At 51.9% G+C, this 57,230-nt stretch carries 54 protein-coding genes and 5 pseudogenes (2 of these 59 running past the window's edge); 25 read left to right on the top strand and 34 right to left on the bottom strand.

The genetic code is table 11. The annotated features are described in order from the left end of the window. The 3 genes from narW to NMD08_RS12710 form a co-directional block, all read left to right on the top strand. A protein-coding gene (gene narW, locus NMD08_RS12720) for a nitrate reductase molybdenum cofactor assembly chaperone (RefSeq protein ID WP_370620194.1) crosses the window boundary here: on the top strand, positions 1-160 show its 3' portion. It extends 536 nt beyond the left edge of the window; only the last 160 of its 696 coding nucleotides appear in the window; the start codon falls outside the window, past its left edge; the stop codon is at positions 158-160. Further along, positions 157-837, top strand: coding sequence for a respiratory nitrate reductase subunit gamma (gene narI, locus NMD08_RS12715; RefSeq protein WP_187252403.1), 681 nt, complete (start codon positions 157-159; stop codon positions 835-837). Before narW ends, narI begins: the two co-directional genes overlap by 4 nt. Before the next feature lie 98 nt (positions 838-935). Further along, on the top strand, positions 936-1,829 hold the full coding sequence (locus NMD08_RS12710) for a PhzF family isomerase (RefSeq protein ID WP_370620193.1): 894 nt from the start codon (positions 936-938) through the stop codon (positions 1,827-1,829). Positions 1,830-1,885: 56 nt separating this feature from the next. Here NMD08_RS12710 and nhoA read toward each other — a convergent pair whose 3' ends face one another. After that, positions 1,886-2,731, bottom strand: a complete 846-nt coding sequence (nhoA, locus tag NMD08_RS12705; protein WP_252838794.1) for an N-hydroxyarylamine O-acetyltransferase — start codon at positions 2,729-2,731, stop codon at positions 1,886-1,888. Between the two features lie 157 nt (positions 2,732-2,888). Between nhoA and NMD08_RS12700 the strand changes: the two genes are divergently transcribed. Beyond that, positions 2,889-3,461 (top strand): flavin reductase family protein, encoded by a 573-nt coding sequence (locus NMD08_RS12700; RefSeq protein ID WP_151219262.1) that lies wholly within the window; start codon positions 2,889-2,891, stop codon positions 3,459-3,461. Positions 3,462-3,489: 28 nt separating this feature from the next. Here NMD08_RS12700 and pptA read toward each other — a convergent pair whose 3' ends face one another. After that, a complete protein-coding gene (gene pptA / locus NMD08_RS12695) occupies positions 3,490-3,717 on the bottom strand; it encodes a tautomerase PptA (protein ID WP_151219263.1) in 228 nt (75 codons plus the stop codon). Positions 3,718-3,751: 34 nt separating this feature from the next. After that, positions 3,752-3,856, bottom strand: a pseudogene (locus tag NMD08_RS12690) (GntR family transcriptional regulator); the annotation flags it as partial. 125 nt (positions 3,857-3,981) lie between these two features. On the opposite strand from NMD08_RS12690, the pseudogene NMD08_RS12685 reads away from it, so the two are divergent. Continuing rightward, positions 3,982-4,107, top strand: a pseudogene (locus NMD08_RS12685) (glucarate transporter); the annotation flags it as partial. A gap of 69 nt (positions 4,108-4,176) precedes the next feature. Here the strand turns inward: NMD08_RS12685 and NMD08_RS12680 are convergent. Further along, positions 4,177-4,794, bottom strand: a complete 618-nt coding sequence (locus tag NMD08_RS12680) for a glutathione S-transferase family protein (RefSeq protein WP_370620192.1) — start codon at positions 4,792-4,794, stop codon at positions 4,177-4,179. Between the two features lie 120 nt (positions 4,795-4,914). Between NMD08_RS12680 and NMD08_RS12675 the strand changes: the two are divergent. The 4 genes and pseudogenes from NMD08_RS12675 to ansP all read left to right on the top strand — a co-directional run. Next, positions 4,915-5,256, top strand: a pseudogene (locus NMD08_RS12675) (LysR family transcriptional regulator); the annotation flags it as partial. A 2-nt stretch (positions 5,257-5,258) separates the two neighbouring features. Further along, a pseudogene (locus tag NMD08_RS12670) lies at positions 5,259-5,396 on the top strand (zinc-binding dehydrogenase); the annotation flags it as partial. 441 nt (positions 5,397-5,837) lie between these two features. After that, a complete protein-coding gene (locus NMD08_RS12665) occupies positions 5,838-7,379 on the top strand; it encodes a PAS domain-containing methyl-accepting chemotaxis protein (RefSeq protein ID WP_187252401.1) in 1,542 nt (513 codons plus the stop codon). Between the two features lie 268 nt (positions 7,380-7,647). Beyond that, on the top strand, positions 7,648-9,090 hold the full coding sequence (gene ansP, locus NMD08_RS12660; RefSeq protein WP_003833088.1) for an L-asparagine permease: 1,443 nt from the start codon (positions 7,648-7,650) through the stop codon (positions 9,088-9,090). Positions 9,091-9,264: 174 nt separating this feature from the next. On the opposite strand, the gene NMD08_RS12655 is transcribed toward ansP, so the two are convergent. After that, a complete protein-coding gene (locus tag NMD08_RS12655) occupies positions 9,265-10,326 on the bottom strand; it encodes a YncE family protein (protein WP_370620191.1) in 1,062 nt (353 codons plus the stop codon). Positions 10,327-10,584: 258 nt separating this feature from the next. On the opposite strand from NMD08_RS12655, the gene pqqU reads away from it, so the two are divergent. Continuing rightward, positions 10,585-12,705, top strand: coding sequence for a TonB-dependent receptor PqqU (pqqU, locus tag NMD08_RS12650; RefSeq protein WP_370620190.1), 2,121 nt, complete (start codon positions 10,585-10,587; stop codon positions 12,703-12,705). Between the two features lie 30 nt (positions 12,706-12,735). On the opposite strand, the gene NMD08_RS12645 is transcribed toward pqqU, so the two are convergent. Both NMD08_RS12645 and NMD08_RS12640 read right to left on the bottom strand, forming a co-directional pair. Continuing rightward, the gene (locus NMD08_RS12645; RefSeq protein WP_370620189.1) at positions 12,736-13,773 is read right to left on the bottom strand and encodes an NADP-dependent oxidoreductase; all 1,038 of its coding nucleotides are present in this window, start codon (positions 13,771-13,773) and stop codon (positions 12,736-12,738) included. A gap of 58 nt (positions 13,774-13,831) precedes the next feature. Beyond that, positions 13,832-14,407: a helix-turn-helix domain-containing protein gene (locus NMD08_RS12640; RefSeq protein ID WP_370620188.1), complete on the bottom strand. Its 576-nt coding sequence runs from the start codon at positions 14,405-14,407 to the stop codon at positions 13,832-13,834. Between the two features lie 37 nt (positions 14,408-14,444). On the opposite strand from NMD08_RS12640, the gene mddA reads away from it, so the two are divergent. Further along, positions 14,445-14,963, top strand: a complete 519-nt coding sequence (gene mddA / locus NMD08_RS12635) for an L-methionine sulfoximine/L-methionine sulfone acetyltransferase (RefSeq protein ID WP_187252395.1) — start codon at positions 14,445-14,447, stop codon at positions 14,961-14,963. After that, entirely contained in the window at positions 14,960-15,409 is a 450-nt protein-coding gene (locus NMD08_RS12630; RefSeq protein WP_151219271.1) for a DMT family transporter, read from the top strand. Before mddA ends, NMD08_RS12630 begins: the two co-directional genes overlap by 4 nt. Before the next feature lie 60 nt (positions 15,410-15,469). On the opposite strand, the gene NMD08_RS12625 is transcribed toward NMD08_RS12630, so the two are convergent. Both NMD08_RS12625 and NMD08_RS12620 read right to left on the bottom strand, forming a co-directional pair. After that, positions 15,470-15,703, bottom strand: a complete 234-nt coding sequence (locus NMD08_RS12625; RefSeq protein ID WP_151219272.1) for a YdcY family protein — start codon at positions 15,701-15,703, stop codon at positions 15,470-15,472. Between the two features lie 17 nt (positions 15,704-15,720). After that, a complete protein-coding gene (locus NMD08_RS12620; RefSeq protein ID WP_187259633.1) occupies positions 15,721-17,319 on the bottom strand; it encodes an ABC transporter substrate-binding protein in 1,599 nt (532 codons plus the stop codon). A 282-nt stretch (positions 17,320-17,601) separates the two neighbouring features. On the opposite strand from NMD08_RS12620, the gene NMD08_RS12615 reads away from it, so the two are divergent. From NMD08_RS12615 to NMD08_RS12605, 3 genes are read left to right on the top strand one after another with little or no spacing between them, the layout of a single operon-like run. Next, the gene (locus NMD08_RS12615) at positions 17,602-18,909 is read left to right on the top strand and encodes an SrfA family protein (RefSeq protein WP_370620187.1); all 1,308 of its coding nucleotides are present in this window, start codon (positions 17,602-17,604) and stop codon (positions 18,907-18,909) included. Positions 18,910-18,913: 4 nt separating this feature from the next. Further along, positions 18,914-21,895, top strand: coding sequence for a virulence factor SrfB (locus tag NMD08_RS12610; protein WP_252838799.1), 2,982 nt, complete (start codon positions 18,914-18,916; stop codon positions 21,893-21,895). Further along, on the top strand, positions 21,892-24,051 hold the full coding sequence (locus NMD08_RS12605; protein ID WP_151225473.1) for a virulence factor SrfC family protein: 2,160 nt from the start codon (positions 21,892-21,894) through the stop codon (positions 24,049-24,051). Before NMD08_RS12610 ends, NMD08_RS12605 begins: the two co-directional genes overlap by 4 nt. 19 nt (positions 24,052-24,070) lie before the next feature. Here the strand turns inward: NMD08_RS12605 and NMD08_RS12600 are convergent, their stop codons facing one another. Continuing rightward, the gene (locus tag NMD08_RS12600) at positions 24,071-24,244 is read right to left on the bottom strand and encodes a GhoT/OrtT family toxin (protein ID WP_016153148.1); all 174 of its coding nucleotides are present in this window, start codon (positions 24,242-24,244) and stop codon (positions 24,071-24,073) included. A gap of 192 nt (positions 24,245-24,436) precedes the next feature. Between NMD08_RS12600 and yncL the strand changes: the two genes are divergently transcribed. Next, complete coding sequence (gene yncL / locus NMD08_RS12595) at positions 24,437-24,532, top strand: stress response membrane protein YncL (RefSeq protein ID WP_071524268.1); 96 nt, start codon at positions 24,437-24,439, stop codon at positions 24,530-24,532. Positions 24,533-24,711: 179 nt separating this feature from the next. Then, entirely contained in the window at positions 24,712-24,864 is a 153-nt protein-coding gene (locus NMD08_RS12590) for a hypothetical protein (protein ID WP_279574371.1), read from the top strand. A 211-nt stretch (positions 24,865-25,075) separates the two neighbouring features. Here the strand turns inward: NMD08_RS12590 and patD are convergent, their stop codons facing one another. The 7 genes from patD to NMD08_RS12555 form a co-directional block, all read right to left on the bottom strand. Beyond that, complete coding sequence (gene patD, locus NMD08_RS12585; RefSeq protein ID WP_370620186.1) at positions 25,076-26,503, bottom strand: aminobutyraldehyde dehydrogenase; 1,428 nt, start codon at positions 26,501-26,503, stop codon at positions 25,076-25,078. A gap of 21 nt (positions 26,504-26,524) precedes the next feature. After that, positions 26,525-27,331 carry an ABC transporter permease gene (locus tag NMD08_RS12580; protein WP_151225474.1) on the bottom strand — a complete coding sequence of 269 codons (807 nt, stop codon included), beginning with the start codon at positions 27,329-27,331 and terminating at the stop codon, positions 26,525-26,527. Then, positions 27,321-28,265, bottom strand: coding sequence for an ABC transporter permease (locus tag NMD08_RS12575; protein WP_151225475.1), 945 nt, complete (start codon positions 28,263-28,265; stop codon positions 27,321-27,323). Before NMD08_RS12575 ends, NMD08_RS12580 begins: the two co-directional genes overlap by 11 nt. After that, complete coding sequence (locus tag NMD08_RS12570) at positions 28,266-29,282, bottom strand: ABC transporter ATP-binding protein (RefSeq protein WP_151219279.1); 1,017 nt, start codon at positions 29,280-29,282, stop codon at positions 28,266-28,268. 16 nt (positions 29,283-29,298) lie between these two features. Then, complete coding sequence (gene ydcS / locus NMD08_RS12565) at positions 29,299-30,444, bottom strand: putative ABC transporter substrate-binding protein YdcS (RefSeq protein WP_252838802.1); 1,146 nt, start codon at positions 30,442-30,444, stop codon at positions 29,299-29,301. A gap of 329 nt (positions 30,445-30,773) precedes the next feature. Then, positions 30,774-32,183: a PLP-dependent aminotransferase family protein gene (locus NMD08_RS12560; RefSeq protein ID WP_151225477.1), complete on the bottom strand. Its 1,410-nt coding sequence runs from the start codon at positions 32,181-32,183 to the stop codon at positions 30,774-30,776. Positions 32,184-32,275: 92 nt separating this feature from the next. Further along, positions 32,276-32,686, bottom strand: coding sequence for a type II toxin-antitoxin system HicB family antitoxin (locus NMD08_RS12555; RefSeq protein ID WP_210905255.1), 411 nt, complete (start codon positions 32,684-32,686; stop codon positions 32,276-32,278). A gap of 132 nt (positions 32,687-32,818) precedes the next feature. On the opposite strand from NMD08_RS12555, the gene NMD08_RS12550 reads away from it, so the two are divergent. The 4 genes from NMD08_RS12550 to NMD08_RS12535 all read left to right on the top strand — a co-directional run bounded on the left by NMD08_RS12550 (position 32,819) and on the right by NMD08_RS12535 (position 35,777). Further along, positions 32,819-34,222: a cytochrome ubiquinol oxidase subunit I gene (locus tag NMD08_RS12550; protein WP_210905118.1), complete on the top strand. Its 1,404-nt coding sequence runs from the start codon at positions 32,819-32,821 to the stop codon at positions 34,220-34,222. Beyond that, positions 34,222-35,232: a cytochrome d ubiquinol oxidase subunit II gene (cydB, locus tag NMD08_RS12545; RefSeq protein WP_210905119.1), complete on the top strand. Its 1,011-nt coding sequence runs from the start codon at positions 34,222-34,224 to the stop codon at positions 35,230-35,232. The genes NMD08_RS12550 and cydB overlap by 1 nt, the downstream gene beginning before the upstream one ends. Next, positions 35,232-35,357, top strand: a complete 126-nt coding sequence (locus NMD08_RS12540; protein ID WP_005126742.1) for a DUF2474 domain-containing protein — start codon at positions 35,232-35,234, stop codon at positions 35,355-35,357. Before cydB ends, NMD08_RS12540 begins: the two co-directional genes overlap by 1 nt. A 189-nt stretch (positions 35,358-35,546) precedes the next feature. Beyond that, on the top strand, positions 35,547-35,777 hold the full coding sequence (locus tag NMD08_RS12535; RefSeq protein ID WP_151219503.1) for a DUF2554 family protein: 231 nt from the start codon (positions 35,547-35,549) through the stop codon (positions 35,775-35,777). A gap of 3 nt (positions 35,778-35,780) precedes the next feature. Here the strand turns inward: NMD08_RS12535 and NMD08_RS12530 are convergent, their stop codons facing one another. Both NMD08_RS12530 and NMD08_RS12525 read right to left on the bottom strand, forming a co-directional pair. Continuing rightward, entirely contained in the window at positions 35,781-37,742 is a 1,962-nt protein-coding gene (locus tag NMD08_RS12530) for a U32 family peptidase (protein WP_370620185.1), read from the bottom strand. A 79-nt stretch (positions 37,743-37,821) separates the two neighbouring features. Next, positions 37,822-38,358, bottom strand: coding sequence for a helix-turn-helix domain-containing protein (locus tag NMD08_RS12525; RefSeq protein WP_151219286.1), 537 nt, complete (start codon positions 38,356-38,358; stop codon positions 37,822-37,824). Positions 38,359-38,463: 105 nt separating this feature from the next. Here NMD08_RS12525 and NMD08_RS12520 point away from each other — a divergent pair, with 105 nt between their 5' ends. Next, positions 38,464-39,630: a benzoate/H(+) symporter BenE family transporter gene (locus NMD08_RS12520; RefSeq protein WP_210905120.1), complete on the top strand. Its 1,167-nt coding sequence runs from the start codon at positions 38,464-38,466 to the stop codon at positions 39,628-39,630. Here the strand turns inward: NMD08_RS12520 and NMD08_RS12515 are convergent. After that, positions 39,613-40,482, bottom strand: a complete 870-nt coding sequence (locus NMD08_RS12515) for an AraC family transcriptional regulator (protein ID WP_210905121.1) — start codon at positions 40,480-40,482, stop codon at positions 39,613-39,615. The two genes, NMD08_RS12520 and NMD08_RS12515, sit on opposite strands and share 18 nt — an antisense overlap. Positions 40,483-40,668: 186 nt before the next feature. On the opposite strand from NMD08_RS12515, the gene NMD08_RS12510 reads away from it, so the two are divergent. Continuing rightward, positions 40,669-41,577 (top strand): DMT family transporter, encoded by a 909-nt coding sequence (locus tag NMD08_RS12510; RefSeq protein ID WP_187259624.1) that lies wholly within the window; start codon positions 40,669-40,671, stop codon positions 41,575-41,577. Positions 41,578-41,613: 36 nt separating this feature from the next. Here the strand turns inward: NMD08_RS12510 and NMD08_RS12505 are convergent, their stop codons facing one another. From NMD08_RS12505 to tehA, 3 genes are all read right to left on the bottom strand, one after another. Further along, positions 41,614-42,285, bottom strand: a complete 672-nt coding sequence (locus tag NMD08_RS12505; protein WP_151219288.1) for a DUF3313 domain-containing protein — start codon at positions 42,283-42,285, stop codon at positions 41,614-41,616. Between the two features lie 142 nt (positions 42,286-42,427). After that, a complete protein-coding gene (gene tehB, locus NMD08_RS12500) occupies positions 42,428-43,024 on the bottom strand; it encodes a tellurite resistance methyltransferase TehB (protein ID WP_252838806.1) in 597 nt (198 codons plus the stop codon). Continuing rightward, entirely contained in the window at positions 43,024-44,025 is a 1,002-nt protein-coding gene (gene tehA, locus NMD08_RS12495) for a dicarboxylate transporter/tellurite-resistance protein TehA (protein ID WP_370620184.1), read from the bottom strand. Before tehA ends, tehB begins: the two co-directional genes overlap by 1 nt. 113 nt (positions 44,026-44,138) lie before the next feature. Between tehA and ydcK the strand changes: the two genes are divergently transcribed. Next, a complete protein-coding gene (ydcK, locus tag NMD08_RS12490; protein ID WP_187259621.1) occupies positions 44,139-45,119 on the top strand; it encodes a YdcK family protein in 981 nt (326 codons plus the stop codon). Here the strand turns inward: ydcK and rimL are convergent. The 5 genes and pseudogenes from rimL to NMD08_RS12465 all read right to left on the bottom strand — a co-directional run bounded on the left by rimL (position 45,111) and on the right by NMD08_RS12465 (position 50,362). Next, a pseudogene (gene rimL / locus NMD08_RS12485) lies at positions 45,111-45,656 on the bottom strand (50S ribosomal protein L7/L12-serine acetyltransferase). The gene ydcK and the pseudogene rimL sit on opposite strands and share 9 nt — an antisense overlap. Before the next feature lie 101 nt (positions 45,657-45,757). Beyond that, positions 45,758-45,982: a YdcH family protein gene (locus NMD08_RS12480; protein WP_003833168.1), complete on the bottom strand. Its 225-nt coding sequence runs from the start codon at positions 45,980-45,982 to the stop codon at positions 45,758-45,760. A gap of 164 nt (positions 45,983-46,146) precedes the next feature. After that, positions 46,147-47,802 carry a glucan biosynthesis protein D gene (locus tag NMD08_RS12475; protein WP_151225483.1) on the bottom strand — a complete coding sequence of 552 codons (1,656 nt, stop codon included), beginning with the start codon at positions 47,800-47,802 and terminating at the stop codon, positions 46,147-46,149. 193 nt (positions 47,803-47,995) lie between these two features. Then, the gene (locus NMD08_RS12470) at positions 47,996-49,339 is read right to left on the bottom strand and encodes a VOC family protein (RefSeq protein ID WP_187252378.1); all 1,344 of its coding nucleotides are present in this window, start codon (positions 49,337-49,339) and stop codon (positions 47,996-47,998) included. A 120-nt stretch (positions 49,340-49,459) separates the two neighbouring features. After that, positions 49,460-50,362 carry a DHHA2 domain-containing protein gene (locus tag NMD08_RS12465; protein ID WP_370620183.1) on the bottom strand — a complete coding sequence of 301 codons (903 nt, stop codon included), beginning with the start codon at positions 50,360-50,362 and terminating at the stop codon, positions 49,460-49,462. Positions 50,363-50,593: 231 nt separating this feature from the next. Here NMD08_RS12465 and pcaQ point away from each other — a divergent pair, with 231 nt between their 5' ends. Continuing rightward, entirely contained in the window at positions 50,594-51,517 is a 924-nt protein-coding gene (pcaQ, locus tag NMD08_RS12460; protein ID WP_151219294.1) for a pca operon transcription factor PcaQ, read from the top strand. Positions 51,518-51,557: 40 nt separating this feature from the next. On the opposite strand, the gene NMD08_RS12455 is transcribed toward pcaQ, so the two are convergent. From NMD08_RS12455 to cybB, 6 genes are all read right to left on the bottom strand, one after another. Then, positions 51,558-53,246: a methyl-accepting chemotaxis protein gene (locus NMD08_RS12455; protein WP_151219295.1), complete on the bottom strand. Its 1,689-nt coding sequence runs from the start codon at positions 53,244-53,246 to the stop codon at positions 51,558-51,560. Positions 53,247-53,415: 169 nt separating this feature from the next. After that, complete coding sequence (locus NMD08_RS12450; RefSeq protein WP_151219296.1) at positions 53,416-54,534, bottom strand: S-(hydroxymethyl)glutathione dehydrogenase/class III alcohol dehydrogenase; 1,119 nt, start codon at positions 54,532-54,534, stop codon at positions 53,416-53,418. A gap of 32 nt (positions 54,535-54,566) precedes the next feature. Then, complete coding sequence (locus NMD08_RS12445; protein ID WP_003833178.1) at positions 54,567-54,842, bottom strand: metal/formaldehyde-sensitive transcriptional repressor; 276 nt, start codon at positions 54,840-54,842, stop codon at positions 54,567-54,569. A gap of 445 nt (positions 54,843-55,287) precedes the next feature. After that, positions 55,288-56,556, bottom strand: coding sequence for a Y-family DNA polymerase (locus NMD08_RS12440; protein ID WP_370620182.1), 1,269 nt, complete (start codon positions 56,554-56,556; stop codon positions 55,288-55,290). A 2-nt stretch (positions 56,557-56,558) separates the two neighbouring features. Continuing rightward, positions 56,559-56,978: a translesion error-prone DNA polymerase V autoproteolytic subunit gene (locus NMD08_RS12435; protein WP_005126708.1), complete on the bottom strand. Its 420-nt coding sequence runs from the start codon at positions 56,976-56,978 to the stop codon at positions 56,559-56,561. A 171-nt stretch (positions 56,979-57,149) separates the two neighbouring features. After that, positions 57,150-57,230, bottom strand: partial view of a cytochrome b561 gene (cybB, locus tag NMD08_RS12430; RefSeq protein ID WP_151219299.1) — the 3' portion only. The gene runs 450 nt beyond the window's last position; 81 of the gene's 531 nt are visible here — the last part of the coding sequence; its start codon lies off the right edge, out of view — the gene reads right to left on this strand; it ends in the stop codon at positions 57,150-57,152.

Genomic DNA, 57,230 nt, shown 5'->3' with positions numbered 1-57,230 from the left:
CCGACAGGCGCTGGATGCAGTCTGGGAAGAGGAACAGGTGAAGTTTATTGAGGATAACGCCACCGCCTGTGACAGTTCACCGTTACAAAATTATCAACGACGCTTTAGCCAGGACGTGGCACCTCAGTATGTCGACGTCAGCGCGGGAGGCCCGAAATGATACAGTACCTGAACGTCTTTTTTTACGATATCTATCCGTACCTGTGCGGTACGGTGTTTATCCTCGGCAGTTGGCTACGCTACGACTACGGGCAATACACATGGCGCGCCTCTTCCAGCCAGATGCTGGACAAACGCGGTATGGTGTTGTGGTCAAACTTATTCCATATCGGTATTCTGGGGATATTCTTCGGTCACCTGTTTGGCATGTTAACGCCGCACTGGATGTATGCCTGGTTCCTGCCGATTGCGGTAAAGCAGCAGATGGCGATGATTGCCGGCGGATTTTGTGGCGTGCTGACGCTGGTTGGCGGCGCTGGCTTGCTGGTGCGCCGGCTGACTAATCCGCGCATTCGTGCAACCTCCTCCACCGCCGATATTCTGATCCTCTGCGTTCTGCTGATTCAATGTATTCTCGGTTTAACCACTATCCCGTTCTCAGCGCAGCATCCTGACGGCAGTGAAATGCTGAAACTGGTCGGTTGGGCGCAGTCGGTGGTGACCTTCCAGGGCGGTGCGTCTGCGCATCTGGATGGCGTGGCGTGGATTTTCCGTGTGCATCTGGTTCTGGGAATGACCATTTTCCTGCTGTTCCCGTTCACCCGACTGGTCCACGTATGGAGTGCGCCGTTTGAGTACTTTACCCGCCGTTATCAGATAGTGCGTTCACGCCGCTAATTTTCTCTGATGCCCGGTATAGCTTGCGCTTACCGGGCCTGGATCGCTATCCCGCTTTTTGTACGTTATGATGCTTCTCCATCCCAGGGAGAACGCTAATGAAACCACAGGTTTATCACGTCGATGCCTTTACCTCGCTACCCTTTCGTGGCAATTCAGCGGGAGTGGTGTTGCATGCTGACGGACTGAGCGAAGCGCAGATGCAGCTCATTGCTAGCGAGCTACGTCATTCGGAAACCGCATTCCTGCTGACCAGTGACGACAGCGATGTTCACATCCGTTATTTCACGCCGACGGTCGAAGTTCCTATCTGTGGGCACGCTACCGTCGCAGCACATTATGTGCGCGCCAATGTGCTGGGTTTGGGCAACAGCACCGTCTGGCAAACCTCGCTCGCCGGTCGTCATCGGGTCGATATTGAAGCAAGTGACAATGACTATCGCATCAGCCTTGAACAAGGCGTACCTGGATTCGAAGCTCCGCTGGAAGGTGCTGTACGTACCGCGATAATCGATGCACTGCACCTGAGCGAAGACGATATGCTGCCCGGATTACCCATTCAGGTAGCCACCACCGGACACTCTAAAGTGATGATTGCGCTGAAGCCTGAGGTGGACCTCGACGCCCTTTCCCCGGATTTGCCTGCCCTGACCGCTATCAGCCAGCAAATTGGCTGTAACGGGTTCTTCCCTTTTCAAATTCGCAAGGACGAAAACGCCACCGATGGCCGCATGTTCTCGCCTGCTATTGGTATTGTGGAAGATCCGGTCACCGGCAATGCCAACGGTCCAATGGGGGCGTGGCTGGTTCACCATGGCGTGATGGCGCATGACGGGAAAACGCTACGTGTTCAGGGGCATCAGGGCCGCGCGCTCGGGCGCGACGGTATTGTTGATGTGACGGTGGCTATCCGTGATAACCTGCCGGAAAAAGTGACTATTACCGGTTCGGCAGTGATCCTGTTTCATGCCGAATGGGCGATCGATTTTTGATTGAATCTGTAAGCCGGATGAAGCGATGACGCCGCATCCGGCATTATTCCCATCCTCTATTTCCCCGCCTCCGGATGTGTATCAAACGCCGCCATGACGGTCGCCAGCTCATCCAGGGTAAACCCATGCTTCACATCATCCACACCCAGTCCAAACCGTTCCTGCAGCAAGGCATACAGACTGGCGACATCGGGTAAATTTATCTGTTCTACCGCACGACCATCCTGATAATGGGTAAAATGAAAATTGGTCAACGTCAGCTTGCCGCCGTCCGGAAGATGGCGACACATCAGCAGATGATGACGAAAATGTGATTGTGGCCAGTGCGCGGACCAGAAGTTACCTATCAGATAATCGCTGTGATGTTGCACCACCAGATCGAAGCGGTACATTGACTGCCAGTGATCGTGATGGCGGAACTGCAGAAGCCAGTCTTCCCCCTCCTGAACCAGGCGATATTCGCCGTGAGGCGTTTGCTGCTCAATGTCGGCCTGCAGACGAATCGGCGCCGTCAGCGTTTGTCCGCCGAAGCCAACGTCGGCAATCCACTGTTCTCCCTGCAACTCAACCAACAACAGACGATGCGTGCGCGGCGGCAAGCTTGACGGATTAGCCAGAACCACTCGTCCGAGAAGGCTACGTACGTTAAAACCGATTTCGCGTAACGCACGCTCAAATACTCCGTTCTGCTCAAAGCAATAGCCGCCGCGACGCGCGGTCACCAGTTTCTCTTCCAGCGACTGATCGTCGAGCTGCATCTCTCTTGGCAGCAATACATCCAGGTTCTCAAATGGAATTGCACCGTTGTGCAGTAAATGCAGTGCTTTTAAGGTTTCAATGTCGGCGCTGGCCGAACCTGACCAGCCAATGCGGGCAAAATAAGCGGTTAAAAAAGGCGTCATACGGCGTTCCTGTTCGATTGGTGCAGTACTTATAACGCATTTTTAATTTTACGCTGTCGAAATTGTGCGTTGTTCCTCAAGACGAGGCGACAAAATCGCTAATACCGTTAATATCTATATCTATTGTGGCGTGTTATCTCTCAGACCAGGAGCATCCATGAGCCATTTCCGTTCAATCGAATTAAAACATGCAAGTCGGCTGCTTAACCACGGCCCTACGATACTAATCACCAGCCGGGATGAGCATACCGAGCGGCGCAATGTGATGGCGGCGGCATGGTCAATGCCCGTGGAGTTTGAACCGCCGCGGATCGCAATTGTTGTCGATAAAACCGCCTGGTCGCGTGAATTGATTGAGCGTAGCGGCAAGTTCGGCATCGTTATTCCGGGCGTGGCCGCCACCAACTGGACCTGGGCGGTAGGCAGCGTTTCGGGTCGCGTAGAAGATAAATTTAACTGCTATGGTATTCCGGTGGTAAAAGGTCCGGTACTGGGATTACCGTTAATAGAAGCGAAATGTCTGGCCTGGATGGAGTGTCGTCTGCTGCCTGCAACTGCGGCACAGGAAAAATATGACACCCTGTTTGGCGAAGTGGTATCTGCTGCCGCTGATGAGCGTGTCTTCGTTGAGGGACGCTGGCAGTTTGATGATGGCCTACTCAATACCCTGCATCATCTTGGCGCCGGAACGTTTGTCACCAGCGGGAAACGCATAACAGCGGCTGAATAATACGGGCGCAATAATCGCCCGTTTACTTTCACATGCTGTAGCCGGGTTTTTTAATCAGCCTCGTCATCTGCGGCGCAATTTCGGCATCCCACACGCCCTGCCACGCCTCGGGCTCAATTTCATTCAGCGCCACGCTCACTGAACTCTCTTTGCTTTGTAAATGACGAATAATGACTTCGGTAATATCCGCCGCCAGTGCGGCCTTCTGTTCTTCGTTCAGATCGCGAGGAAAACATTTGATATCAACGTGCGGCATGACAGGTTCCTTATTGTTTTGGGATGCAGGTTACTTATGCAGACTCTCGTTCAACCAGGTGAAATCCGACATCAATAATATCGTCTTCACGCGGGATTTGTTCGATACGATCGGCAAGCAGAGAGGCGGCGCGCTGTCCATAGCAAACCAGGACGGCGATAACCTTTGTTCAGCAAATAGTCTGCCACCGCCTGTATCACTTTTTCCACGGTTTTCGGGCGCGCCAACTGCGGGTTATTTAGCGCCCTGCTCACCGTGATGGGTGACAATCCTCAGTCTTTTGATTACGCCATTCAGTACGTCGGTTCGATGGGGCTGATTGGCCTGATTTCTTATCTGTTTATCGTGGGTTCATTGGATCGTATTACGCTGACCCCTGCTGTCGAGTAATTTAACCTTATGGCGATAGTTCGCCCGCTGTTCCGGGATTTGCACTCCTGCGGAACAGCGTTTTTTTATTCAAATAATCTTATTGTTTTTCAGGACAGTTCGCAGCATCGGATGCTGGCAAACCGCATCAGCGATGGCGCTAATATTCGGCGTGTTGTCCTGAAACCAGTCATGCCCTGGCCCCCAGGTGCGCATAACAGCAATATAAACGTCCAGCAACGTGAGCTGTTCGCCGAACGCGTACGGCTCGGCGTTTAGCTGATCGTTCAGCCACATATAGAGAGATTTCCGGTACTCAATGCAGTTTTTTTTCAACTGCGCCGGAGCATCTGGCGCCCAGCGATCGGGATAGTCGGCAAAGGTAAATGTAGGATAGACATTTGCCACCAGCCAAATCAGCAGGCGCTGAAACTGCTGGCGTTCGGCGTGTCCAACGGGTGGCGCAAGTTCAGGGCAACGATCGAGGATCATCAGCGCGATCGCTGCCGTTTCCGTCATCACATTGCCATTTTCCAGCACCAGTGTGGGCACCTGACATAGCGGATTCATTTTTTTAAGTAACTCCCGCTGAGGGCCGTCACTGTCAAAACCGTCGACATTAATAAAATGATAAGGGATTTCCGCCAGTGTGAGCATAACTTCACTGATGGCCGATCCCCAGCCCGGCACCCCATAGATTTTCATCATGCTGCAACCCTCAATGTTAAAACCCTAAGTGTAGAGCAGCATTCGTGAGTCTATGCAGTCATCATTATTACTCTAATAATAACAATACCCGTGCCAGAGCGAACACCAGGAGAGTAAGAGATGCGTTCCAGTATGTTTAAATACATGAGCATTTTTGTGCAGGTTGTGGAGCAAGGCGGATTTGCCAAAGCCGCCGATGTGTTACACCTGCATCGCCCTGCTGTAACCAAAGCGATGGGCGTAAAGCTGCTTAAGCGCACCACCCGCAAAGTGAGTCTGACTGATGAGGGCGACGCTTTTTATCAGCGCACAAAAATTTTACTTGGTGATGTTGATGACATCATGACCTCTTTCTCACCCACTCGCCCTCCGCGCGGAAAACTCAGGGTGAACGCTCCCCTGTCGCTGGCGCATTCGGTATTAGTCCCGGCCCTGAACGATTTCCAGTTGCGCTACCCGGATAACGGTTTATCTTTGAAGGACTGCAATCCGGTCAGGTCAAACCGCTGATTGATAAAACCTTCGCTTTTGATGACATTGTCAACGCGCATCGCTACATGGAAGCCAACGGTCAGGTGGGGAAAATCGTCGTCACCCTGTAATCCCTGTGCGGCGCAGCCTTGTGCCTCACGGTGCGCTCCTGACAGCGCTTTCTTTCTGGCGCGATATTTTCACTATGCCTATCACTTCCTGATTAAAAAATCTTGTATGCGTACACTACAAAATATAATAGGGATGTTATCCGCCCTGTAAAAAAATATACTTTTGAGTTTGTTTTATTTCAACAGTAAGATAGCAGTTAATTTAACTTAGGTCAGGGCAAACCGCCTTTCGCGTTATATGTTTGTATTAATTGTTTAACTTTTATGACAACAAATGAATAGTTTAAATGGAAATTTTTATTTTAAGTACTTTCACAAAATTGATGATTAGTAGAGAATGCAGCGTTTCTTATTAAGACTTATTTAAAACAACTTTTAATATCCCCTGGTTTCATTGCGGGGATTTTTTGTATGGATTTTACATACCATCATGGGGTCTCTATGAAAAGTAACACGCCCGTTACACAAATTGAGCACAGACTTAACGATAAAGCGACGCTGCTTTCTACGACGGATAAAGAAAGTCATATTACCTACGCCAACTCCGCATTTATTGATGCCAGCGGATTTAACGAACAGCAATTAATGGGCGAACCGCATAATATTATTCGCCACCCTGATATGCCTCCCGCGGCGTTCGCCGATATGTGGTACACGCTACAGCAGGGAGAGAGCTGGACAGGGATGGTGAAAAACCGTCGGCAGAATGGCGACCATTACTGGGTTCGCGCCAACGTTACACCGGTCTGGCACAATGAAAAGCTCACTGGCTACATTTCGGTGCGTACCGTTCCTTCGCGTGATGAAATAACTCATAGTGAAAGCTTATACCAAAAAATTAATAGTCAGCAGTTTAAAGGCTTTCGGCTTTATAAAGGCATTATCATTCGTCGCGGCATAATGGCATGGGCTTCTATGTTTAAATGGCTGAGTATTAGCCAGCGCGTCAATTATTCTTTAGGAGTAGCCGCCCTGCTCACTTTGTTATTTCAGTTCGCCCCTATCAACCCATTTATTCAGGCGGGTGGGTTGTTAATATTATTTCTTATGCTTGCTATTTACCTTAAGTATCAAATTTGTCAGCCAGTTAATACGCTACTGACGCAAATGAAAAAAGTGGTATCCGGACGAAAACCTGATAACTGTCATTTAAATCGGGTGGATGAGATCGGAATGCTGATGCGGCTGGTTAATCAGTCCGGACTTAACCTGAATTCACTGGTCGATGACGTCAGTACGCAAATCTCCGGCATTCGCGCGATCAGTCAACGGGTATCAAAAGAAGGTACGGCGCTGCATAAACGCTCAGAAGAAACCTCAGCCGACCTGCAACAGACGGCTGCGGCCATTGAAGAAATTGGCAGTGCAGTACAGCAAACCGCTGAAACGGCGGCTCATACCATGACTATGGCCGATAAAACCAGCGCCAACGCTGCAGAAGGCGGCGATATCATGAAACAAACTATCGCCATGATGCAGGCGATATCGCGTGACAACGGGCAGATCGTTGACATCATTGGCGTCATCGACAGCATCGCTTTTCAGACCAATATTCTGGCGCTCAATGCCGCAGTTGAGGCGGCGCGCGCCGGGGAGTCCGGCCGTGGTTTTGCCGTCGTGGCGGCAGAAGTGCGAAATCTGGCGCAGCACTCAGCGTCCGCGGCAAAAGAGATCAAGCAACTTATCGAAAAAAACGTCGCTAACGTGAATAGCGGGGTCAAAATGGTGGAGCAAACGGAAACACATCTCACCGGGATGATTGGCGATGTACTGCAGATGTCGATGATGATCAAAGACATTAGTCTGGCCACCCGCGAGCAAACCCAGGCGTTGGATCTGATTAATGATTCGATTTCACGCGTTGGCACCATGACGCACAATAACGCAGAGATGGTGGAACGTGTCACTGACGCGACTGCCGATCTGACCCAGCGTTCATCACGTTTACAGCAGGCCGTTCAGGTCTTTGGCGCATCGGCATAAACACGCTGCGCTTATCGGGTAAATGTCTCGATAAGTGCGCCTCTCCTTGTATTAACCCCCTTCTTTTTTATTGGCTGAATCGAGGCCAGCTATGGCTGTACAAAAATACTGAATTCTTGTTATCGGGGCTTTGCGGAACCGATCAATTGAATGTAGGATGCTCGGCCGGCTGTTTTCCCTCGTAACACAATGAAGGGTAACGCTGTTTTCGCCGCAGCAGGTGCGGCAAAAAGGACGTTGAATTTTTGTCAGGTCAACAGGAAACGTAATGAACACAAACAACACGCAAGCCGCAGAGCAACATGCGGCGAAACGACGCTGGTTGAATGCTCACGAAGAGGGGTATCACAAAGCGATGGGCAATCGACAGGTGCAAATGATCGCCATTGGCGGCGCAATTGGTACCGGATTGTTTTTAGGCGCAGGCGCACGCTTGCAGATGGCCGGGCCTGCTTTGGCGCTGGTCTATCTGGTGTGCGGTATTTTTTCGTTCTTTATACTGCGCGCGCTCGGTGAACTGGTTTTACACCGCCCTTCCAGCGGCAGTTTTGTTTCCTATGCTCGTGAATTTTTAGGTGAGAAAGCCGCCTATGTGGCGGGCTGGATGTACTTCATCAACTGGGCAATGACCGGCATTGTCGATATCACCGCAGTGGCGCTGTATATGCATTACTGGGGCGCATTTGGCGATGTGCCGCAGTGGGTATTCGCCCTCGGCGCACTGGCCATTGTCGGCACCATGAACATGATCGGCGTGAAGTGGTTCGCAGAGATGGAGTTTTGGTTTGCACTGGTTAAAGTACTGGCGATTGTCATTTTTCTGGTGGTGGGGACCGTATTTTTAGGTACCGGAAAGCCGCTTGATGGTAACGCCACGGGTTTTCACCTGATTACCGACAACGGCGGATTCTTCCCGCATGGCCTGTTGCCAGCGCTGGTACTTGTACAGGGTGTGGTTTTTGCGTTTGCCTCTATTGAACTGGTGGGCACTGCCGCCGGTGAATGCAAAGATCCGCAAACGATGGTGCCAAAAGCAATCAATAGCGTTATCTGGCGTATTGGTCTGTTTTATGTGGGTTCTGTCGTGCTGCTGGTTCTGTTACTACCATGGAACGCCTATCAGGCAGGACAAAGCCCGTTTGTCACCTTCTTCTCCAAACTGGGTGTGCCGTACATCGGCAGTATCATGAATATTGTGGTGCTCACTGCGGCGCTTTCCAGCCTTAACTCCGGGCTGTATTGCACCGGGCGTATTTTACGTTCCATGTCGATGGGCGGATCTGCGCCGAAGTTTATGGCGAAAATGAGCCGTCAACAGGTACCCTGGGCTGGGATCCTCGCCACGCTGGTCGTGTATGTCGTTGGCGTATTCCTGAACTATCTGGTGCCATCGCAGGTGTTTGAGATCGTGCTGAACTTCGCGTCGCTGGGCATTATTGCGTCGTGGGGATTTATTATGGTCTGTCAGATGCGTCTGCGCCGGGCCATCAAAGAAGGCAAAACGGCAGATGTCAGCTTCAAACTGCCGGGCGCACCGTTTACCTCCTGGTTAACGCTGCTGTTCCTGCTGAGCGTGCTGGTACTGATGGCGTTTGACTATCCGAACGGTACTTATACCATCGCATCATTACCGCTGATAGCCATCCTGCTGGTTGCGGGTTGGTTTGGTGTACGTAAGCGCGTTGCTGAAATTCACCGCACTGCGCCGTAATGACAAAAGGCCTGACAGGTTAATCCTTCAGGCCTTCTTTTTTAGTTAGTTTCAATCAACTGCGCGACGTCATTGCTGTTAATTCCCCGCGCATTCCCGTCTTTTTATCCAGCTTTGACGAGGCGTATCGTAGGGTTTGGAGAAATGACACGAGGGGTTTCCCCCTCCGGTTAATTACAGCGCAATACGAATAACATCGTCCGGCTGGGTAGCTTCCTGCTCGCGTGTAGACTTCTGCTTCACGCTGACGTACAGGGTTTTACCATCGGCGGAGAGCGCCAGGCTGTTCGGGAATGTTGGGGTATCAAACGTTTTGATGACTTTATAAGTTTTCGCGTCGATCACGCTGACTTTTCCGGCCTGACGATGGGTCACGTAGGCTTCGTTACGCACCGGGTTGAACAGCACGGCCAGGGATTCCGGCGCGGCGACTTTAGCCAGTACGTTACCATTACGGGTGTCGACTACCAGCACTTCTGCCGCTTTAGAGTCGGTGACAAATGCACGGTTACCCGCCGTGTCCAGGCTCAGGTTGATGAAGAAATGCTCTTTGCCATCATCCAGCAGCTTTTTGCGACTGAGAATTTTGTTGGTGGTGGTATCGATGGTAATGAATTCACCGTCTGCATTGGCCGTATACAGGCGCTTAGCGTTGCTGTCGACCGCCAGAGCGGTGCTCATTTTGCCGGTATTTTGAATGGTGTCCTTCAGTTTAATGGCATCACCGTCCACCACCCAAATCACGCTCTCTTTACCAATACCGCTAATGTATACCGTGTTCGTGGCGTCATCTGCGGCCAGCTCACGCGGCTGCAGCGGGCGAACATCTTCAGAACGCTTACGCGCATCCAGCACCAGACGCCCTTTCACTGTGCCCGTTTTGGCATCCATCGCCGTTACCGCGCTATTTACCGTGTTGCCGAACCACAGCGTTTGCGTGGCGTTGTTAATGGTGGCACCAAACGGTTTGAGATCGTTATGAATAACCTGAGTCACTTCGAGGGTGACTGGATCAAGACGATAAACAACCCCGCCGACATCCAGTTTGCGGCTCTGCGAGGTTGCCAGCCACAGTGCGTTCTCTTGTTGGCTGTACGCCATTTCATAGGCGCCTTTACCCACGGCTTTGCGCAGCAGTTCTTCTGCAGCCTGCGTAGTAAAAGATGATGCAACGAGCAGTGAACCTAACAGTAATGAACCACGCAGACGCGGTGAAAACAGATGACGTAAAGACATGACGACTCCCTTTGAAAAATTCGTTTGTTACTGCTTCACATAGCTTCAATGCGCAAAATCATAGTTTTGCTTTGTAGTAATGAGAATAGTAATCATTATTCATCTCAAAGTGGAGCACTTATTCACATATTGACTACAATCGTTTTGGTTGTCCGGTTATTTACCGCAATTCAACAGCGTTAAATTTCATCTTTTATAAAAATATTCACATGATTACCGCCGATTTTACGGCGTAAACATCATTTACTGGCCTTGTTCATGACGATTTTTTCAGCTCGCTTTATTGCATTTCCTGTTTCATTACTGTCTTTCCTGCTCTCCCCATGTGCTGTGGCAGAAAGTGAGATCAACGATCAAACGCTGATCGTGAGCGCGACGCCGCAATCCGTTTCTGAGCTGGACACCCCAGCTGCCGTCAGCGTCGTTAACGGCGAAGATATGCGTCTGGCAGCGCCGCGAATTAATTTGTCTGAATCCCTGACTAGTGTCCCAGGGCTACAGGTGCAAAATCGGCAGAACTACGCCCAGGATCTACAGTTGTCGATTCGCGGATTTGGTTCGCGAACCACGTATGGCATCCGCGGTATTCGTTTGTACGTCGACGGGATCCCGGCAACGATGCCGGATGGACAGGGTCAAACCTCCAATATTGATATCAGCAGCGTACAAAATATTGAGGTTTTACGTGGCCCCTTCTCGGCTTTGTATGGCAATGCCTCCGGCGGGGTGATGAATGTCAGCACTGAAACGGGTCATGAACCGCCAACCATTGAAGCCAGCAGTTATTACGGCAGTTTTGGCACCTGGCGCTACGGGTTAAAAGCAACGGGCGCGCTGGGTGATGGTACTCAACGAGGGGATGTGGATTACACCGTTTCAACAACCCGGTTTACCACCCACGGATATCGCGATCGCAGTAGTGCGCAAAAAAGTCTGGCCAATGCCAAACTGGGCGTGCGCATAGATGATGCGAGCAAACTGACACTGATTTTCAATAGTGTAGACAGCAAGGCCGACGATCCCGGCGGTCTTACCGAGTCGGAATGGCAGTCTAATCCGCAGCAATCGCCTCGCGCAGAGCAATTTAATACGCGAAAAACCATCAAACAGACCCAGGCGGGATTGCGATATGAACGCCAGCTTAGCGCGCAGGATGATATCAGTATCATGACCTACGCGGGGGAACGTGAGACCACGCAGTACCAGTCGATCCCAATGGCCCCTCAGTTAAAACCGTCTCACGCCGGAGGCGTCATTACCCTGCAGCGTCATTATCAGGGGATAGATAACCGTTGGACTCACCGTGGTGAGCTGGGCATACCCGTGACCTTCACTACCGGTCTGAATTATGAAAACATGAGCGAAAACCGGAAAGGCTACAACAACTTTCGCCTTGATGAAGGCGTGCCGGAGTATGGCCAGAAAGGCGACTTACGACGTAACGAGCGTAATCTGATGTGGAATCTCGATCCCTATCTGCAAACCCAGTGGCAATTAACGCAGAAGCTTTCGCTGGATGCAGGCCTTCGCTACAGTTCGGTGTGGTTTGATTCTAACGATCGCTATATTACCCCAGGTAACGGAGATGACAGCGGTGACGCCAGCTATCACCAGTGGTTACCTGCCGGGTCGTTAAAATACGCCATCACTGATGCCTGGAACGTTTACCTGGCTGCGGGACGCGGGTTCGAAACGCCGACCATCAATGAATTGTCTTACCGCGCTGATGGTCAGAGTGGGATGAATTTTAACCTACAGCCTGCAACAAATGATACCGTTGAAATTGGCAGTAAAACGCGTATCGGTGACGGATTGTTTACCGCCGCCCTGTTCCAGACCAACACGGATGACGAAATCGTCGTTGACAGTAGCAGCGGTGGAAGGACGACCTATAAAAACGCCGGTAAAACCCGCCGTCAGGGCGCCGAGTTAGCCTGGGACCAACGTTTTGCAGGAGACTGGCGCGTAAAAGCGGCATGGACCTGGCTTGATGCAACTTATCGCAGCAACGTCTGTGGGGATCAAAACTGCAACGGCAAACGACTGCCCGGCATAGCGCAAAACATGGGATTTGCGTCACTGGGCTACGTGCCTGATGAAGGTTGGTATGCGGGAACAGAAGTTCGTTATATGGGCAACATTATGGCCAATGATGAAAATACAGCGAAAGCCCCGTCCTATACCGTTGTTGGTTTGAATACCGGTTATAAATTTTATTACAGCAGTCTCATGATCGACCTGTTCACTCGGGTGGATAATCTGTTCGATAAAACTTATGTCGGCTCGGTGATTGTGAATGAGTCAAACGGCAGATACTACGAACCGGCGCCAGGACGAAACTACGGTTTAGGAATTAATCTGGCATGGCGTTTTGAGTAAAACTGGCGGGAATGACTCCCGCCCTCCGATTTACGCATCGTCGGCAAGACGAATAACCACCTTGCCAAAGTTTTTGCCGGTCAGCAGGCCGATAAAGGTCTGCGGCGCATTTTCCAGACCGTCGGTGATTTGCTCGCGGTAATGGATTTTGCCCTCTTTAACCCAACGTCCCATCTCGCGCTGAAACTCCTGAATGCGGTGACCATAATCCTGACCAATAATAAAGCCCTGCATGCGGATACGTTTTTTCAGCAGCGTTGCCATCAGCAAAGGTAATCTGTCCGGTCCGGCAGGGAGCGATGTGGCGTTGTAACCGCTGACCAGTCCGCAAAGCGGAATGCGCGCAGACGTGTTGAGTAACGGCAGGACAGCGTCAAATACCTTTCCGCCGACGTTTTCATAGTAAATATCGATCCCCTGTGGACAGGCTTTTGCCAGCTGTTGCGCGAAATCTTGTGCGTGGTGATCGAGACAGACATCAAAACCCAGTACTTCGGTGGCATGGCGGCATTTTTCAACGCCGCCTGCAACGCCGATCACCCGGCAACCTTTGAGCTTACCTATCTGTCCTACCGTTGCGCCAACCGGGCCTGTCGCGGCTGCCACAACCAGCGTTTCTCCCGCTTTCGGCTGACCGATATCGAGCAGCCCCATATAGGCGGTAAAACCTGGCATACCCATAACGCCCAGTGCCCAGGAGGGATGCTCGGGGTTATCGCCAAGTTTCACCAGCCCGTTCCCATCGGAGATGTCATAGTCCTGCCATCCGCTGTAGCTCAGCACCCACTCGCCAGGCTGATAGTCAGGATGATTAGATGACACTACGCGACTTACGGTACCGCCAACCATAATGCCGCCAATCTCAACCGGTGCGGAGTAAGACGGTTCATCGCTCATGCGTCCACGCATATAGGGATCGAGAGAAAGAAAAACGGTGCGCAGTAAAATCTGACCTTCACCCGGCGTTGCAACCTCATCTTCTTCAAGACGGAAGTTGTCCGTAACTGGCGCGCCATGCGGGCGGGAAGCCAGTACCCAGCGGCGATTACGATTAGTCTGTTGACCCATGATGTGCTCCTCTGCTTTTGGCATGAATCCATCAATAGTAGCAGCCCGGACCTGCCATTTAGCTGACGCCAGGGTTTAACCGCACAACCAGGTAAACGCAGGGTTGTGTAGTTTCATTGATAAACCGACAGTCATTTGGTGGGCCAAGCTCCAGGCAATCGCCCGCCTGCATTTCATGTCGTACGTCCCCCTCCACAAAGACTAACTCCCCTTGCTGGAGCCAGATAAGCTGTCTGGCCTGTACATAAGAAGAGGCTGGCATCGGAATATCGCTGCTGGCAGGCAATTCTATCTGCACCAGATCAATCGGCAGATCGCTGCGCGGTGAAACATGGCGGCGTAAATAATGGCTTTGCGGGTCGTGCCAGACGGGCTGGTCAGCGAAGCGCAGCAGCTTGCCCTCCTGCATTTCGGCCCGCGCAATCAGCATAGACATGCTGATACCAAAGGCGCCGGAGAGCCTGCCCAGCAGCGTGGCCGTTGGGCTGCTTTCACCGCGTTCTATTTTATGGATCATCGCCCGCGACACGCCCGCGCGCTCGGCAAGTTCCGTCAGTGACCAGCCGCGAGATTCCCGCTCAATGCGAATTCTTGCCGCGATCCGTTGATTTATGCTGTCTTCAATAGTATTCATATTGTAATACTATAGTGAACAAGCCTTGAGGTTCAAGATGTCAATTCGATTTGCCAGCAAAGAAGACTGTGCAGCTATTGCCGAAATCTACAACCACGCGGTACTGCATACGGCGGCTATCTGGAACGATCAAACGGTCGATGCCGAAAACCGTATTTCCTGGTACGAAGCCCGCCAGTTGATGGGGTATCCGGTGCTGGTAAGTGAAGATAATGGCGTGGTTACGGGATATGCCTCCTTTGGCGACTGGCGTAACTTTGATGGATTTCGCCATACCGTTGAACATTCGGTGTATGTCCATCCTGAGCATCAGGGAAAGGGCCTGGGACGAGCGCTGCTTAGCAGGCTGATAGAAGAAGCTCGTGTATGCGGCAAGCATGTGATGGTGGCCGGTATTGAGTCTCAGAATCAGGCGTCTTTGCATCTGCACAGCACGCTGGGTTTTAAAACCACCGCGCAAATGCCGCAGGTTGGCACCAAATTTGGCCGCTGGCTGGATCTGACCTTCATGCAGTTGCAGTTAGACGATCGTCGCGAACCGGATGCCGGCAGATGAACCAGACGCTGACCCTCTCCTTTCTGATTGCGGCAGGTATTGGTCTGGTGGTGCAAAATACCTTGATGGTGCGCATTACGCAGACATCCTCGACGATCCTCATCGCCATGTTATTGAACTCGCTGGTCGGGATCGTATTATTTGTCAGCATATTGTGGTTTAAGCAAGGTGCGGCAGGATTTGCAGAGCTGGTCTCCAGCGTACGTTGGTGGACGCTAATCCCCGGCTTGCTGGGATCGTTCTTCGTTTTTGCCAGTATCAGCGGATATCAAAATGTGGGCGCAGCGACGACTATCGCGGTGCTGGTCGCCAGCCAGTTAATTGGCGGGTTGGTGCTGGATATTTTGCGCAGCCACGGCGTGCCGCTGCGGGCGCTGGTGGGGCCAGTCTGTGGCGCGGTGCTGCTGGTCGTCGGAGCCTGGCTGGTGGCGCGACGCTCATTTTAATTGCGCTTATCCGACCTACAGAATGTGCCTGTAGGCCGGATAAGGTCCGGCAAGGAAATATCAAAGAATAGAGCCGCCTTTGGTCAACTGTTCGCGACGGGCTTCCATATCTTCTTTATGCTGACGGCCATGATGTGCGATCGCTGTACGCAAACGCTGTTGCTGGGTGTAGCGATCTTCCCGGCTCAGCACGTCATCATCGCTGAGTTCAATCAGCAATTCATTCATATGCGTAATGACGCTCTCTTCAATGGCGGCATCAACCCGTGCGCTAACCTCATCCAGATGCGACATAACCTCTCCTTAACTCATTAATTTAACTTCGCTTTCGAAAAATCACTGCCCATCAGGCTCACGCTGTATCCGCTGACATTACTGCGTGTCGCGTAGAACGTTTTACCGTTCGCCAGCGCAATCCACGGTGCCTGCTGATAGAAAATCTCTTGTGACTGCTGGTAAAGCGCGGCGCGTTCTTCAGGTTTGCTCACCAGTTTCGCCTTTTCAACCAGCGAATTATACGCTTTATCGCACCAGCGCGCGGCATTAGATCCGGTTTTAATGCTGTCGCAGCCCAGCAGTACATCGGCGAAGTTATCCGGATCGCCGTTGTCCGACATCCAACCGAACAAAGCGGTGTCATGCTCACCTTTACGCATTCCAGAAAGATATTCGCCCCACTCGTAGGACACAATTTTCGCCTTCACGCCAACTTTTGCCCAGTCGCTCTGGATCATCTCGGCAATCCGTCGGGAGTTCGGGTTGTACGGACGCTGAACAGGCATTGACCACAGTGTCGCTTCAAAACCGTTTTCCAGCCCCGCCTGTTTCAGCAGTTCTTTCGCTTTTTGCGGGTCGTATGTGTAATCCTGCAGATCTTTATTGAACCCCAGCATATTCGGCGGAATCGGTGATTTTGCCACCGTACCAGAACCTAAAAAGACAGCGTTAATAATGGCCTTTTTATCCGTTGCGTAGTTCAGAGCCTGACGCACCAGCACGTTATCAAACGGTTTTTTCTCGGTGTTAAACGCCAGATATCCAACGTTCAACGCGTCAACCGAATGCAGCGTCAAATCTTTATTCTTTTTAATCTCGTCAAACTGTACGGGCGCTGGTGCCGGGATTATCTGGCATTCATTGGTTTGCAGTTTTGCGAGCCGCGTCTGAACGTTCGGCGTGATTGAGAAGATCAGGTGTTTTGTCGGGACCGCACCATCCCAGTAGTTCGGGTTGGCGAGATAACGGATTTGCGAATCCTGCTTGTACTGCTGCAACACGTAAGGCCCGGTGCCAATTGGCCAGTTATCAACGTTTTCCGGGGTGCCTTTTTTCAGCATCGCGTCGGCATATTCCGCTGAAAGAATGGAGGCGAAATCCATTCCCCAGTCGGCAAGAAACGCGGCGTTAGGTTCATTCAGAACAAACTGAACGTGATAATCATCGAGCTTCTTCACTTCTTTAATCAGTTTATCCAGACCGACATCGTTAAAGTATTCGTAGCTTCCCTGAGAAACCTTGTGGTACGGATGATCGGCATCTTTCTGCCTTAATACCGAGAAAATCACGTCATCAGCATTGAAGTCGCGCGTCGGTTTAAAGAATTTATTGCTGTTGAATTTTACACCCTGACGCAAGGTAAAGGTGTAGATCTTACCGTCCGGCGAAATCGTCCAGTCCGTCGCCAGAGACGGTACCGGCGTATTTTTTACCGGGTCGAAGTTGATGAGTCGGTTATACAGCACTTGTGAACTGGCCACAAACGACGGGCCTGAGCTGGCGATTTGCGGGTTAAATGACTCAGGCGACGCTTCAGAGCAGTAGATGATAGTGTCAGTATTGGCCGCCAATGCAGCGCCTGACGGTATGACGGCGCTGAGCGTCAGCGCGAGTAACGTTTTCCTTGCAATCATGGTTATATGCCTTCTTATTTTATTATTAACCGTGATATCAGAGCATAGCTGACAAAAACTGACCAATAACGAATCACTATCAGGTTATTCTAATCCGGTGTATTTCGCTGAATAATCCATCACCCTAAGCAGATTAATTTCCCTTAAGTCTTTTTCAAAACGTCAAGATTTTTCCCGGCACTCTATGCCATGAAAATTAGCCCCTTTTTGCCTCTCTTTCACCGTTTGCTCGTTTTTATAAAACGTAAAGTAGATACGTGAAGAAGTCTAAGGGGTAACAACGTGGCAAAAACTCTCTTGCGCAGCGGCAATTTGGATGACTATCAGGCCGTGGGTGGCGGTGGTCAGGCCGTGTTTGATTCAGCATTGCAAATTCGCGAAACGCTTCGTCTGCGTAAACAACAGGCAATGGTGGATTGTCTGGCGATCCCACAAATTAACGACAACGGCGATCGGGTGGACTGGTATTCCCCGATCGAAGGGAAAGTCGTTGCGTGGAAAGCCGCTGATGAGGAGGCTCGTTTTCGTGCGCTGCGCTATCTGGGGAGCACGCTGGAAAATGCGGCTGCTCTGAGCCGTAAAAGCCTGCAATCGGGGAAAACCTCACTACAGCTGTTTGGCTCACTGCTCGAAAAAGCCATCCAGTTTCCTGGTGAGAATCACGTTTTTTTGGTTGAAGGCAAACCCGTTATTACGTTCTGGGGCTTCGTCAATCTGAACGAAAATCCTCGCGACGAGGTGCTCGATTGCCTGCGACTTTCTGATACTCCTCCTGTCGTTACCGTAGCAGAGCCGGAGCCGGAAGAAGAAATCAGCCCGGAAATCACCTTCGCCGAGGCTGATACGCCTTTATTGACGCCGGTCGTCGAGCTGGCTAAACCGGCTGAACCTGAACCACAGCCGCCGGTTATAGTTAACGAACCTGAAGTCACACCGCCACTGGCACAAGAGAAACCCGCGCGCCGCCTGCCGCTGTGGAGCCTGCCGGTTGCCGCAGTAATCATTGCCGCCATTGTTGGGCCACTGTTGTGGAAACAACAGACAGTCCAGCCCACTCCCGCAGTCATCCTTGTTGACGTTGCGAAGGCAGATATGGCTCCGCTGCCAGAACTGACATCTGCACTGCCGCTGCATCGGGCTGAAGTGATCCCGGTCGCGAAGAAAGAGAAACCTGTGGAAGGACCAGTCGTGATCGCCGCGATTCCGAAAGATGCGCTGGTCATGGATGCCAACCAGATGAAGGCAGGAACAACGCGTTTTCTCAACGGCAACTGGCGTGTAATGGTCGATGTTAAAGATCCGGTCAGCGGCAAAGCGCCGTCACTACGCTATCAAATCCAGGCCAATAAAGGCACTGCTCGCGTGGTTCATGGTGACAATATCGTTTGTCGAGCCGAGATTTTCTCCGGTTTGCACCAGTCGGGTGAATTAATGATTAAGAGTCGCGGGAATGCCCGTTGCACGGACGGGTCACGTTATCCAATGCCTGAAATTACCTGCAAAGCGGGAACCAATGACGTCGCCGCGTGTACCGCACGTTATGACGATCACGCGGAAATCCCTCTGACGATCAAAAAGATAGGTGCCTGATTTTATGTTGGTGAATCTGTGTGATTACAAACAGAGCGTGACGCTCATCGCCAATAGCGGTGTGCAATTCCTGGATTTTGGCCTGACGCCGCAAGAATCTGCGCATCATGGTCGCTTTGTGCGCAAAACGGCAAACGGTCCCCTACTACGGCTGGATTTCGATCTGGCAACGGGTCGCTATACCTTGCCAGGCAGTTCCGGCGATCAGCCCGAAGTGGTGAAACCGGAAAGCACCCAGACGCTGCATTATTCGCTTGATGTCCTCGACGGCGTCTGGCTGCCACTGCCGTTTCTGCGCTTTAACCCACCGCGCACGTTTGTTGAAGGTCCGGATAACTGGGCACGCGTGCAGGTACGAAAACTGGCGCAGCCCGACAGCGCGGGCAACACCCACCGCGTTACCGTAGCTCTGGACAGCCAGCTCACTGAAAATGCCCCTGCAGCGTTAACGCCTAATGAAAACGACCTGCTCAACGGGACACGATTCGCGCTGGCCTGGCATGACAATGAAATTGCCGATTTCCTCGACCAGACATGGATTGACGGTTGGTTGCGCGAGTCTTTTATGCATCATGTCACACAGCATGAGAACCGCTCTGAACACGAGATCCAGCAGGCACTGCGTAATTTTGAATATCAGGCACACTGGCTGAATGTGCTGACCCTGTTAGGCGAACAACTTTCGGTGCCGGAAGTGAAGCTGGTTACGCACACCCTCAGTACACCCGCCATTCCCGTCGATCTCATTCTGGATATTGGTAATACACACACCTGCGGCGTGCTGATTGAAGATCATGGCGACGCCAATGACGGACTGCGTCAGACTGCTGAATTACAGGTGCGTTCGTTAAGCGAGCCGCAGTATCTCAACGACCCACTGTTCACCAGCCGACTGGAGTTTTCTGAAGCGCGTTTTGGCAAGCAGCACTTTTCTGTGGAGAGCGGTCGTGATGACGCCTTTATCTGGCCGTCAATTGTCCGCGTGGGTGACGAAGCCCGTAAGCTGGCGATGCAGCGTATGGGCACTGAAGGCAGCAGTGGGATCTCCAGCCCACGCCGTTATCTGTGGGACGAAACGCCGGTGCTACATGACTGGCGCTTTAGCCAGATGAATGGCAAAACCCAGCGCGAGCCGCTGGCTACCGCCTACCCGCTGATGAACCTGATGAACGATGACGGGCAACCGCTGTTTAGCCTGCCGCAGGACGATCGTCTGCCGGTATTCTCACCGCAATACAGTCGCAGCACGCTGATGACACATATGCTGTGCGAAATTCTGGCTCAGGCGCTGGGCCAAATTAACAGCGTGGCAACGCGATTGCGTCTTGGATTCCCGGCCTCTCCTCGTCAATTGCGGACGTTGATCCTGACCCTACCGTCGGCAATGCCCAAACAGGAGCGCGAAATTTTCCGCCTGCGCATGTTTGAGGCTATTGCGTTGGTGTGGAAAGCGATGGGCTGGCACCCGCAGGATGAAGATTTCACCACTCGTAAACAACAAGAAAAGAGCGTGGTTCCCGTACCTGAGATCCAGATGGAATGGGATGAGGCCAGCTGTGGGCAACTGGTGTGGCTGTATAACGAGGCTATCTCCCACTATGATGGCCACACTGAATCGTTCTTTAACGCCCTTGCCCGCCCGGACCGTCTGCCGGAACCCGGTGAGACTAAAGGTCGTGCGCTGCGCGTGGCGTCGATCGACATTGGCGGCGGGACAACGGATATGGCCGTGGTTCATTACCAGCTTGATGATGGCGTTGGGGCGAACGTCAAAATTACCCCGCATCTGTTGTTCCGTGAAGGTTTTAAGGTCGCGGGGGATGACATGCTGCTTGACGTAATTCAGCGTTGCGTATTGCCCGCGTTGCAAACCCGCTTACAACAGGCTGGCGTGACTGATGCCGCCGCATTGCTGGCGACGCTATTCGGCGATTCCGGGCGCATCGATACTCAGGCGATTTTGCGTCAACAAACGGCATTACAGCTCTTTATGCCGCTTGGTCATGCGGTGCTCTCTGCCTGGGAACAAAGTGATATTAACGATCCGGTAGCCGGGCTGCATGCCACCTTTGGCGAGCTGCTCAGCCAGCGACCCACACGTAACGTGATGAATTATATCCAACAGGCCATCGACCATGCGTTGCCAGCAGGATCGCCAGCGTTTGATGTTCTGAACGTTCCCTTACAGGTACAGTTCAGGCAGCTACAAGAAGCGTTACTGGCGGGACAATTTACTCTGACTGCGCCGCTGCACGCGGTCTGTGAGGCCATTTCGCACTATCGCTGCGATATTTTATTAGTGACCGGCAGACCCGCCTGTTTACCCGGCGTACAGGCGTTGATCCGCCATCTGCAGCCCGTTCCGGTTAATCGTATGATCTGGATGGATAACTACCGCGTACATGAGTGGTATCCGTTTAGCCAGCAAGGACGGATTGGTAACCCCAAATCCACCGCAGCAGTAGGTGCCATGTTGTGTAGCCTGGCGCTGGATTTACGTCTTCCACGCTTTAACTTTAAAGCTGCCGATATCGGCGCTTACTCAACCGTACGATATCTCGGCGTGCTGGATAATACGGTCAATACGCTGCGCGATGAGAATATCTGGTATCACGATATCGATCTGGATAAGCCCGGCGCTAAGCTGGATACCCGCCTGCACTTTCCTTTGCGCGGTAACGTGACGTTAGGTTTCCGTCAATTGGCAAACAGTCGCTGGCCTGCCACGCCGTTGTATACGCTCAGCATAAATTCTGCCGAACTGGCAAAAACCATCGCCGGAGATGGCGTGTTGAATGTCCGGTTGCAACTACGCGGTGGTAGCAAAGAAAGCGGACCGGAATTCTTCGTACTGAGCGACGCCTGGTTACAGGATGGCACTCCCGTTGCCGCCCATGCCTTAACGTTAAAACTGAATACGCTGGCAGACCGTCGCCATAGCGGTAGCCATTACTGGATTGATAGCGGGAGCGTGTACCTGAAATGAGTAAGATGTTAAATACCGCGCAGGCCGCCATCGAATGGGTATCTGATACCCGTCAGCGCTCGGCACGTCTTGATGATGAAGCAGATGCCCTGCTGGCCCAGCTCACGTTAGCCGCCGTGCAGGAATCTGCGTTAAAGACGGCTTTTTCATCGCGAGGGTGCATTGGGTTATATGGACATTCACAATCGGCGAAAGCGCATCTGCTCGCGGCATTGTGCAACAACGCCAATGGCAAAGTGAATATCGTCACTCCGGATCGCAGTTTTGATTACTTTTCGCATATTAATCCCGGTCATGCGCCAACCAATATGGCGATCCGTTTCACGCAGGAAGAAAATCCGCTTGATAGTGAATGGCCATTGCGTCTGCGGTTACTCAGTGAAGCCGAACTGGTACAACTGTTTATCGCCCAGTTCAGTGCGCTCCCGGACAATCGCCAGGTTGAGAAATCGATTATTGAGTCGCGCCTGGAAAAATGGCAAACGCTACGTCAACGTCATCCGGTACAGGGCATTACTGCACAAGATGTTGCGTCGATTGGCCGCTTCTGGCGCGCCTGCGTGCCAACCAATCAGCAGCAAATCGACGATACGCTATGGCATCAGTTTGCCACGCTGTTACCCGCACTGGACCTGACGACTCGGGCAAACGCCTGGGCGTTACTGTGGGGAGAGCAACCAGAACTGACGCAACAGTGGTTGGCGCTGGCGCATACGCTGCAGCAAACCGGGAACGCGTCAGAATTAGCAGCACCGCTGAGCCTGCTGGTCGATCATTTCGGTTTACCTGCGGAAAGTTTTCTTACCCAGATGGCGTTAACCGGGAATGAGGCGCAAAGCGATGTGGTGGTTCATCCCGTTGAAAATCATCAGTTGCTCAACGCGGTTAGTCTCCCTCAGGCATCACTGGCGCTGCTCACGCGCGAACTGGTCCTGACAGTTGAAAACGCTGAACTGGGGAATGTCGATCTGCTTGATATTCCCCTCGCCCCGGATGTTCATCTCCATCCACTGTGGCAGGCCAAATTAGGCTGGATGCTGGAACATTACCGCCAGCATCTGCAACCGGATGTGCTCTTAATCTGTAATGCGGTATCGACCCGTTCCCAGACGCCTGCTATCACCCGCAAGCTGCTGGGCTGGGTTAACGATACTCAGCCCGTACATGACGCCGCATTGCCGGGCGTGGTGTGGGCCATTACCCCGCAGGATGCGCGTTTTAGCACTCAGCAAAACCTGGATGAATCCGTACAGCAATTAATGGGTAAGCCCGGACTGCACTGGGGCACACTGCAGGCGCTGGATAAACACAGCTTACAGCGCCTTGTCGAGTGGCTGACTCAAGCCACCTCGCCACAGCAGCGCCAGGCCAGGTTGGATTCCCTGCGTGAGCAGCACCAACAGCACGTACGCCAAACTCTGATCGGCTGGATTCATCCCGTTGAAGCCGAATCCGGTAGCAATGAGTGGGTGATCCGCCAGTTACAGGCTCAGGCGGCAAAGCATGGCGAACTCCTCGATGGTTTGCTCCCGCCGATGCGCCTCTTTGAGTCGCTGCTGCGTATTCAGCAGCCACGCGAGGAACAGGTGAGCGGACTCTTTAATGAAGATATTGACCTGTTTGCCGAGGTGCGCGATACGCAACACTCGCCGGAAAACAAAGAGATCGGATATCAGGCGCACAAAATGTGGATAAACCACGTGCGCCAGTGGTGTCGCGATGAAAATAATGCGCGCCGGTTACGCCTCGACGCCCGTACGCTAAGGCAGGTTGCCGATATCCTCGTTACCGCCAGCTATCGCCTGGAGATGCCGCAACGCTTACAGCGCATTTTGCAGCGAGAAAATGTCTGCGCCGCGCAACTTCACGCCGATATTGGCGATTTTATTACCTGGCTTGGATTTGCTAACGTTGCCGAGGAACAGCGTCCGGCCAGCAGGATCCAAAAAGGATCGGCTATTTTTAGCGCGCCTAAGCAACAGCCAATGTTACGCCTGACGAAACTGGATGAACAACCTTCGCACGGCGCAAGTCGCTACGTTTACGACTGGCTGGTCGCTTTATATACCCGTGCGAATGAGAACGTGGGGTATCAGCATCCGCAGGACGTCAGTGACGCCGACAGAAAACGATTAGATGCCCTGCTTTCCGCCTGAAACGGCGTTTACGCCGTCATCAGAAGAGAGAAAACATTAACGCGACGGGAAAACTCATCGGCCAGGTCGCCCCGACTAATACTGCGCTGAGAAAACGAATCCGCTTTTTATCGCGGGAAAGAAACCAGGTGATGATTGCCGTGATAGCGGCCATCACCGCATAAAAAACCAACATTTTTTGGTACAGAGACATGTAAGGCATCCGGGCCGAAAGGTGAAATCGCGCGCAATATGCTCTTTTTCATGACCCACATCAAGTTTTATTAATTATTTTAAGAGAAACAGCGGTAAAACACACCGTTTTCATTGTGTTCGGAATTCGTACTATTGCGGATAGTTATAACCCGTACTATACCCATAAGGGTTTAAACGAAAGGTGGCACAAATGAATGTTTCCAGTAAAACGGTGGTGCTGATAAATATATTTGCTGCTGTAGGACTTTTCAGTCTGATTTCCGCAAGGTTTGGCTGGTTTGCTTGATGTGGTTCTTGTGTAATTAATCGCAGCGTCCGCTGGCAGAGAGGTTTTTCTCTCTGCCATTAGTACACCATCTTCCCACTCTCACACTTCCGGGTAAATTATCCTTAGTATGTAATCCCCCTAATCCTTCTATGGCATTAGGTATCTAAATAACGCCTCGGTGTTGTGCCGGTATGCTGATGGAAATTGAGATCCCTTGGCTGAACGGGATTGTTACTGGCATTTGCTTCACTATCGGGCAGCCTGCTGAACCGGCGATTATTGACGACAGGTCTGACGCCGGAACAACTGGGACTGGTTCTGAGCGTTTGTGCGCTACTCGCCTGACTTAGCAGCTTACGCCGCTAATAACCGGACGGTATACCTGAAAGCACAAAGCCCCGATATCCAACCGGGGCTTTGTTGTATCAATTAGCCTGACCTCGCGGATATTTCCAACTTACCGCCGTCCGATGGCGACGAGGCCAGTGGCACGAATAGTATAGACGCACGTTTGCCAATATTTAGCTATCCGTGCCCCATTTACCGCTCGCGCTTCAGAGACTACTCATGCTTGATCATGACATGGCGAACAATCGTGTAATCTTCCAGCCCGTAAACCGACATATCCTTGCCATAACCAGACTGTTTTTGCCCGCCGTGCGGCATCTCGCTGACCAGCGTGAAGTGTGTATTGACCCAGGTGCAACCATACTGCAGGCGAGCGCTAAATCGATGCGCGCGCCCCACATCCCGGGTCCAGACGGAGGATGCCAGCCCGTACTTCGAATCGTTAGCCCACGCCAATACCTGATCTTCATCATCAAAGACCGTTACGCTGACCACCGGACCGAAAACTTCCCTCTGCACAATGGCATCGTCTTGCTTTGCCCCAGCCAGCAGCGTCGGGGCGAAATAGTAGCCTGCCCCCTCCACTTTCTTACCACCGGTGATAACGTTGATGTGCCCCAACGCTTTAGCCTCATCAACCGCTTTGGTGATGCGATCAAGATGCGCCTGAGAGCTTACTGGCCCCAGCTCTGTCGACTCATCATTCGGTGAACCGGTTTTCAGGCTGGCAACCGCGGCGCCAAGTTTCTCAACCAGCGCATCATAAATCCCTTTCTGGGCATAGATTCGGCAAGCGGCAGTGCAGTCTTGTCCGGCGTTGTAATACCCAAAGGTTCGCACGCCGCTCACCACCGCATCCAGATTGGCATCATCAAAAATGATGACCGGGGCTTTACCACCCAGTTCCATATGCGTGCGCTTAATCGAAGGCGCAGTATGCTGGATAATGTGTTCGCCGGTTGCAATGGAGCCGGTCAATGAGACCATGCGGACTTTTTCATGGCCGGTCAGCGGGTCACCCACCGTTTTACCCCGGCCAAACAGCACGTTGATAACGCCAGCCGGATAAATATCTTTGGCAAATTCAGCCAGTTTTAGCGCCGTTAGCGGGGTGATTTCTGACGGTTTAATCACCACGCAGTTACCCGCCGCCAGCGCCGGAGCCAGCTTCCACGCCGCCATCATCAGCGGATAGTTCCACGGCGCAATAGAGGCCACCACGCCCAGTGGATCCCGACGAATCATCGACGTATGCCCTTCCAGATACTCTCCGGCCGCCTGTCCTTGCAGAGTTCGCGCTGCCCCGGCAAAGAAGCGGAAAACGTCGACGATTGCCGGAATTTCATCATTGAGGACGCAGTGCAGCGGCTTACCACAGTTGAGTGATTCCAGCTCGGCAAAGGTTTGCGCGTTATCGGCGATAACATCCGCCAGTTTCAGCAGCAATTCCGAGCGGACTTTCGGCGTGGTTTGCCCCCAACTGGCAAATGCGCTGTCTGCTGCACGTACTGCGGCATCAACCTGCGCAGCAGACGCCTCGGCAATCTCCAGAATAATTTCACCAGTGGCAGGGTTATAGACTGGCTGCTTTTCACCTTCACCGTTGACCAGCTCGCCATTAATCAGTAATTGATGTTGCATAGCAATTTCCCATATCGTCGTTTATTTACCGTTTCCGGCGAGAGTGTCGCCTTCACGCGTTAGCCACCAGGCCCCTAAAATTGGCAGTGTTGTCACCAGCATTACCAGCAATGCCACAACGTTGGTGACAGGCACATCTCGTGGTCGACCCAGTTGATTGAGTAGCCACAAAGGAAGTGTTCTTTCATGTCCGGCGGTGAACGTTGTCACGATGATTTCATCAAACGACAAGGCAAACGCCAGCATCCCTCCCGCCAGCAGTGCCGATGCCAGGTTCGGCAGCACGACATAACGAAAGGTTTGCCAGCCATTGGCGCCAAGATCCATAGACGCTTCAACCAGACTCCATGAGGTACGGCGAAAACGCGCCACGACGTTGTTAAACACCACCACCACGCAAAACGTCGCATGGCCCACCACGATCGTCAGAAACCCTGGTTCCAGGTTGATGGTTTTAAACGCAGTCAGCAGCGCCAGACCGGTAATAATTCCCGGCAGCGCGATCGGTAAAAGTAGCAACAGCGATATTGCGCTTTTACCAAAAAAGTCCCTGCGCCACAGGGCAGCCGCGGCCATCGTCCCCAGAACCAGGGCAATAGCTGTCGACAGCGCCGCGATTTTAAGTGACAACGTCACCGATTCCAGAATATCGCTACGCTGCGCCGCAACGCTAAACCATTTCAGCGTTAACCCCTGCGGTGGGAAACTAAAAGCGGCCTCCTCTGTATTAAAAGCATAGGTGGCGATGATGAGGATGGGAAAGTGCAGGAAAATAACCCCGCCCCATGCCGCCAGTTTGAGTAGCCAGGGTGCGCGTTCAGAGTGCATCGAAAGCTCCCAGACGCTTCACGAACGCCAGATACAGTGCGATTAAGACAATTGGCACCAGAGTAAATGCCGCCGCCATCGGCATATTGCCGATAGCCCCTTGTTGCGAATACACCATGTTGCCGATGAAATAGCCTGGTGGTCCCACCAACTGCGGTACGATAAAATCGCCCAACGTCAGTGAGAAGGTAAAAATCGAACCCGCCGCGATGCCGGGTATCGCCAGTGGGAGAACCACATAGCGGAAGGTTTGACGCGGACGCGCGCCCAAATCAGCGGAGGCCTGTAACAGTGACGGCGGAAGTCTCTCTAGTGCAGCCTGTACCGGCAGAATCATAAACGGCAGCCAGATGTAGACGAAGACCAGGAAACGACCCAATCCTGACGTCGACAACGTATTGCCGCCTACCGCAGGCAGCGTCAGGAACGAAAGCAGCAGCGGCTCCAGCCCAAGATGGGTTAAAAACCACTGCGCCACGCCGTCTTTAGCCAACAGCAACGTCCACGCGTAAGCTTTAACAATGTAGCTGGCCCACATCGGCAACATCACGGCAATGTAAAAAAAGGCTTTCATTTTGCCGCTGGTATATCGCGCCATATACCACGCCATCGGAAACGCCAGAATCGCGCTGGCAATGGTGACTGCCACCGCCATCGTCAGGGTACGCAAAATGATGTCGTAGTTAGCCGGATTAAACAGCGCCTGCAAATTCGCCAGCGTCAGGTCCGGCGTGACCGACATCGTGAAATCGTCAAAGGTATAAAAACCTTGCCACAACAGCGTCAGTAATGAGCCAAAGTAAACGATTCCAAACCACATCAGCGGCCCGAGGAGCAGCAAAAACAGCCCCAGCCCCGGATTACGCCAAAAGAAACCTGAGATCCGGTTCAGATTTGTCGGCTGTGGAGGCGAATGTAAGACGTTCATAGCCATTCACCTCTCCTCAACCAGCGGTACCATCACATCACGTGACCATGAGGCTATCACCTGCTGACCCGGTGACAGCGTTGGCGGCAGCACTTCTCCCGTCAGGTTAGCCTGGCTAACCAGCAATTTTTCACCACCGGCGAGTTTCAGCTCAAACCGCGTCGCCGCTCCCTGGTATTGCACAGCCTGAATGATCCCCGGAGCCTGGACTTCGCCACTGACGTCATTCAAGCGAATGTGTTCCGGACGCAAGGAAAACATACCCTGCAGCCCGCAAACGTTGGCCGACATCGCCTCATCGAAGACATTTGACGTCCCAACGAAACTTGCCACAAACGGTGTCCGCGGGCGCATGTACAGTTCACGCGGAGAATCCACCTGTTCAATACGACCGTTATTAAACACCGCCACACGATCGGACATCGACAGGGCTTCCCCCTGATCGTGGGTGACAAAAATGAACGTAATACCCAGGGATTGCTGTAACTTCTTCAGCTCCAGTTGCATCTGTTCACGCAATTTAAGATCCAATGCCCCAAGCGGCTCATCCAACAGCAGGACGCGTGGTTCATTGACCAACGCCCGGGCAATAGCCACGCGCTGCCGCTGCCCACCGGAAAGCTGTGACGGTTTGCGTTCATGAACAAAACCGAGCGCGACCTTATCCAGTGCCTCGCGTGCTTTTGCGTGACGTGTCTTTTTATCAATGCCTTTGACCATCAACCCGTAAGCGACGTTATCGAGAATCGACATATGCGGGAATAGCGCGTAATCCTGAAAAACCGTATTGACGTCCCGTTCCCAGGGCGGCAATTCGCTGGCCTGCTTACCAAAAATAGTAATTGCGCCGCCTGACAGTTGCTCAAAACCGGCAATCAGGCGCAGACAAGTGGTCTTGCCGGAGCCGGATGGCCCCAGCATAGAGAAAAATTCACCGTCGTTAATCGCAATACTCACCCCATCAACAGCACGAACATCCCCGTACAAACGCGAGACGTCATGAAACTCCACTGCGTACGTCATAAAACCCCCAGCGGAATTAACGACCACCCATAATGGCGATGTAATCCTGCGTCCAGCGACTGTAAGGAACGAATTTGCCGCCTTCTGCGATCGGCGTTTTCCAGAAGGCAATTTTGTCGAAATAGCTATAACCGTTGGTTTCACAGCCTTTTTCACCCAGTAACGGGCTGGCTTTACAGCCTTCCGTCACCACTGGCAGAGAACCAAACCATGCCGCTACGTCGCCCTGTACTTTCGGGGTTAATGACCAGTTCATCCATTTATAAGCGCATACCGGGTGTTTTGCCTGACTGTGCAGCATGGTGGTATCAGCCCAGCCAGTAACCCCTTCTTTTGGGAAAACTGTGGCAATCGGCTGACCTTCCCCTTTCAGGGCGTTAGCCTGATAAGGCCAGGCGCTTGAGGCCACCACACCTTCATTTTTGAAGTCGCTCATTTGCACGGTGGTATCGTGCCAATAGCGATGAATTAACGCGTGCTGATCGCTCAGGACTTTGATAACCGCCTGATACTGCTGTTCGGTGAGCTGATAGGGATCGGTAATACCCAGTTGCGGCTGAGTGGCCTTAACGAATAACGCGGCGTCGGCAATATAGATCGGGCCATCGTAAGCCTGAACGCGACCTTTATTGCTTTTACCGTCAGGAAGATTTTGTTCAACGAATACCACGTTCCAGCTGTCCGGCGGCGTTGGGAAGGTTTTGGTGTTATACATCAGCAGGTTTGGTCCCCACTGGTATGGCGTACCGTAAACTTTACCCCCAACGTTAAACCACTCTCCTTTTACCACTCGCGGATCAAGGGTTTTCCAGTTAGGGATCAGCGCGGTATTAATTGGCTGAACGCGTTTACCCATAATCAGTCGCAATGAAGCATCACCGGAAGCGGTAACCAGGTCGTAGCCGCCTTTCGCCATCAGGCTGACCATCTCATCAGAGGTGGCCGCCGTTTTAACATTGACCGCGCAGCCGGTATCTTTCTCAAACTGCGAGACCCAATCATATTGTTTATCAGTTTGTCCACGCTCGATGTAACCCGGCCAGGCAATAATATCCAGACGACCTTCCGGTTTACTTAATGATGTCGGGGGTTCGGCTGCCTGCGCCGTCATCAGCGTCATGCTGAAGGCACACAGGCTACTGAGGGCAAGTTGCTTGCTCATAACGTCTTACTCCTGTCGAAAAAATATTGAGCGGCAGCCTTGCCGTAAATATATGTCCTTTCCTAAAAATAGTCGGGGTGTGGTAAGCGTTCCTGCTGGCGCAAGGAAATTTAATCAGGTTGTGAGCTAACGCTCATTACGCGACTGACTCCGACCATGAGGCTTAATCTTCTGGAGTATAGACAAGGAGTTAGGTGCAAAGGTGGCAATAGTAAGAACTATTGATTTTTTGTATGGTAGCACTCGATATAAATAACATCAGTGCTATGTATTCTCTATTTCGAAAATAAGAACGCGCTATTCTTTTATATTGAATAGCGCGTTACGTTTTATTTCATCATCTCGCGAATTAATTTTCCCAACTGTTTCACCGCCTGTTCCTCACGTTCTCCCCAGTGCCATGCGGTATTAAAACGAAAGAAACGCGTCCAACTCCCCGAGGTTGAGAACATTTTTCCCGGCGCAATGCTGATATGGTGCGCCAGTGCCTGGGTAGTGAGTTCGCCTGCATCAAGCGGTTCTGGTAATTCCAGCCATAAAAAATAGCCGCTGTCGTTGTGGTGAATTTTGACTTCCGCCGGAAGATGACGCAGCAACGTTTGCCAGGCCTGCTGTTTGCGCTCTGCCAGTTGGCGGCGTAAGCGACGCAGATGTGCGTCATAGCGCCGGGTTGACAAGTAATCCACCAGTGCAAGCTGCATCGGGGAACTGGTGGATAAGGTGCTCATTAGCTGAAGTCGCTGAATACGCCGGGCATGCTTCCCGGCCGCCACCCAGCCCACACGGAACCCGGGCACGAGGCACTTCGAGAAAGACGAACAATGTAAAACGCGGTCAGCACGATCCCAGGCCTTGGCGGGCTGCGGTTTTTCACGACCAAAGTACAGTTCGCTGTAGACATCATCCTCTATCAGCATCACGTGGTATTTTTCCAGCAATGCCACCAGGTGCGCTTTTTTCTCTGGTTTGAGCGTAAAACCCAGCGGATTTTGACTGTTAGTCATCAGCCAGCAGGCTTTGACCGGATACTCCTGCAACGCCTGCTCCAGCGCAGCCAGATCGATCCCCTCTTTGACATCGGTGGCAATCGCAAGCGCCTTCAGGCGTAATCGCTCCAGAGCCTGCAACGCGCCGTAAAAACAAGGGTTTTCGACAATCACCCAATCCCCCGGTTCGGTCACCGCCTGCAGGCTCAGGTTGAGGGCTTCCAGCGCGCCGGTGGTGATCACAATCTCATCAGGTGAAATAGTCATTCCCTGTTGAGCATAGCGACGGGCAATGGCATGGCGCAATTCTGCATTTCCCGGCGGCAGGTTTTCGATCACGCTCATAGCAGTGGCGGTTTTACTCACCTGCGCCAGCGAGCGGTTCAACTGCTGAAGTGGAAACAGTCGCGGGTCGGGGAATGCAGAGGCAAATGGCATTACTGACGCATCACGACTGGCTTGCAACATATCAAAAATATAAGTGTTGATATCCACTGCTTCATCGCGCATGACCTGTGCCTGCGGTGCTGCCAGCTCACGTTGTGGGCGCGCGGCGACATAGTAACCCGACTGCGGTCGGGCAATAATCCGCCCCTGACTTTCCAACAGTTGGTAGGCGTGTCCGACGGTCATAAAACTCATGCCGCTGCTGACCACCTGTTCACGCAGTGACGGCAGGCGATCGCCTGGCTGCCATACGCCAGACGCGATTTGATCGCGAATTTGCTCAGCCAGTCGCTGATACTTTTTCATTTTTGATCCTGATTACCGGTGTCGGTGACAATCACTGTGTATATCAGTTTACATAATCAGGGTGTTTTTTATAACTGTTATAGTTAACAGTTTTACAACATCGTTAACGCCAGTTCTTTGCCTAAGACGCGAGCAGCAATCTGTACGGCATCAATTTTGGTCGTGTGCTTTAAATCAAATAAACGGGTGATCTCCTGCTTAGGTCTGCCGATCCTGTTCGCCAGCTCCTGCTGGGTGATTTTTGATTCAAGGAAGGCATTCAGCAGAAGAACCTTAGACGCAACGCTCAGCGGTATTTCTACGTAGGTATCTTCAGCGCCAACCGCCGAAGGGAGTGGAATCGCCTCGTTGTCGTCGAAATAGAATTCAAAAGCGGTAATCAATGCAGTCTGCGCGGCCTGGAAAGCGTCATGGCGAGTATTTTCCTGAGTTAATGCTTCCGGAATATCCGGAAAAGAAACCACAAACCCACCTTCCACTGCCGGTGTTAGACTCGCTTCCAGATTTCATATCAGCGTGTACAACCTATAACAGCACTGCAACTGTTATGGTTAAAAAGAACTGTTCTGTTTCTGCCCCGCATTCCTTCCTAAGCTTAGAATTGCGCCAAATCAATTTTTCCTGCGGAGTTAAGCATGTTCGGTCTTGACGCGTTTCACCTGGCGAGGATCCAGTTCGCGTTTACGGTATCCTTTCACATCATCTTTCCGGCCATTACCATCGGCCTCGCCAGTTATCTGGCGGTGCTTGAGGGGTTATGGCTAAAAACAAAAAATCCCACCTGGCGTTCGCTATACCATTTCTGGTCGAAAATATTCGCCGTAAACTTTGGTATGGGCGTCGTTTCCGGGCTGGTGATGGCTTATCAGTTCGGCACGAACTGGAGCGGTTTTTCCGAGTTTGCCGGAAGCATCACCGGACCGCTGCTGACCTATGAGGTGTTAACCGCCTTTTTCCTCGAAGCGGGCTTCCTTGGGGTAATGCTGTTTGGCTGGAACCGGGTTGGTCCTGGACTTCACTTCTTCGCCACTTGTATGGTTGCGCTGGGTACGATTATTTCTACTTTCTGGATCCTCGCCTCCAACAGTTGGATGCAAACACCGCAAGGCTATGAAATCGTTAACGGGCAAGTGGTTCCCGTCGACTGGTTCGCCGTTATTTTCAATCCTTCATTCCCTTATCGTTTGTTGCATATGTCCGTTGCCGCTTTCCTCAGCAGCGCGTTGTTTGTCGCGGCTTCAGCCGCATGGCATTTACTGCGTGGGAATAGCACTCCCGCTATTCGCGCCATGTTTTCGATGGCGCTGTGGATGACGCTAATCGTCGCCCCACTGCAGGCCTTGATTGGCGATATGCACGGATTGAATACGCTGAAACACCAACCGGCAAAAATTGCCGCTATTGAGGGACACTGGGAAAATCCGCCAGGCGAACCAACCCCGCTGCTGCTCTTCGGCTGGCCGGATATGGAGCAAGAGCGCACTCGCTATGGGCTGGAAATTCCTGCGCTGGGCAGTCTGATCCTGACCCATAGTCTGGATAAACAAGTCCCGGCCCTGAAAGAGTTTCCTAAAGAAGACCGGCCCAACTCCACCATGGTGTTCTGGTCGTTTCGCATTATGGCGGGGCTAGGCATGCTGATGATCCTGTTGGGTGCGTTTGCCTTGTGGCTGCGTTATAAGCAGCGTTTATACACCTCGCGCGCTTTCTTGCGCTTTGCATTGTTGATGGGCCCTTCCGGTCTGATTGCCATTCTGGCTGGCTGGGTGACCACTGAAGTGGGCCGTCAACCGTGGGTGGTTTACGGTCTGCAACGTACAGCGGATGCGGTTTCCGCTCATGGCGATTTACATATGAGTATCAGCCTGCTGTCCTTCTTTGTGGTGTATAGCTCGGTATTTGGCGTGGGTTACAGCTACATGATCCGCTTGATCCGTAAAGGGCCGCAGGAAGATGACCCGACCATTCCGCCAACCGGCACACCTGCCCGGCCGCTTTCTGCCGCAGTTCTCGATTCTCAACCGGAGGCACATCGCTAATGGGTATCGATTTATCAGTTATCTGGTTTGTGATTATCGTGTTCGCCACGCTGATGTATATCGTGATGGACGGTTTTGACCTCGGGATCGGTATTTTATTTCCCGCTATTCAGGACGCTGATGATCGCGACGTGATGGTTAACAGCGTCGCTCCGGTATGGGACGGGAATGAAACCTGGCTTGTTCTGGGGGGGGCCGGGTTATTTGGTGCGTTCCCGCTGGCCTATGCAGTGATTGTCGATGCGCTGACGATCCCGTTGACCCTGATGCTAATCGGCCTGATATTTCGCGGCGTCGCGTTCGAGTTTCGCTTCAAGGCTACACCGGCGCATCGACCATTCTGGGATAAAGCCTTTCTCGGCGGTTCAATTCTGGCGACATTCACCCAGGGCGTGGTGGTGGGTGCTGTACTCAACGGATTTTCCGTTACCGGTCGCAGCTACAGCGGCGGTCCTTTCGACTGGATGACCCCGTTTACGCTGTTCTGCGGCATTGGTCTCGTGGTGGCCTACGCCCTGCTGGGAGCAACATGGCTGGTGATGAAAAGCGAAAACCCGTTACAGGATAAAATGCGCGGCGTGGCAAAAAAACTACTGCTGGCGATGTTGGTTGTCATTGCCATTATCAGCCTGTGGACGCCGTTGGCGCACAATGCTATTGCCGTGCGTTGGTTTAGCCTGCCCAACCTGTGGTTCCTGCTGCCGGTTCCGCTGCTGGTTGCGTTAATTAGCCTCTGGTTGTGGCGCGCGCTGGGCCAGCGAAACAGCCATACTCTGCCTTTTGTCTTGACGCTGGGGCTGATTTTCCTCGGGTTTAGCGGACTGGGGATCAGCATTTGGCCACACATCATTCCACCGTCCATTACGCTCTGGCAGGCGGCGGCTCCGGCGCAAAGTCAGGGCTTTATGCTGGTTGGCGCACTGCTGATTATCCCAATAATCCTGGTGTATACCTTCTGGAGCTACTACGTTTTCCGCGGCAAAGTTCAACATGGTGAGGGGTATCATTAATGCAACAATCTATCTGGAAACGTCTGATGTGGCTGGTCATTCTCTGGGGCGGCAGTGTGCTGGCCCTGGCGGCCGTCGGTTCATTCTTTCGCTTACTGATGACCGCTGCTGGGTTTAAGTCCTGATTTTCCCCCCGGTAACAACCGAGTCGCCCTGTGCTTCCCGGTTGTTACAAATCCTAATGCTGGCTAAACAAAAATGTAAAAAACATCGAATTGGCAAAACAGAGATTGCCATTATCCCGATTAAAATATTGAATAGTCACAAGGTGAAATTATCGCCAATTCCGCAGCTAACGTACCAGAGGGTGCATGATGTTTAAGAAAGGGTTAACGGTGTTATTGCTGGCCAGCGCGCTTTTTTCTGGTCAGCTTTTCGCGACTAATCAGGGACATGAATATCTTCAGGTACAGGATGCCGATCACGTATTACGACACACGGCCGACAGCGATGAGCTGCGAGTGACGGCGGAAGAATCCGCCGCCACTCTTCGCGAGCACCATCACTGGCAAAAATCACGAAAACCCGATATCCATATGAGTTAACCGTCAGCCTTTACGCTTCGGCAGTGTCTTCATCAGGTCTTCGGGGCTGACGGAAGCCACTATACTGCCAGGCAATGGCATCTTCAGAATGTGATGTTTCATCTTGCCGATCACGTGCATTTCGCACGGTCGGCAATCAAATTTCAGCGTCAGGACTTCATCGCCGTTAACCAGTTGCATCGGCGTGGCTTTCCAGCTCTTGATGTTCCCTTTCGCCTGTTTCGGACACAGGTTAAAGGCGAAACGCAGACAATGTTTGGTAATCATCACCGGTACATCGCCCTTTTCTTCATGCGCTTCATAGGCGGCATCAATCAACTGCACACCATAGCGGTGATAAAACTCACGCGCTTTATGGTTGTAGACGTTAGACAGGAAACTCAGATGCGTTTGCGGATAAACCGGCGCCGGTTGTACGACCGGTTTACGACTGCCCCGCTGATAATTTTGCAAACGCGCGGTATCCAGCATGTCGACAGCTTCACGTCGCAACTGATTCAGTTGACCGTTTGGTACGAACAATGCCCCCGGCAAGTTGATCTGAATATCGCGGGCGTAATACATCGTTTGTCCGAGCTTTGCCAGGCCATCCTGCAGATTGTTCAACGCTTTTTCCGCATTGTTCGCTTCCTCAAACTGACCATCCAGCGTATGGGTGATACTCACGCCCTCCTCGCTGGTGAGCGTCAGGATTAACTGTTCCTGCCAGCCGCCCAGTTCAATATCGACCGCAACGCGGCGTTCGCTGGAGGTTTTGGTCAGCGCCTGTTGCCAGTTATGATCGAGGTTGCGATTCAGCGGATGGTTAGCACGAACTTTGTGCAGATCGACGGGCATTTCATTCGGCCACACCCGATAACGATTGTGCCCGGTTTTTTCAACGGTGTTAGCGCGAAATCCGACGACCTCACGCTTGATTAACACGTTCAGACCATCCCCGTTCGCCAGCGGTTCTGTCACCTCAACATCGAGATGATCTTTTGCCACCTTCAGGACTTCACCAATCGGCAGGCCAATAAACTTTGGAGAGTCGAATGCGCCGATATCGGCCTTACGGGCATTTACAAAGTAATCAGTACTGCCGCGATGGAAGGTTTTCTCCGTAGACGGGGTGAAGAAATGTTCTGTGCGTCCAGCTGAAGAACGGGCCAAATCTCCCCGCTCTTCGATGATAGCGTCCAGCATCTGACGATAATGCGCGGTAATATTCTTCACATAGCTCATGTCTTTGTAGCGCCCTTCAATTTTGAAGGAACGCACACCTGCGTCAATCAATGCGCCGAGGTTGGCGGTCTGATCGTTGTCTTTCATCGACAGCAGGTGTTTTTCATAGGACACCACGCGCCCCTGATCGTCTTTCAGGGTATACGGCAGGCGGCAGGCCTGAGAACAGTCGCCACGGTTAGCACTGCGTCCGGTTTGAGCATGAGAAATATAACACTGGCCTGAATAGGCAACGCACAGCGCACCGTGGATGAAAAATTCAATGGTTGCGTCAGTAGCCTGATGGATGGCGTTAATTTGCTCAAGGCTCAGTTCGCGCGCCAGGACAATCTGGGTGAATCCGACATCAGCAAGAAACTTCGCCTTCTCAACACTGCGAATATCACATTGGGTGCTGGCATGCAGCTCAATGGGGGGAATATCCAGTTCCAGAATCCCCATATCCTGCACAATCAGGGCATCAACACCGGTCTGATACAGATCGGTAATTAACCGTTGTGCGGGTTCCAGTTCATCATCGTGCAAAATGGTATTTAGCGTCACAAAGATTTTCGCCCCGTAGCGATGGGCGAAAGGCACTAGTTCGGCAATATCTTTCAGACTGTTACTGGCGTTATGACGCGCGCCAAAACCCGGGCCGCCAATGTAAACGGCGTCTGCGCCGTGCAAAATGGCTTCACGGGCAATGGCGGTATCCCGGGCCGGGCTTAACAATTCAAGGTGATGAGGCTGCTGGCGCATACAGTTGTTATCATCCACAAGCGGTAAAAATGGCGGTTATTGTAGTCACAAGCGGGGCGTTTCGGAATAGTTTTCCCGATTAACCACGTCGGTAATGGATCAGCGAATGAAAGTGCACCGTTTGTTCGCTGCTGTTACGGTAGCTATGTGCCCTGTCTCCGGCAAAACGAACTCCCTCGCCGGATGTAATGGTACGCCACTGCCCCTCAATACACATATCCAGCAGTCCGTTAATCACCACAACATGCTCGATAACCCCGGATTCATGCGGAGTTGATTCGCTGAGTGCACCGGGTGCCAGCAGGATTGAAAAATGATCGAAGCACAGTTGCGGATCCCACGGGAACAGCGATGTGACGACCATCGCCTGCTGCTGAGGATCAAATGCCGGCGTATTGTCTGACTCTGGCGGTGAAATAAACGTCGAAAACGGCACGTTCAGTCCAGTGGCAATTTTCCACAATGTCGCCACCGTTGGGCTGGACTCGTTGCGCTCAATTTGCCCCAACATGGCTTTTGATACACCGGTTTCCTCCGCCAGACGTGAAAGGCTCCATTCTCGCTGGTGACGTAACGTCCGGAGCGTAGTAGCCAGATACTGGGTTAAGTTGTCCATTTTTCTCCTTCATCGGTCTCCTTTCACGGACCTACAGTTTAGCACTTGTACGCTATAACGCACAGTGTTACAGTGCCTGACCGTTATAACGCACAAGGAGTGAATATGCGCGCATTTTCTATCCCTCTGCCTACCGTTCTGTCCGGTTTTGTGGCTGTCCTGGTCGGCTATGCCAGCTCCGCAGCCATCATCTGGCAAGCCGCTCTGGCCGCAGGGGCGACGACTGAACAAATCGCGGGCTGGATGACCTCGCTGGGGATAGCAATGGGTGTCAGTACGCTGGTGCTGACATTATGGTATCGCGCCCCTGTTCTCACCGCATGGTCAACGCCCGGTGCCGCGCTGCTGGTTACGGGCCTGCAAGGCATCACGATTCAGGATGCTATCGGCGTTTTTATTGTGGCTAATGCGCTGATTGTGCTGTGCGGCGTAACCGGGCTGTTTGCCCGTTTGATGAAAATCATTCCGCATTCACTGGCATCTGCCATGCTGGCCGGGATCCTGCTGCGTTTTGGTTTGCAGGCATTTAATAGCCTGAATAACGAACTTATCTTATGCGGGAGCATGCTGCTGGCATGGCTGGTGTGTAAAGTCATCGCCCCACGGTATGCGACGCTCGCCGCGATGCTGGTAGGTATCGCCATTGCGCTGATTAAAGGTGACGTTGTCACTAGCGGTGTTAATCTGTCGCCGGTATTTCCTGAATTTATTGCCCCACACTTTTCATTTGCCCACAGTATCAGCATTGCGCTGCCGCTGTTTCTGGTCACCATGGCCTCGCAAAATGCTCCAGGCATTGCCACCATGAAAGCATCAGGCTATGCGTTACCCGTATCACCACTGATTGTTTTCACTGGCCTGATGGCGCTGCTGTTTTCGCCTTTTGGCGTTTACTCTATTTGTATTGCCGCCATAACCGCAGCAATTTGCCAAAGTCCCGAAGCACATCCTGATGCCAAACGACGCTGGCTCGCCGCCGCTGCGGCAGGCGTTTTCTATCTACTGGCCGGGGTTTTTGGTGGTTCGGTCACAGGACTGATGGCGGCCCTGCCCGTAAGTTGGATCCAGATGCTAGCTGGCCTCGCCTTGCTCGGTACGATTAGCGGAAGTTTGTATCAGGCACTGCATAATGAGGCCGAGCGCGATGCGGCTATCGTTACTTTTCTGGTCACGGCCAGCGGTCTGACGTTGTGGGGTGTTGGGTCTGCATTCTGGGGGCTGGTCGTCGGCGGTTTCTGCTACGCAGCCTTGACGTTATTTCGCCGCACGTAACTGCGTTGGCGTTTTACCCGTTACCTGTTTAAACCGGTTACTAAAATGACTCGCCGAACTAAACCCGCAGGTCATCGCAATATCCGACAAACTGCGTGAAGAATAACAAACCAGATTCTGCGCCAGCGCCATCCGACGTTGCATCACATACTGGTGCGGCGCCATATTCATCGACTGGCGAAACATTCTGGCAAAGTGGAAATCACTAAGCGCCGCCTCGCTTGCCAGATCGCTCAGGGTTATCGGGTGCGCCAGATGCGCTTCAATATAGGCCAGCACATTACGCAAAGTGGCAGGTGCAAGACCTCCAGTGACTGTGGGCAACCGCCATTGTACATTGCTGTAATGCTGGATCAGATGCGTTAGCAGCAGTGAAGATGCGGCGCTGAGCGTAAGATGATTGGCCGGTTGCTGCCAGTCGTTACCGAGCAAAAACTGACGATAAACCGCTGTGATCCCCGGATCGCTGCCAAATGTATGCTCGTCCAGCGTGAAGCTATAGGGGCTTTTGTCCCAGACTTTTTCACCCACTTCGCGCAGATGGGTATCCGTACAATAGAGGTGAACGAAGGAAAGATCGTCGCGAATATCCCAACTGGATTCGCTCTCTTTTGGCATCAGGCAAAAACGATCCGGCCCGCCGCCATTCTTCCAGCCTTCCGCCGTCTTGTGATAACTCTCGTAGCCATCCGCGATGTATAAACTGAGCGTGTGGTGATCGCAATACTGGGTAATGGTATCGCGCTTGTTTGACCAGGCGGCCAGTTGGATCCCCGAATGTAACGCAACTGATTCATGCAGCACGGCATTATGTTTGCGTAATTTTTCAAAGGCATCGTAGGGCTGAGACATACCATCACGTTCAAAAATAGATTAGCAGGCTTTCAGTCTATATCAGCTACATGTTGTAAACAGCCAACTTTTCGTTTCTTACGCTAAAAAAGCGCAAGATTTTGCAAGTTCGCCGCAAGCCGATGAAAGCCCCCTGCCGCCAGCCGTGACACAGTGTGAGCCTGATTACAAAAATGAGAGAGTTGTATGAACGCACTGTTGTACTGTCTGGTCGTCGTCATTTGGGGAACAACATGGATTGCGATTTATTTGCAGCAAGGCCCTGTTTCTGCCCCAGTTTCTATCTTTTGGCGCTTTGCCGTGGCCAGCTCGGTAATGATTGTTGCCCTTCTGGTTAGCGGGAAATTACGCAAACTGTCCGGTCGCGATCATCTGTTTTGCCTGTTGCAAGGTGGATGCGTTTTTTGCTTCAACTTCTGGTGTTTTTACACAGCTGCGGCATGGATTAATACCGGCCTGGAGTCGGTAATTTTCTCAATGGCCGTTCTGTTCAATGCGGTCAATAGTTTTATCTTTTTTGGGCAAAAACCACCGCTGCGTTTCTATATTGCAGCCGGCCTGGGATTGACGGGCATTGTCACTTTGTTCTGGCAGGATTTGCTCAACAGCGGATTCAACCATTCGCTGCTGCTGGGCATTGGCTTAAGCGCCCTTGGTACTTTTGGTTTCTCATTGGGCAATATGATAAGCCTACGTCACCAGAAAAAAGGGCTGGAAGTATTAACCACCAACAGCTGGGCCATGCTGTATGGCACGCTATTGATCGCCGTTATTGCGCTGGTGCGCGGGGATAACTTCATGCCGCAGTGGACTTTCAGCTATATTAGCGCGCTGTTATATCTGGCTATTTTTGGCTCGGTGATTGCTTTCGGTGCCTATTTCACACTCGTAGGGCGTATTGGTCCCAGTAAGGCGGCATACAGTACGCTGCTTTTCCCGCTGGTCGCGCTGACGCTGTCAACATTGTATGAAGGATACATCTGGCAGGTTAACGCAATTGCTGGATTACTGCTGATTTTGCTGGGTAATCTGGTGATGTTTGCTCGCCCGGAGGCGTTAATGGGAAAACTGCTTTACCGCCGTCGGACGGCATAATAAAAAACGCACCATCCAAAGATGGTGCGCTCAGCATTACGGTTTTGTGTTGACATCAAACATGGAGGCATCTGTCGCCATGTCATCAACAACTTTCTTCAACGTTTCGAACGCCATTGGCGTACTTTCGTTGTTCAGGTCTTTACCTTCACCCTGCCGTACCACTTTAATCACTGGCTTGTTGGTAGCCGCATCGATCAACTCACCTTCAAAATAGAGGTGAGTATCCATGGTACGGTGGCCTGTCGCCATTTGTGTACCCGCTACAAGCAACGCAACCGGAACGACTTCATAGAACTGCAACCCTTCTTTGCTGGTTGCAACACCGGTAATCGCGCCACGGAAAATCAGGCTACGCGGACCGGGGGTCGTCACCAGAGGTTTACGTTTACTAATCGCGGTTTTCATCTGCGTATTGGTATAGCTCAACAGTTTATCCAGCACCTGTTGTCCAACCTGAGTCGTTGGTTTAGGAATCGGATAATAGGTTATCGGGTTATACACAATACTGTCATAGTTGGACTCATTGAAGTTGGGATCAACCCAACGCAGCACAGGTTGTCCTGTTGCCGATTTCGTTTCCTTCAGGCCAGAGTAATTTTTTAAAAAACCTGAATATTTATCCGGCTGCGTGATTTTTGACGCACAGCCTGATAACGCCAGTAAACCCGTAAGCACTGCAACTTTAAATAAAGTTTGAGCACGCATGGAATGATCCCTTAGTATTTGCAGATATGCATCTGAAATAGTAGCAAAAGGAAATCATGCTAGTTGTGCGAAAAATGGTACGCATCACACAAATTTTCTTTCTGCGTTCGACGTAAAAGCGTTGAACGCAGAGCATAAGCCATTAGCCGATTTTGCGGGCCAGCATAGTCGCAAAACGCAGCTTAATGCGATTGCCGTTTTCATCTGTACGGTGCAATTCGCCCACGTCTTCGTTATATTTCAGCAGTTCCCATCCGCGATAATAGTTGCGTAACTCCCCCGCTTTAAACGCGAACGGAAAGCCAACGGTGCACGGGAAATCATCGGTATCCATCGCCGCAACGATTAAGTTATATCCCCCCGATTTCGTGCAACGCTGCATATTTTCGATAAGTCCCGGAATGGTTTTCGCTTCGAGAAACATCAGCACTACGGTAGACAGAATAAAGTCGTATTCACCCTCAAAACTCAACGCATTAAGGTCCGCGACGCTCGCCTGCAGATTAGTCAGCCCTTCGGCTGCTTTGATACGCTCAAGGTTAGCGATACTCATGGGATTTTTATCCCATGCTGTTACGTCATAACCGTTTGCTGCCAGGTACAGGCTGTTACGACCGTTACCGCAGCCCAGATCTAATGTTTTACCTGGCTTAACAATTTTTGCCGCTTCTACAACATCGGAATGCGTACGGGTTAAATCATATTTCTCAGTAAAGTAGTTTTCGTCGCAAAGGGTCATTATTTATCCTCAGATTTCAGTAATGCAGTACGCTCTGTGCGGATGAGCAGTTTTCCCTGCATCAGCAATGCAAACGTACGTACCAGTAATAATGCAATGATAAAATTGGTAAAAATAAACAGTGGGATCGACAGCGTATGAAAAAATCCTGATTCGCTGCCTTGTCCCAGATGCAGCCCCGTTGTCGCCAGAGCCGACACGCCAAACGAGAAGCTCCAGAAAGACGCATTAAAGGGCTGAGACAGATACCACGGCATGAGGCGTAGCATAAAAAGAAGTTGCAGCAGACCATAGCCGAACAACATTTTGGCCAACGTATCCCCCTCGCCGCCGTTGACGCTAAGCCAGGCGCTGCAGGCGACCAGCGCAGGCGCCAACTGAATGCCAAGCGAAGTACGTAATACCGTTGGCAGTTCGCCGCAACTGCGTAAACGTTGCAGGATCACTGGCTCCAGGCTGAGCCAGGAAAATACCCCAGCGCCCAAAAAAACCAGCCCTGCGTCGTTGAAACCCAGCGCACCACAGGCCATTGCACTAATAAAGTTATTGGCGACAGTCGGCAGATACAGCCCCGGCGTGGTGGCTTCTTCTGGGTGCTCCCCGCGCCATAGTCCCGCGGTTTGCCACGCCGCGTACGCCAGTTGGATCACAACCCCAATGCTGAACAATCCAAGCGCCAGTGGTCGATACCACGGGACAAAACCAATCGCGACCAGCATGGTTGTGGCCGGAAACAGACTGACAAAGCTACTCATCACCGGGTGACGAACCTCTGCCAAAACGCTATGCGGAAAACGCAGTAAACGACTAATAAAGGCCAGCGTCAACAATCCCCAGATGACCATCGCAAGGATCACTAAACCGTCGCCGATCCAGTGGCTTACAGGCCACACCAGGCTGGCATAACGCCACGCAAATCCCATCCCTATGATGCCCAGTACCATGCCAAAATAACCAGCCGGAAGATTGAGGACCTGTTCACTGTGCTTGTTCTTACTCATTTTGTTTATTTTTTAAAGTATATTTGAAATGCATTTTATGGAATTTCCGCTGATTTAGCCAGTCCGGAAAACTTTGCTACGTTTAACTAAGGCGCGCAACATGGAAACGAGCTATGACCAAATATCGTCTAAGCGATGAACCTCGCTCCTTTAGTTATCAGGATAATGGCAATAAAAAAAGCGTATTACTACGCCAAATCATTGCGCTCACTGATTTTAATGATGTCCAGGCCGGTACTCCCGGCGGCTGGATTGATAATGAAAGCGTGCTGTCGCAAAACGGCGATTGCTGGATTTACGATGAAAACGCGCTCGCTTTTTCCGGCGCAATAATTACAGGAAATGCTCGTATCACGCAGGCAAGCGTGGTTAGAGATGGCGCTCAGATTGGCGATACCGCGTGGATTGACCGGGCTGAGATCAGTCATCACGCTCACATCCGTGACAATGTCATTATTCAGGATTCAGTCGTTCGCGGTGAGTGTCTTCTCTTCGGTGATGCGCGCGTGGTGTGTGGCTCTGAAATCATTGCCGCCAGGGGACTTACCCCTGAACATGACCAGATCCTGCAAATTTACGATCGCGCTTTTGTCAGCAGCTCGCGTGTAGTGCATCAGGCACAACTTTATGGTGATGCAAAAATCAACTATGCCTTTATTGAACATCGGGCAGAAGTGTTTGATTGCGCAAGGATTGAAGGTAATGCAGAGAACAATGTCTGGATCTGCGATTGCGCCAAAGTCTACGGACACGCACACGTCATTGCCGGAACCGATGAAGATGCCATTCCTACCCTACGTTATAGCTCGCAGGTGGCGGAAAACGCGGTGGTCGAGGGCAACTGCGTACTGAAGCACCATGTGCTCGTCGGCGGTCATGCGCAGTTACGCGGCGGGCCGCTCCTGCTTGACGACCACATCCTGATTGAAGGCCACGCCTGCGTGCTGGGCGAAGTGCTGATCGAGCATCACATTGAAATAAGCGACCAGGCGCATATTGAAGCATTTGATGGCGATGCCATTCATCTGCACGGCCCGAAGGTGATCAACGGCGAGCAGCGCATTACGCGTACACCGATCGCAGGCTTATTCTGAGGTGCTATCAATGATTCGGGCATAGAGATTCACATCATGGTGATCACCATTGAGGAACTCCGCCTGTTTCATACATCCTTCCAGCAAAAAGCCATTGCGCTGCGCCACTTGATTACTCTCAAGGTTATCGACGCGGCATTTAATCACGAAGCGGCGGATCTCCTGACGCTGCGCATAATGGTGAATCAATGCCTGTAGCGCCAGAGACATGATCCCTTTGCCCTGATGTTCCTCATCCAGCCAGTAGCCGATATACGCGGCTTTGTTCAGCGGTTCTATCTGGTTAAACGAGATAACCCCGACCATATTTCCTTGCGCAAAAATCAGGAACATTTTGGCGTAACCGCGCTGATGCAACATCATATTGCCTTGCACGTTCTTGCGGGTGTCTTCCTCTGACGTAACAAACTGCGGCCAGTTCAGCGACTGCTGGAGCTAGCTTTTATTTTTAAGTACAAGCTGATACAGAGGCGTGACGTGTTGTTCTTCTACGGCACGCAGTTCCAGCGTTTCATTGATGGTAATCACTTCTGACATTTTTATTCCGTTATGCTGGTTCAGCAGGCAACCCTGCTCATCAAATAAAACAGGAAGGGCTCCCTTTTGGAAGCCCTTTTACACAGCAAGTGCCGTTTTATTTAGCTCTCACTGACACTCTCTTTTTGCAATATTTTGAGCAGATCTTCCTTCAGGTGGAGTTTCTGTTTCTTAAGGCGAACAATGTCCAAACTATACCCACGACCATCCGAACCTTCCAGTCTGGAGATCTCATGATCAAGGCTGTTGTGTTTTTCGAATAAGGACAGAAAGCGAGGGTTCTCGGATTTCAGTCGGGAAATAAGGTCTCTGTATTCTGGAAACATACTTTCTCCCTGTTAGTGGACAAGAATGTGTATAAGAAATACACACCTTCAGCTTATCGGTTTAAGTCAGGGAAAAATGCGAGCAGGATCGAGTAAATAGTGTACAGCGTTTTTTAAGAAAATGACGAATATGGCTCCCCGACGGAGAGCCATAAAGATGAGGATCAACGCATCTCGCGGTCGTCAACGTACTGGCGTTTATCCGGCGCTGGCGGGAAGTACTGATACAGCCAGGTTTCGCTGATAGCGTCGCCCTGGCAACGCAGGAACATACGCATATCTACCGGATCGGTTGAGTCAGAGGTCGGATACCAGTCAAACTGGATGCGGTAGCCGTCGATAGGTTCAACGTAAAGGATCTCAATCTGTTTCGCTTCACCACTCGAAAGCGTAATTACCGGTTCAATACCTTTCGGCGCGGCGGCTTTTAAATCGCCACCGACGAAATCAACGGCAAAACGTCGTGCCCATTTTTCCGGGTAGTGCTCGCCCGGTGCCCATCCTTCCGGGAAACCGCCCATGCCTGTACGGGTCGCCATCACGCGAGCCAGCGGCGAACGCACTGGCGGCTGAGCGCTCCAGTACAGGCGATATTTGAATTCCAGCTCATCGCCAGCTTTGATCTTCCTCTCCGGCTGCCAGAAGCAAACGACGTTATCCAGCGTTTCACCGGTCGTCGGGATCTCCATCAGGCCGATAGTCCCCTTGCCCCACTGGTTACGCGGTTCGACCCACAGACTTGGACGCTTGTTGTACCAGCCCATGATGTCCTGGTAATGTGAGAAGTCGCGATCGAGCTGCAGCAAACCAAACCCTTTCGGGTTGTTATCGGTATAGGCGTTGAACTGCAGTTTTTGCGGGTTATTCAGCGGACGACAGATCCACTCGCCGTTGCCCCGCCACATCGCCAGACGATCGGAGTCATGAATTTGCGGGTGAATGGTGTCGCACATCCGACGTTCATTGTTGCCGCAGCTAAACATGCTGGTCATCGGCGCAATGCCGAGCTGCTTGATGTCTTTGCGCGCATAGATGTGGTTTTGTACATCCATGATCACCTGCGTTTTCTCACAGTGGATCACGAACTTGAATGCGCCAGTAACGCTTGGGCTATCAAGAAGCGCATACACGGTAAAGGAGGTTGCGCCCGGTTTGACCGTTTCGAACCAGAAAGCGGTAAAATCAGGGAACTCTTCTTTGCTGTCGGTGTAGGTATCTACCGCCAGACCGCGAGCCGATAATCCATACTGGTAGGTGTCATCCACGGCGCGGAAATAACTGGCGCCCAGGAAAGAAACGATGTCGCGACGGGCCAGCTCTGGCGCCTTAAATACGCGGAACCCGGCGAAGCCGAGGTCAGTTTGCCCTTCCAGTTGTTTGGTATCCACGCCCGCATCATTGTATTTAAACAGTTCCGGACGGAAGTGAATTTCACGTGCCATATGCGTACTGGCATCAACCGAGAACATGCGTACACGGCGACGGAAGCCCATTCCCACGTGGAAGAATTGCGCATCAAGCTGACGATTTTCAACATTGTTCCACAGAGACTGCTCTGCGTCATATTGAATGCTGTTGTAGGCCTGCGGCGTCAGTTTCGCCAGCGTGTCAGGTAACGCGCGCGGTGCGCCACCCCATGGCTTCTGTGCTAAGTCATGAGCCATCGATTGCAGAACGGAAAAATCAAAACGAACGGTTTTTCCGTCTGCAATGTCAGACTCTGCCGCAAAGGCGGCGCGGGAAAAGAGTGATGCAATACCACTGGTTCCGCACACGGCGGCCACTGCCATTGAACCTTTAATAAATCGTCTGCGATTCATGCCTGAAAGTGAATCCTTCTGGTCGTGTAAATGGTCCCGCGCCGGTCATAATCAGCGGCAAGAGAGTGCACATTTCTGACCGCTCACTCTAGACAAAATTCATTAATAATCCAATTGTTGGTCGCCGATTATCTGTACAAAATCGAAAATATTTTATGTCGATGGGAACAGGCCGAATCCCATGTAAATTCCGTTAAAGTAAACCACAGCGACGTTTACTTCGATCTTGCGCCTCCTGATACAGCGCAAACTCATCATACACCGCGCAACCCAGCGCCTGTTCAAACGCGTCGCGGCTGGAATTTCCATGGCTGCGAGCCTGCGTTTCATTCCCCAGATTTGACTGGAAAATTCCTGCGGCACTTACCGGTAAAAAATCTTCGTAGGTGATGGGTTGCGCAACCAACCAGCCTCGCTCAATGAGCGGCTGCGGGTCGTCATCCGGACGGATTGCCTGTCGATGCGCCTCGCCCGACGGTGTCAGGCGATAACGGAACCAGGCGAGCCCTTGCTGGCGCAGCAAAAACTCGCTGTCCGGGAATGCTTTGAACACTTCCTGAAGATGCAACTGATGCGTCAGGTTGTCTTTTCCCGTTCCCGCCTTATTCAGCAGTTCGTCATACAGCGCTCTGCCTTTCGGCGTCAGGGCCACGCCGCGCTGTTCGATCTCACCGAAACGCGCCGTGTGGGTGCCGCGCATCTCCCCGGCAAACCACACCGGTTCTTCAAGCGCTTTAAAACTGGTCTGACGCAATAAAATGGGCACCTCGCGACGCGGTGGCCCTTCAATCAGTATTTTGGGTTCAATACCGCATTCGGGCATCATCGACTGCACCCGGTCGATATCCAATGTACGCGGCGTCAGATGGTTGATATGACAACCAGGGAAGCACACCACATCGGCAATCAGTCGGTGCTCGTCATGTAATGCGTGGTAGGTTCCTTCATCAACCGTGGCATGCTGATGCCAGCGGAAGGTTTCCAACGCCTCATGCACAAACTCATGCGCCTGCGCCTGCGTAAAACTGCCCTGCGCATCATATTCATTCAGCAGTTCGTGACAACGACGGGTGAATATGTCGCGTTTCGCGAGGATCTCCGCGGCCTTTTGCCTCAACGCGACGTTTTCGATTAATTCGAGGCGTAATAACGAGGTAAATACCCGAAACGGATTGCGCGAAAGCGACGCATCGTCGATGGGCCGAAAAGCCGTGGAATGCACGGGAACACCGGCCTGGGAGAGATCGTAATAACTCACCGGATACATACCCATAATCGCAAACATCCGGCGCAGCGTAGAAAGTTCCTGCGCAGTGCCTACCCGAATAGCGCCGTGGCGCTCAACGTTTAGCCGCGCCAGCTCATCCGCATTAGCCAGTTTTTCATGCAACGTCGGATTATTTTCCAGTACCGCCAGATTCACATCAGCGACAAGTTCCAGCAACGTGCCATATTGCGGGACTTCCTGCTGGTACATTGCTGACATTGCCTGCGAAAATTGTTCCCGAATCTCATCTGCCGTGATGGTGTTCGCCATAATGTCATGCCTCCAGTGAATATTACCTGGAGTGTAGAGAACACCGCAGACTCCGGTGGGAAGAATTTACAAAGTGTGACCTCGCGTAAATTTCCCACCCTTACTGACGATGAACAGAACCTACTGACGTGGTTTTAAATGCGTTTCCAGCCACGGCAGCATCTGTTTTTTACGGCTGAGCATACCTTCAACTTTACAGGGCTGCGGGATGTCTGAGAGTTCACAACCAGCAAACCACAGGCTGGTGTCGCCCAGATTAATGTCGGTGAGCATCAGAACAACCAGTGCGGCATTCTTTTCCTCTGCATAACGCACCATTTCATGACGTAAATCGTCCAGCACCGCATCCACCTGTTGCAGCGAATACAGCTCAAGCTGTGCCACACAAACCGAATGCCCATGGATGGTGAAGGATTTGATGTCTTTCTGCAGAAGTTCGTGGGCGCTCATGCCTTCCACGCTGGTTTTGGCAGATAGCAGACCGCGACTGAAAACGTCAAGGTCCACTCCAGTTTTTAGGGTTAATGCCTCAACTGCCAGGCGGTCATCTGGGGTCGTGGTCGGGGAACGAAGCGTGACAGTGTCACTCAACGCGGCACCCAGCAATAAAACGGCCTCGGCGGCAGACAACTGGCTGCGCTCAGCTTCCGTCATCAGTTGCCATAACAGCGTCGCGCTACTACCGACGGGTTTCACCCACACTTCAGGCGGCAGACGGGTCATTAATCCCCCGAGTCGGTGATGATCGATAATGCCCACGACGTTACTTTCTGCCAGCGATTCCGGCCCCTGAGCAGGCTCCGTGAAATCGACCAGCCAGACATCAAGATCGGTCAGCGGAAACGTCAGCCGCCCAGGTATTTCCAGCCCTGCATGCTCAAAGATAAATTGCGTTTCGCGATTCGGTTCGCCCAGACGCCATGCCGTCGCCTGCTGACCGCGTAAAGTAAGCCAACGCGCCGTCATTGCGGCAGTACAAATGGCATCGCTATCGGGATTAAGGTGCCCTATTACGTGTATCATCAATCAGTGCCTTGTGAAGAGAAGGGTTCAAAAGCCAACAATAACGAAAGTATATCGACTGGATACATTCCCTTCCATGATCCTATCCCCCTGTACATGCTGTACAAAACATAAGCAAAATAAATTAGTTGTAAGTAAAATACGATAAATGTTAATAATATTTTGCTATCAAGTTATCAAAAACAAACAACTTCACTTGTCATCGATACGGCTCTGTTTTTAACATCGCTTATGGAAAAAAATGTTCTGTTCAATCAGCGCATTCGCTTGCGCCACCTTCATACTTTTGTCGCCGTTGCACAACAGGGAACGTTGGGGCGCGCGGCTGAGACCCTTAACCTGAGCCAACCGGCCCTCTCCAAAACGCTGAATGAACTGGAGCAACTGACCGGTACCCGGCTCTTTGAGCGTGGCCGTCTTGGCGCGCAGTTAACGCTGCCCGGAGAACAGTTTCTTACCCACGCGGTAAGAGTGCTGGATGCGCTTAACACCGCCGGACAAGCATTAAACCAGCGCGAAGAGTCGCAGACTGATGTCGTACGAATTGGCGCCTTACCCACCGCGGCGCTGGGCATTCTGCCGGCGGTAATTGGCCCATTCCATAAACAGCAAATGGAAACCACGCTGCAGGTTGCCACCATGAGTAATCCGATGATCCTGGCAGGTTTAAAGTCCGGAGAAATTGATCTCGGCATTGGTCGTATGGCCGATCCGGAATTGATGGTCGGTCTGAACTACGAATTATTATTTCTGGAATCACTCAAACTGGTCGTGCGTCCTAACCATCCATTGTTGCAAGAAACCATCACGCTGAGCCGGGTAATGGAGTGGCCAGTGGTGGTTTCGCCGAAAGGAACCGCACCTCGCCAGCACGCAGAGACATTGTTGCAAAGTCAGGGCTGTAAAATGCCGTCGGGTTGTATTGAAACGCTGTCAGCATCGCTCTCCCGCCAACTGACGGTTGATTACGACTATGTGTGGTTTGTCCCATCAGGCGCGGTTAGAGAAGATCTGCGCCAGGCGACACTGGTGTCATTACCAATTCCCACTCACGGTGCGGCTGAACCCATCGGTATTCTTACTCGTGTCGATGTGCAACTCTCTCAGGCCGCGCAGATCCTTATCGCCGCAATACGCAAAACCGTGCCGTTTTGATGCCAAAAATAAAGGGACCATCTGGTCCCTTTATTGATGCTTAAAACGTTTCCCAGTTATCGCCGTTGGCCGTTGCCGCCTGCGGACGTGAATGACCCGGCGTAGGCGCCACCTGAGCGCGTTTAATTGCGCTTGTCCCGGTTAAACGGAATGTGCCGACGGCTTCCGTTAAGCGTGCTGCCTGTTCTTCAAGAGATGCTGCAGCGGCGGATGCTTCTTCAACCAGCGAGGCATTTTGCTGCGTGACCTTGTCCATCTCTGAAATAGCCTGACTCACCTGGACGATGCCCCGGCTTTGTTCATCGGAGGCCGCTGCAATTTCCAGCATAATGTCGGTCACGCGTTTTACCGCATCGACAATATCCGTCATCGTATTGCCTGCTGCGACCACTTCTCCGGACCCCTGGTCAATCAGCCGGACTGACTCGCTAATCAACCCTTCAATCTCTTTTGCCGCCTGGGCGCTGCGGCTTGCCAACGTTCGCACCTCACTGGCTACGACGGCAAACCCTCGCCCCTGCTCTCCTGCCCGCGCCGCTTCTACCGCTGCGTTCAGCGCCAGGATATTAGTCTGGAAGGCAATGCTGTTAATAACGGCGGTAATTTCAGAAATTTTCTTCGAACTCGTTGAGATATTACCCATGGTTTTAACCACGCCAGAAACCATCTGCCCGCCCCGGCTGGCCTTGCCGGAAGCATCTTCCGCCAACTTGCTCGCATGATGCGCGTTGTCGGCATTTTGCTTCACCGTAGCCGTCAACTCTTCCATGCTGGCTGCGGTTTGCTCAATCGCCGCGGCCTGTTGCTCGGTACGGGAAGACAAATCGGTGTTCCCTGCCGAAATCTCACTGGTACCGCGATAAATTTCTTCCGCGCCCTGACGAACCGTGCCCACTGTCTTCGCCAGCGACCGTTGCATAGTTTGCAGATGGCGGCTCAGGCGGCCAATTTCGCTGCGCCCGGTCGGTTCCTCCTGCATCGTCAGATCCCCTACTGAAATTTGCTCAATGCGCTGTGCCGCGCGCAACAGAGGATGAATGACGGTACGGCGCAGAACGATGAACGTCATCACGGTCAGCGCTAGTGCAAGAACGAATGCGCCCAGCATAAAGGCCATGCCAAGCTGTGTACGTTGGTGTGCCTGTTCGCTTAACTGATTCGCCCTGGCGGTACGAATGTCGATCGCTTTTAACAACACCTTATTGTAAGCAGAGTCCAGCGGTCTGGCCTGTTCATTTTCATGGTTGATGATCGCTTCGAACATGCCGTTTTTAGCGTACTTCAGCATAGGTTGTAAGCCGTCGATATAGGCTTTGAAACTGGCACTCAGTTCAGCGTCTAACGCTTCACCGGCAGTGGTTTTCACTGCACGCGCCATATAGGTATTGAAACCGTCCTGCGATTGCTTAATACGTTTTTCTGCCTCGGCAATATTGGCCTTCATGTCATCCATTTCAGCAATACGGCTCGCCGCACCAGCATGGATCATGTTGATACGCGCGGTGCGTAAGTGGTTAGAGCTGTTAGATAACCCCATCCGAACCTGAATCTCATCGGTTACATCGCGCTGATCGCGATCGGCCTGCATAAGAAAATAACTTGCCAGCCCCGAACTTAAGGCGAACAACAGAAGGATGCCACCGAGAATGGAGGAAAACAGCGGAACCAGCCGGATTTGATGCAGAAAGCCCAGTTTATACTGGGCTTGCATCGATGTAGTGTTGTCCATGACCGTCGACTCTCTTGTAGGGTTTATGCGTGAAAACACGCCCGTTAGATAGTCATCGGCAATCCGGGAGGTTTACTTACCGTGAAAAGCGCCGGATTCGTCACACTTTCACAACATAATTCTAAAAAATTCAGGAAAGTGCCAGCGGTCAAATCCGCTGGCCCATGAATCAGTTATCACCAAAATGGATAACGGTACGGATGGATTTACCCTGATGCATTAAATCGAACGCTTCGTTAATCTGCTCCAGCGGTAAACGATGGGTAATAAAGGGATCCAACTGAATTTTCCCACTCATCGCTTCTTCGACCATGCCAGGAAGCTGAGTGCGCCCCTTCACGCCGCCAAACGCGGAACCGCGCCACACGCGCCCGGTCACTAACTGGAATGGACGTGTTTTGATCTCCTGACCAGCACCCGCCACGCCAATAATGATGCTTTCGCCCCACCCTTTATGACAGCACTCCAGTGCTGCACGCATCACGTTAACGTTGCCGATGCACTCAAAGCTAAAGTCCACGCCACCGTCGGTAAGTTCGACAATCACGTCCTGAATCGGTTTATCGTAATCGTTCGGGTTGATGAAATCGGTCGCCCCCATTTCACCCGCCAGTTTGAATTTCTCCGGATTGGTATCAACGGCCAGAATACGCCCGGCTTTTGCCTGCACCGCGCCCTGAATCACTGCCAGGCCAATACCGCCCAGACCAAATACGGCTACGGTATCGCCTTCCTTCACTTTCGCGGTGTTATGGACCGCTCCGATACCGGTGGTCACGCCACACCCCAGCAGACACACTTTATCCAGCGGAGCCTGCGGGTTAACCTTCGCCAGCGAGATCTCTGCGCAAACGGTGTATTCGCTGAAGGTACTGGTGCCCATATAGTGATAAATCGGCTCGCCATTATACGAGAAGCGCGTTGTGCCATCCGGCATCAGACCTTTGCCCTGTGTCGCCCGCACGGCCTGACACAAGTTAGTTTTACCCGATTTACAGAACTTGCACTCGCCACATTCTGCGGTGTACAGCGGGATCACATGATCGCCCGGTTTCAGGCTGGTGACGCCTTCCCCCACTTCAACCACAATGCCGCCGCCTTCATGACCCAGTACCGCCGGGAACACACCTTCCGGATCGTCACCTGAGAGCGTAAAAGCGTCAGTATGGCACACGCCGGTGTGGGTAATTTTAACCAGCACTTCACCTTTCTTTGGCGGTGCAACGTCGATTTCGACAATTTTTAACGGTTGGCCGGGGCCAAATGCAACTGCTGCACGTGATTTCATTTGTCTCTTCCCATTATTGCAAGGTGATGGTGTTATTTTAGATAAGCACGCAGAAGATGGCCGATCTCAGCCATGCGCACAGCTCGTTGGTCTGGCGTTGTCTCCCCACTGACCAGTTCATCTTTCAGGTGAATCTCAACCATTTCGCCCATCAGGCCATTGGATGCACCGCGTACGGCGGCAATTTGTTGCAGGATCGCCAGACACGGTTCGCCAGATTCCAGCGCGCGCTCAAGTGCATCAACCTGACCGCGAATACGGCGTACACGGGTGAGAATGCGTTTTTTATCTTCAGGTGAATGCGGCATACGCCCTCCAAATCCTATACCCCCCTATAGTATCACTGTTTTTAATCTATTTGTAACAAATTAGGTTTATTTACTATTCACCAATGAAGACAATCCCGTTTTGCAGGATTGATGAGCATGTTGAATGGTCGGCACGAAGATAATTGTTCTGTAATACTAACTATAATTATATGGATATAACACGTAAAATGGATTCATTATCCAATAACTAGAATAATTATGAATTTTTATCATTATTTTATAATATACGCCGTGGGATTTGTCGTCATGTTCACGCTGTTAATCCGCGGGGACAAAATACATGACCTCGAATTTGATTTAATCGATACGCTCAGAACATCTTTATTGTGGCCATTTTATGTAGTAGCAATGATCTGCATTATTATTTACTCATTTTTTATACGGAAAATACTATATGAGTAATATAGAGAAATGTGCAATGCTACTACCTAACCCGCAACAAATCGCTGTATCTCGTGGTATAACGCGGTGAAAGCATGTCTCGCTTCATCGCCCACGGTTGCTGTATCCCTTGCCCGGCAAAGTAGAGCGTTCCTTTCCCTTTTTTAGCATTAAGCGTATCCAGTACATCCATCAGTTTATCGCTGTTACGCCGTGGGCAGTTGTCGTCAAAAAGATTCAGCTGCGCAACGCCAGAGCTAAAAAAATCCCCCAACATAACGCCCGCTTTTTGGTAACGCAGCCCCGCTCGCCAGATGGCATCCAGGCTGCGCGTTGCCGCTGCAATAATATCCCGACTATCCTGAGTTGGCGTCAGCAGTTTTATCGACGCGCTGTTTCCGTAATAAGGTTCATTCAGAACAAACGGACTGGTTTTGATAAACGTAGAGATAAACCGGCAATACTGGTGCTCTCTGCGCAGCTTTTCCGCAGCGCGTGAAGCATAGGTGCAAATTGCCTCTCTCATCGCGTTGTAATCCGTGAGTTTTTCACCAAACGATCTTGAGCAGATAATTTCCTGCTTATCCGGCGCAAACTCTTCCAGCGCCAGACAAGGTTCACCGCGCAATTCCCGAACGGTTCGCTCAAGTACGACATTGAAATGTTTACGAATGAAGCGAATGTCGGTATTCGCCAGATCGAGAACCGTTTTAATGCCCATGGCATCCAGTTTCTTGCTGATACGGCGCCCGACACCCCAGACTTCATCAACCGGAAGTGCGGCCATTAGTTTACGCTGACGTTCAATATTTGAGAGATCCACGACTCCGCCGGTTTGCTCCTGCCACTTTTTGGCTGCATGATTCGCCAGTTTGGCCAGCGTTTTGGTCTGGGCGATGCCAACCCCAACCGTGAGACGTGTTTTCTGTAAAATGGTAGCTCTGATTTCCCGACCAAAATTCGTAAGATCCCGGCAGTTTCGCACCCCCGTTAAATCGCAAAAGGCTTCATCAATACTGTACATCTCCACACGCGGCGACAACTCCTCCAGAATCGACATCACCCTGCTGCTCATATCCGCATACAATTCGTAGTTCGAACTAAAACAGAACACGCCATAACGCCTGAACAGATCTTTCTGTTTGAAATACGGTGCGCCCATATTAACGCCAAGCGCTTTTGCTTCCGCACTACTGGCAATGACACAGCCATCATTATTTGAAAGAACGACAACGGGTTTGCCTTTCAGATCGGGCCGGAATGCCGACTCACAGCTGGCATAAAATGAATTAACATCCACCAGAGCAAACATAATCAGCCCGCGGCTTTAACGATAAATGTCACCACGCCAAATATATCCAGCGTGTCCTCGCTGCTAATCATGATCGGCGCGTAGGCGCTGTTCTCTGGCTTCAGCATGATAACTGGGTGTAATTGCAGACGTTTAACGGTGAATTCACCCTCAATAGCGGCAATAACGATATCTCCATGGGCAGGCTTTCTGGCGCTGTCGACAATCAGCAAATCGCCCTCGCCGATCCCCGCTCCCCTCATGGAGTCGCCAGATGATTTAACAAAATAGGTTGCGCTGGGATGCCGTACCAGCAGGTCATTAAGGTCGATACGCTTCTCAACGTAGTCCTGTGCCGGAGATGGAAAACCACAGGGTACAAGATCGCTAAATAGCGGAAAGTGTTTAATTTCGCGGCGTTCCGCAGGCTGGAAAAACAACATAATAATCTGCCTCTCATTAACTGTGTTTATATACAGTAGTTTTAATAAGGACAGCGATCAAGTGACAAGAGTGGCGAATTGAGCGTTGTTTAACCATCTTGTCGATAAGCTTTTATGATGTCTGGAAAAATAATTGGCTAAAAAAATGCCCCACATTTGTGGGGCATTACCTCAGGAGCGTTTTCGCGGCATCATGCGCAACAACGTATTGTCCTTCCAGAAATAGTGGTGCATCAGGGCCGCTGCGGCATG

Origin of the sequence: Citrobacter meridianamericanus, from assembly GCF_041320245.1 — a bacterium.
GTDB classification, from domain to species: domain Bacteria; phylum Pseudomonadota; class Gammaproteobacteria; order Enterobacterales; family Enterobacteriaceae; genus Citrobacter; species Citrobacter meridianamericanus.
This window is presented reverse-complemented; position numbering and strand designations above follow the sequence as displayed.

Bases quoted from the DNA above. Each gene is read 5' to 3' on its own strand.
- pcaQ (WP_151219294.1), top strand. From the start codon at position 50,594: ATGGAAAAAAATGTTCTGTTCAATCAGCGCATTCGCTTGCGCCACCTT.
- tehA (WP_370620184.1), bottom strand. From the start codon at position 44,025: ATGAGTAAGAACAAGCACAGTGAACAGGTCCTCAATCTTCCGGCTGGT.
- NMD08_RS12610 (WP_252838799.1), top strand. From the start codon at position 18,914: ATGTTGGTGAATCTGTGTGATTACAAACAGAGCGTGACGCTCATCGCC.
- NMD08_RS12450 (WP_151219296.1), bottom strand. From the start codon at position 54,534: ATGAAATCACGTGCAGCAGTTGCATTTGGCCCCGGCCAACCGTTAAAA.
- yncL (WP_071524268.1), top strand. From the start codon at position 24,437: ATGAATGTTTCCAGTAAAACGGTGGTGCTGATAAATATATTTGCTGCT.
- NMD08_RS12520 (WP_210905120.1), top strand. From the start codon at position 38,464: ATGCGCGCATTTTCTATCCCTCTGCCTACCGTTCTGTCCGGTTTTGTG.
- NMD08_RS12435 (WP_005126708.1), bottom strand. From the start codon at position 56,978: ATGTTGTTTTTCCAGCCTGCGGAACGCCGCGAAATTAAACACTTTCCG.
- NMD08_RS12680 (WP_370620192.1), bottom strand. From the start codon at position 4,794: ATGATGAAAATCTATGGGGTGCCGGGCTGGGGATCGGCCATCAGTGAA.
- NMD08_RS12630 (WP_151219271.1), top strand. From the start codon at position 14,960: ATGAACCAGACGCTGACCCTCTCCTTTCTGATTGCGGCAGGTATTGGT.
- NMD08_RS12465 (WP_370620183.1), bottom strand. From the start codon at position 50,362: ATGATACACGTAATAGGGCACCTTAATCCCGATAGCGATGCCATTTGT.
- nhoA (WP_252838794.1), bottom strand. From the start codon at position 2,731: ATGACGCCTTTTTTAACCGCTTATTTTGCCCGCATTGGCTGGTCAGGT.
- NMD08_RS12550 (WP_210905118.1), top strand. From the start codon at position 32,819: ATGTTCGGTCTTGACGCGTTTCACCTGGCGAGGATCCAGTTCGCGTTT.
- NMD08_RS12625 (WP_151219272.1), bottom strand. From the start codon at position 15,703: ATGTCGCATCTGGATGAGGTTAGCGCACGGGTTGATGCCGCCATTGAA.
- pqqU (WP_370620190.1), top strand. From the start codon at position 10,585: ATGACGATTTTTTCAGCTCGCTTTATTGCATTTCCTGTTTCATTACTG.
- NMD08_RS12600 (WP_016153148.1), bottom strand. From the start codon at position 24,244: ATGTCTCTGTACCAAAAAATGTTGGTTTTTTATGCGGTGATGGCCGCT.
- mddA (WP_187252395.1), top strand. From the start codon at position 14,445: ATGTCAATTCGATTTGCCAGCAAAGAAGACTGTGCAGCTATTGCCGAA.
- NMD08_RS12455 (WP_151219295.1), bottom strand. From the start codon at position 53,246: ATGGACAACACTACATCGATGCAAGCCCAGTATAAACTGGGCTTTCTG.
- ydcK (WP_187259621.1), top strand. From the start codon at position 44,139: ATGACCAAATATCGTCTAAGCGATGAACCTCGCTCCTTTAGTTATCAG.
- NMD08_RS12645 (WP_370620189.1), bottom strand. From the start codon at position 13,773: ATGGGTCAACAGACTAATCGTAATCGCCGCTGGGTACTGGCTTCCCGC.
- NMD08_RS12475 (WP_151225483.1), bottom strand. From the start codon at position 47,802: ATGAATCGCAGACGATTTATTAAAGGTTCAATGGCAGTGGCCGCCGTG.
- NMD08_RS12540 (WP_005126742.1), top strand. From the start codon at position 35,232: ATGCAACAATCTATCTGGAAACGTCTGATGTGGCTGGTCATTCTCTGG.
- NMD08_RS12505 (WP_151219288.1), bottom strand. From the start codon at position 42,285: ATGCGTGCTCAAACTTTATTTAAAGTTGCAGTGCTTACGGGTTTACTG.
- NMD08_RS12605 (WP_151225473.1), top strand. From the start codon at position 21,892: ATGAGTAAGATGTTAAATACCGCGCAGGCCGCCATCGAATGGGTATCT.
- NMD08_RS12655 (WP_370620191.1), bottom strand. From the start codon at position 10,326: ATGTCTTTACGTCATCTGTTTTCACCGCGTCTGCGTGGTTCATTACTG.
- NMD08_RS12620 (WP_187259633.1), bottom strand. From the start codon at position 17,319: ATGATTGCAAGGAAAACGTTACTCGCGCTGACGCTCAGCGCCGTCATA.
- NMD08_RS12640 (WP_370620188.1), bottom strand. From the start codon at position 14,407: ATGAATACTATTGAAGACAGCATAAATCAACGGATCGCGGCAAGAATT.
- NMD08_RS12530 (WP_370620185.1), bottom strand. From the start codon at position 37,742: ATGCGCCAGCAGCCTCATCACCTTGAATTGTTAAGCCCGGCCCGGGAT.
- NMD08_RS12580 (WP_151225474.1), bottom strand. From the start codon at position 27,331: ATGCACTCTGAACGCGCACCCTGGCTACTCAAACTGGCGGCATGGGGC.
- NMD08_RS12710 (WP_370620193.1), top strand. From the start codon at position 936: ATGAAACCACAGGTTTATCACGTCGATGCCTTTACCTCGCTACCCTTT.
- NMD08_RS12535 (WP_151219503.1), top strand. From the start codon at position 35,547: ATGTTTAAGAAAGGGTTAACGGTGTTATTGCTGGCCAGCGCGCTTTTT.
- NMD08_RS12510 (WP_187259624.1), top strand. From the start codon at position 40,669: ATGAACGCACTGTTGTACTGTCTGGTCGTCGTCATTTGGGGAACAACA.
- NMD08_RS12570 (WP_151219279.1), bottom strand. From the start codon at position 29,282: ATGACGTACGCAGTGGAGTTTCATGACGTCTCGCGTTTGTACGGGGAT.
- NMD08_RS12480 (WP_003833168.1), bottom strand. From the start codon at position 45,982: ATGTTTCCAGAATACAGAGACCTTATTTCCCGACTGAAATCCGAGAAC.
- ydcS (WP_252838802.1), bottom strand. From the start codon at position 30,444: ATGAGCAAGCAACTTGCCCTCAGTAGCCTGTGTGCCTTCAGCATGACG.
- NMD08_RS12515 (WP_210905121.1), bottom strand. From the start codon at position 40,482: ATGTCTCAGCCCTACGATGCCTTTGAAAAATTACGCAAACATAATGCC.
- pptA (WP_151219263.1), bottom strand. From the start codon at position 3,717: ATGCCGCACGTTGATATCAAATGTTTTCCTCGCGATCTGAACGAAGAA.
- NMD08_RS12445 (WP_003833178.1), bottom strand. From the start codon at position 54,842: ATGCCGCATTCACCTGAAGATAAAAAACGCATTCTCACCCGTGTACGC.
- NMD08_RS12700 (WP_151219262.1), top strand. From the start codon at position 2,889: ATGAGCCATTTCCGTTCAATCGAATTAAAACATGCAAGTCGGCTGCTT.
- NMD08_RS12440 (WP_370620182.1), bottom strand. From the start codon at position 56,556: ATGTTTGCTCTGGTGGATGTTAATTCATTTTATGCCAGCTGTGAGTCG.
- tehB (WP_252838806.1), bottom strand. From the start codon at position 43,024: ATGACCCTTTGCGACGAAAACTACTTTACTGAGAAATATGATTTAACC.
- patD (WP_370620186.1), bottom strand. From the start codon at position 26,503: ATGCAACATCAATTACTGATTAATGGCGAGCTGGTCAACGGTGAAGGT.
- NMD08_RS12470 (WP_187252378.1), bottom strand. From the start codon at position 49,339: ATGGCGAACACCATCACGGCAGATGAGATTCGGGAACAATTTTCGCAG.
- NMD08_RS12590 (WP_279574371.1), top strand. From the start codon at position 24,712: ATGGAAATTGAGATCCCTTGGCTGAACGGGATTGTTACTGGCATTTGC.
- NMD08_RS12560 (WP_151225477.1), bottom strand. From the start codon at position 32,183: ATGAAAAAGTATCAGCGACTGGCTGAGCAAATTCGCGATCAAATCGCG.
- NMD08_RS12665 (WP_187252401.1), top strand. From the start codon at position 5,838: ATGAAAAGTAACACGCCCGTTACACAAATTGAGCACAGACTTAACGAT.
- NMD08_RS12525 (WP_151219286.1), bottom strand. From the start codon at position 38,358: ATGGACAACTTAACCCAGTATCTGGCTACTACGCTCCGGACGTTACGT.
- narI (WP_187252403.1), top strand. From the start codon at position 157: ATGATACAGTACCTGAACGTCTTTTTTTACGATATCTATCCGTACCTG.
- ansP (WP_003833088.1), top strand. From the start codon at position 7,648: ATGAACACAAACAACACGCAAGCCGCAGAGCAACATGCGGCGAAACGA.
- cydB (WP_210905119.1), top strand. From the start codon at position 34,222: ATGGGTATCGATTTATCAGTTATCTGGTTTGTGATTATCGTGTTCGCC.
- NMD08_RS12575 (WP_151225475.1), bottom strand. From the start codon at position 28,265: ATGGCTATGAACGTCTTACATTCGCCTCCACAGCCGACAAATCTGAAC.